A 57,671-nucleotide genomic window follows, 5' to 3' on the forward strand; every position below is an offset into this window, starting at 1 on the left:
CCCTTAACAAGTTCAACCTCGATGGCATCACTGACTACTAGCTGATCAAAAGCATTTAAGGTTCTGGTTTCGGTAGTGGTTTGTGCTTTGGCACTTAAGACCAATAGCAACATGAATAGGGATAATGCTGTGTTTTTCATAATTCTAAATAATTAATTAATCAATCAATTGATGCCACCATACAATTTAAATGTCATATTTCTTAAGGAGGCATTGGTTGCCGCATAGTGCATAGCCTCAGCAATTTCTTCCGTCTTAACCCAATCCCCAAAATCAGCATCAGGCATAGCCGCTCTATTTTGAGGCGTATCTATAATACTTGGTACAAAGACATGTGACCTAACTTTTAGATCGGCAGTTTCATTGGCAATAAAATCTGCCAAATCAATCACTAAACTCTTACTCAAAGCGTATGCCAAAACATCTTTACCTTCATTGGGCTGTAAAGCAGGCTTAGCCCCTACGAATAGGAAAGTGCCATTGTTGGCTTTTCTCATTAACGGTATAAAATGTTTCACCATATTAAAAGCACTGAAAAAATTAAGTTGAATCATTTTCTCTATGTCTTTACTAGTAGTTTCTTCAATTCCTCCCATAGCAAAACCTCCTACCAATAAGGCCATGCATTCAAGGCTTCCGTATTGAATTTGGTATTCTTTACTAAAATCCTTCACAGATTGCTCATCAGTGACATTTACATGGTAAACATCATCCGCTTCTTCAACTTCCAAGTCGCTACCTGGAGAAACAATGGCTATCACTTTAAATCCTTCCCTCTTAAATTTACTTACAACTGCGCTACCCAAATTCCCTGCACTTCCTGTGATAATAATATTTCTATTCATGCTATTATTTTGTTTGGTTATTATGCGGTATTTTTGTCAGCTAAATGGACAAAACATAAAAGTAAGGTTTATTTTTAAAATAGTAATGGAAACAGGAAAAAGCAATATTGAGGTCAACGAACGAAAAAAACGAATAATATTCGTTTTAAAAGTGCTTGCTTACTTTACTTTTTTGGTCCTTCAGGAAACCATTGAGCCTGATAAAAATCTTTTATTTTCAAAACTTTACAATATAGTAGATGCCTTTGCCTTCCTACTTTCAGGAAATATTTTGGTTTCGCTAGGAAGAATATTTTTGGTGCGGTTTTACTTGAGGAAAAAGAAAACGAACTCACTACACAGTAATTTTGTCCTTGGCATTAATAGGATTGCAAGTCTGCTGAATGTGATCATACTTTTGATCGCTATCATGGTCTTTTTCGATATTGATCCCAAAGAATTCCTTTCCAGTATTACCATAGTAGCTGCGGCCATTGCACTCTTGTCTAGGGACTATATCATTAATATGCTCAATGGACTCATTATCATGTTTTCAGACCAAATCACCCTTGGTGACTATATTAAAGTTGGTGAGCATCAAGGGAAAATAAAAGACATCACTTTATTGAATATTGTCCTTTTAAATGATGACTACGACTTGGTAATGGTTCCGAATAGCCTCATTCTTACTGCCAACGTTGTTAATTACAGTCGACAGAACATAAGAAAGCTGACCTTTGATTTTGAAGCTACCAATCATTCATTGTTAAATGTGGATGAAATGGAAAACGAACTGAAAGCAAAAATAAAACCATTTAAAGAAGAGGTTCAGAGTGACAGTATATCTCTTAAGGCTCTAGAAATAAAAAAAGACATCGTTAAAATGAAACTTCAGATACAACTAAATAATAAATCAAGAGAATCTGAAAGAAAAATACGACGAATAATCAATCAGGCAATTATCAACCTTACAGGTGAAGAAAACAAGTGACAACTTTTTCTCGCAGGTCTACCAAGTGGTAAAACTCATCCCTCGAGGTAGGGTAACATCTTATGGTGCCATTGCTTCTTACCTTGGTAGCAAAGGAAGTGCTCGAATGGTAGGCTGGGCCATGAATGCAGCACATGGTATGGAGGATGTACCTGCCCACCGAGTAGTAAATAGAATAGGAATGTTATCAGGTAAAAACCATTTTGCTACTCCAGATCTTATGCAGCAACTACTGGAAAAAGAAGGAATCAATGTAGAAAATGACATTATTGTAGATTTTGATAACTTTTTTTGGGACCCAGAGAACCATTTAACCTTATAAAAGGTTTGAAATCCAACGACTTTCAATTGTCATTTAAAAACTAAAAATTACACTTCATATCTACAGTGTTTCAAACCCTACACCAAAGAAACCAAAATATATAATTTATCAAAAACCGAGTAATAATTACCAAATCTTTAATAAATAATTAACTATTTTGCTAATAACAAAACTTAGAGACAAAATATTAGGAAATTAAAATACTTTATTCTAGTTTTGAAATACATTTTTCAAAAGACAAAAATGTAAACAACAAATATTATGGCATGATAATGGTTTACCTGAAAATATCTTTTGAATGATTTAAATAAAATCAATCGTATGCCCTCCACTATCACCGAGCGAAAACCAACCGCTAAATCAATCAGCATAAAGAGGAAATATTCAAAAATATTCCCTAGAGTCAATTTTGATGAATCTCAACAAATGCTCAAAAGGGCTTTTGATATTTCTTTGAGCTTGGGACTAATGGTATTTGTTTTCTCATGGCTATTCCCATTAATAGGCATTATCATTAAAGCCACCTCTTCCGGCCCTGTGTTTTTCCAACAATTAAGACATGGAAAAGACAACGTACCTTTTTTTTGTTATAAGTTCAGGACGATGTACATCAACGACCAAGCGGACACTAAACAAGCCACCAAAGATGACCCAAGAATTACTTGGATTGGTAAGTTCTTACGGAAGTCAAGCTTGGATGAATTACCTCAATTTTTAAATGTTATCAGAGGTGAAATGTCTATCGTCGGGCCAAGGCCACACGCCATGCCGATGAATTATAAATTTTCTTCAGAGATCGACAATTTTATGTTTCGCCACACTGTGAAACCAGGTATTACAGGTCTAGCCCAAGCAAAAGGATTTAGAGGCGAAACCAAAGATTTCTATGATATCTATTCAAGATGTAAGTTGGACATATTCTATGTGAACAATTGGACACCGATTTTGGATATTAAAATCATAGTTTGGACTGTGTTTTCTTTACTTTTGGACAAAGGAAAAGCTTATTAAGTAGGCTTGACAATATATCAACAACTGGCAACTCTCTACCACCTTACAGACCTAAGTTATAAATTCACACTAAGATTATTATGGCCAATCAATACCCTAGGCTATGGTATGCTTTGCTATGCAAAAAATAAAAGCCGGCCCTCAACTATCCCAAATGATTTAAGGTCAAACTATTGACTTTAAATTTCCTTTCTATTGAAAGGAATCTTATTCATTAAGTGTGTTTATTCCGCACTAACCAAAGACCTAAAAACATCAACAAACCGTTTAATATTAACAATTCAAATCCGAATTTGTAACTCCAAAACCACTTTTCTGATTTTGATGAAAGGACGAAGGATATTAATGGAGCCAAAACTGCCAAAATGGGAACCCATCTATCTTTCACTTTATATTTGGTGAAAAGCCCAAAGGAGTAGAGGCCTAGCAAAGGACCATAAGTATATCCTGCAATTAGAAAAACCGCATTGATTACACTCTGATCATTTAACCATCGAAAAACGAGAATGACTATAAACATCAAAAAAGTAAAACTAAGGTGTACCGTTTTTCTAATGGTCAATGCTTTTTTCTTATCTGGATTCTTGTTTATTTCAAGAAAATCGTAGCAAAAGGAGGTTGTAAGGGCAGTCAAGGTAGAGTCTGCACTACTATAGGCCGCGGCAGTAATACCCAAAACAAATACAACCCCAGCGAAAGTAGAAAAATAAGAGGTTGCCAACAGAGGGTATAAATCATCAGTACGTTCAGGAAGGGTAATTTGATTGCTTTCAGCATACATATACAATAAAACCCCTAAGGCTAAGAATATCAAATTTACAACTACCAATATATTGGTAAACCAGAACATATTTTTTTGTGCATCTTTGAGATTTTTGCAGGTCAGGTTTTTCTGCATCATATCCTGATCCAAACCAGTCATGACGATGACTATAAACATTCCTGAAAAAAACTGCTTGAAAAAATTCGTTCCACTTTTCCAATCCCAGTTAAAAATTTTGGAATAAGGTTGATCTGCTACTTTCACCATCAAATCACCCATCCCAGAAAGCCCGAGCTCTTGTGACACCAAAACTATGCTAACAAAAACTGCCAAAAGCATAAAAAAGGTTTGTAAGGTATCTGTCCACACCACTGTTTTTATACCTCCCCGAAAAGTATACAACCAAATTAAGGTTACAGTAATCAAAACTGAAACCCAAAAAGGAATTCCCCATCTGTCAAATAATATGATTTGTAAAACACCAGCCACTAAGAAAACCCTAATAGACGAACCAAGTGTTCTTGAAAGAATAAAAAAGAAAGCTCCCGTCTTATACGACCAAAAGCCAAATCTCCCTTCCAAATAGGAATAAATTGAAACCAAATTCAGTCGATAATAAAGCGGAAGTAGCACTTTAGCAATCACCGCATAGCCCACCGTATAGCCCAAAACGAGTTGAAAATAATAGAAATTACTATTCCCCACTTCTCCAGGCACTGAAATAAAGGTTACTCCCGAAAGTGAAGCACCTATCATCCCAAAGGCAACTAAAAACCAAGGAGATTGTCTATCTCCTGTGAAAAAGGTGTCTGATTTTAAATTTCTGGAAGTAAGCCATGAAATCAGGAACAACAGTAAAAAATAAGATGTTATAACAATTAATACGAGATTTGAGTCCATAATGCTTTTGGCTAAAGGGCATTAAATTTGGGATTAATTATTAACTTTGCAAAATGAAACCTTTAGAACATTTATTTGAATCCGAAGAAGAATTATTAGTAGAGGAAATTGTTGACCAGGAAGAGCATGACTTGGTGGTTTTTAATGATGACATCAATACTTTCGATCATGTTTCCAAGGTATTAATTAAAGTGTGTAAACATTCCCAAGAACAGGCAGAGCAATGCACAATGATTATTCATTACAAGGGCAAATGCTCTGTTAAAAAGGGAAGCGCAAGTAAACTCAAACCTATGTGTGAGTCTATTCTTGATGCAGGCATACAGGCTACAATTTTATAAATTAAAGCTTAATTGAATTTCCCTTCCAAACTAATTGAAGATGCTGTAGCGGAAATAAGCCGGCTTCCTGGTATAGGTAAGAAAACAGCCCTCCGCTTAACTTTGCATTTGCTTAAGCAAAAAGAGCCCGTAACTACAGCACTTACGGATGCCTTGTTGAACCTTCGTAAAAACATCCAATACTGTGTGATTTGTCATAATGTTTCTGACGATACAGTTTGCAGTATTTGTGAAGGCCTGAAAAGAGACAAAAGCGTAATCTGTATTGTCGAGGACCTCCCCGATGTACTGGCAATAGAAAACACCAACCAATACTCAGGTTTGTACCATGTATTGGGAGGAGTGATTTCCCCGATCCAAGGAATAGGGCCAGATGAGTTAAAGATAGCGTCTTTAATTAAGCGAATTGAGACCCCCTCAAATGATGTTCAGGTTAAAGAAATCATCTTGGCACTGCCTGCAACCATGGAGGGAGATACCACCTCATTTTTTATAACAAGAAAGTTGAAAGACAAAGGTTTAAATATTAGCTCAATAGCTAGAGGTATTCCTGTTGGTAGTGAATTGGAGTACACTGATGAGATAACACTTGGAAGAAGCATCTTAACCAGGATAAAATATTCTTCGGAATAATTTGTTGAATTAAAATACCTACCTATATTTGCACTCCATTTCGGGGGATTAGCTCAGTTGGCTAGAGCGCTACACTGGCAGTGTAGAGGTCATCGGTTCGAATCCGTTATCCTCCACTTTAGGTTTACAGCTAAAGTTGTAAACCTTTTTTTTATTTTTTGGGTTTTTAATATATCTGTATTATTATTGCTTGTAGGCATTTAAGCAGTCAACCCATTTAACTTTTAGGTACTATATAGTTAAGGCACTTAATTATTTTTGCCTGATTTAAGTAAAGAAACAGGTGCTTGCACAGTTCTTTAAATATAAATTCCCCTCTATCCAATGGGAGGGGATAGGGAACCACTATCATAGTTGGAAACATAAATGAAAGACCATGCCATTTTATCAAAAAAGCTTTTTCGCGTTATCAACTTTTCTATTTTTAACCTTATCGGTTACATACGCACAATATGAGATGCATTTACTTCAAGGGATAGTTATATCCAGCTCAGATGCACCGCAGTCCAACGCAGAACTGGCTATAGATGGATTACAAAATACTTCTTGGGTATCCAACAATCCTTTCCCAACAAATTTTTATGACAATGCTTACCAGAATTTAATTCTACAACCCAACCGTATTGAATTAAGCAATATTTATCCAGAGGCAACCAATTCCTACTCACCATCCATTACATTACCAGCTGAAGCCTTTATCAATTTCGCCTCCCCAGAAGACATTTATTTAATAGGATTAAAAACCAATGGTCTACAGGAAAAGGTCACCATTACCTTTTTTGATAGTTTAGGAATTGTTAAAACAGAAGAATATTTACCAGCTCAAAGTTACAACCACATCAGGTTTGAAGTTAACCTAGAGGATATTGAAAAAATTAAACTCAGTAGTATTGCCTCCTTTTCCATAATGGAAATTGGTTTATTAGCAGAAGTCCCTAAAGAATACATTACGCTGGATCTGGGCGATACTTACACTGTTAGTGAGGTAAAATCCAAACATTGGGCAGGAAACAGCAATGCAACAGCCACACAGCTTCTTGCTGGGAATCATCCAGACAGCCTTACAATAATTGCCAACTTACAGCCCGACGAGATTGCCTTTATTAGCACTTCACTTGACCCAGCTATTGAAGCCAGATACCTCCAGATTGCACATAGGGTAGTTCCTGAAAACTACAAAAAGGTCACTGTGTTTGAAATAGAGGCTTATGGTAGTGAGATTGTAAAACCAGACCCAGTACTTCCCGATCCAGACCCAGTAACGACATGGAATCCAGATGCGGGTTTATATTCGGCACTATCCAAGACAGCCATAGCATCATCAAGCTCTACTGCCAATGGAACCAATAACACAGCAGAGGCGGTATTAGATGACAATATTGCCACGGCATGGCTATCTACAAACCCGCTTCCTGATGCTTATGTTAGCAATTCCAGACAAAACATCTTCCTGAACAAAAATGGGATAGCTGGAAATGGGGCAAACATGACCAATGCTACAGATGGAAATCTAGGTAATAGTACTCCTCAAATAGGCCTAATCAATGGTGTAGCTAACTTCTCACTGGATTTAGCCCCTGTTAAGGTTCACAGACTAGGGCTTAGGCTGGCGAATAATCATGCTGAACCTGTAAGTATTCAGGTAATTAATCTGCAAGGTGACACCCTTAGTACAACTTATGAAACCACAACTACTGGACATGTGAGGTTTGAAATTGAGATGGATGAGGTTACAAAGGTCTCCTTGACATCAAATGCCGCATTCAGCATCCAAGAAATAGCTGCATATTCGGATCCATTGTCCGAATTTATAACCTTGGACTTGATGGAAGTCAAGCCTGTTTCGCGCATTGCCGCAAAACAATGGAACGGTAATAATACTGCCATTTCCTCCAAATTATGGGTAGGACCTACATTAGACAGTTTGACTTTACTGGCAGAGTTGGACCCTAACTCTTTAGACATTCACAATATAGAATTACCAGAAGGCAATAGAACCAGGTTTGTTCGACTAGAACAACATTTGGTAGATGAAAATTATAAAAAGGCCACCATCCAAGAATTAACAGTGTACGACAAGTTTGGTAACTACGGCCCCCCTCCTGCACCAAAACCGCAGAACACAAGTTTTGGTAAACTATTTGGAGTAAATACAGTATGGGCCTGGGGAACCAAAAAAGTACCGAACTTGCAAGGAGCAGACGAAGGGGCTCAAAAATTTATCCGAGCTGCACATCAGGCCAGAAATTACCACAATATCCATTGGGATACTGCTGACCCTGACATCACCCCTTCTTATGGTGGAGAAAACCCTATGGTATTGCGACCATGGACGCAGTGGACCCGAGAATATAAAGATTGGATAGATAAAGGATTTGAAGTAGATGCAACTTTTACCTTTGACAGATTTCAGGAATCTTTATGGGACAATCCTTATTCTTCAGGTTATGGTCTTGGACATGCCTTTGCCAGCACTTTTGGCCCAAGTCATGAAAACCTAATCCGCACTGTAGAGGTAGGTAATGAACCCTGGGACTACAGTGACTCAACCTATCGTAAAATACTATTGGGAACCGCTCAAGGACTAAAAACTGCAGACCCTATGATAAAGGTATTGCCCGCAGCCTTACAAGCATCCCACCCCATTACTAATGATGGACAAAAAAATTATATGGGAACCAAACTGCACGAGGCGGCGGCCCCATACCTTGACGGAATTAACTTACACCTTTACAGCTATTACAGAACCAATGAAGGTGACAGGATAGCTGTACATCCTGAACATCCGGCATCAGAAATGAGGGCCTTGTTTTCCGGATTACGATTTAGAGATGCCAATATGCCTGGCAAAGAAGTGCATGTTACAGAATGGGGATGGGATGCTTCAAGTGAAAATGAAACAGCCATCAATTCGGAAGCAGTTAGTGCTCAATCACAGGCTGTATATGCACTACGTGGACTGTTTTGGTTAAGTAGAATGGGAGTAGATAAGGCCCATTGGTATTTTTATGCCAATGTGGATACCCTTGAAGGCATAGACCCTATAAACTATCAGCGGTCTGGATTAACTGAATCAGGACATTATGGATTCAAAGAAAAGCGAGCATTTACAGCCCTTGAGGCCATGCAAAATAGGATGGGAAACCTATATTTTGAAGATGTAATTAGAGAGGATGAACAAGCATACATCTACCAACTAAGGAATGATGAAGGTGAACTGTCCCATCTTATAGCTTGGAGACCAGTTACCGGTGAAGATTCTTTGACAGTAAATTACCAGCTTCCGGCAGAATTCCCTGCTCAAGAGGCCTGGTACCTTTCAGGACTATCTCCAAATGGAGAAGAGGTATCCCTTTCTTATACCAATGGAAAACTCACTTTACCGCTTTCCTCTAAACCCCTTCTGATCCATTTAGGTACATCTGTTCAAAATGGTACGAACATCCCTTTGGAAGGAAACCTAAAGGTATATAATGATAAAACCGGGTTTGAATTGAAGTTAAGCACAAATACCCCTTTAAAACATGCTGATGAAATTAAGCTCATTAATGAAAAAGGGCCTCTTAACCACTCCTCAATTACCTGGCAAAAAGAATCTCCTCTACTTTGGAAAGCTGATTTAGGTAGCCTAGATCCTGGAGCCTATCTAACTCGGGTTGAATTAGGGACTAAAAAGGTACAAACCAACACTGTGTCCATTGACATACCCCATAGGTTTGTATTGTCGCCAAATCCAACTCAAGGGAAAAGTACATTAAGGGTAATGCAAGAATTTAATGAAAAGACAAAAATCTCAATTATTCGCTTAGATGGTATTCCTATACAAACCATTTACCTACCAGCCCACACTACTACAGCAAACCTGGATTTTAGCGAACTGAAAAACAGCACTTATTTGATTCGCCTTGAAAATACAAGTTTCAAAGGTCAGCAAAAATTTATTAAACAATAAAAAAAGTAATTAAAGAAAAAGGGCTGGTAAGTTTTACAACTTCCAGCCCTTTTTGCTTTGCTATGGTTTCGTCAACCCTTTGATTTGGAAAAAGAATACTATATACTTTACAATACTTTGTGCTTTTCAAAAGGAACACTCCTATCAAAAATATAACGGTAAGTATGATGCGTCTTATAGATGGAAGCATTTAATTGTTCACATACTCGCATCATTTTAGGATTAAAATCCCCCACCCAATTCATCTCTATGGTCTCATAGGGCAGTTTTTTCTCTGCTACATTGTCCCTATAATCTGTTGCCATAGCACTTTCTACACCCTTTCCCTGGAATTCCGGCACTACACCAAATACCAAACCTAGCATTTTATCTGGTGGATTAAAGGTTTTGTGCCAAAGAAATTTAAGTTTACCTATTAGATCCATTTTACCATCAACATATTTAAAGATTTGATTGATTTCAGGAATACTAATAAAGAAACAAATGGGATCCCCTTTATAGAAACCAAAAAAGATAAGGTTCGGATCTATTATAGGCTTCATTTTGGAAAGCATTAGCTTGGCTTCCCTTACGGAAATGGTTTTACCCAAATGTCCCGCCCAAGCTTTGTTGTATACGGTCATAAAGTATTCTGGAAATTTCTCCCAAAGCTCTTTTCCTTTAAGGCACCTAAATTCAAAATCTTTATTTTCAAGAATTTTCATCGACCTTTCCCTGATCTTGGGATCGACAACTACCCCTTTTACATTTCTGCTATAAGTATATTGTTTAAAATAAATTTGAAACCCATAGGCTTCAAAAAAATCCTTATAATACGCGAAATTCCAGTGCATGTTATAATTAGCCGGAGAAAAACCATCTACCAACAAGCCCCACCATTTGTCTCTTTCCCCAAAATTCACCGGGCCATCCATGGCTTCCATACCTTGGGCAACTAACCAGTCTTTTGCAGCATCAAATAACATAAAAGCTGCTTTTTGATCATTTATACATTCGAAAAAACCCATCCCTCCGGTTGGGATTTTCTCTTTCCATTTGGGATTGATAAAAGCGGCATTTCTACCTATGGTTTTCCCCTGATCATCTATTAATAACCAACGGATGGATTTACCTCCACTCTTGAACAGTTTGTTGGTCTTGGGGTGAAAAAGGTCTTCTATGTCTTTGTCCAGGGGTCTGATCCAGTTTTTCTCATTCTGGTACAGCCTCACTGCCATTTGAAAAAACTCTTTTTGATGCGCTGGGGTGGTGACTTCCTGTAAATGCATGGGTTAAAAAACTACTTTAATTATTTTATAAATGATAATTAGAATAAACAAAAGACTAAATAACTTCTCCGTAAAGGTCAAATTCGGTGGCTTCGGTAATCTTTACATTTACAAAGTCACCCAATCTGCAATAATACTTACTGGCATCTATCAATACCTCATTGTCTACTTCTACAGAATCATAGGCTGTCCGACCTACAAAACGGCCATTTTCTTTTTTATCAATCAGTACTTTGTATTCCTTCCCTATCTTCTCCTGATTGAGTTCAAAAGAGATTTGCTCTTGTATCTCCATCAGGCGATTGGCCCTTTCCTGTTTTACTTCCTGTGGTACACTATCCTCCAATCCATAAGCATGTGTATCTTCTTCATGAGAATAGGTGAAAACTCCTAATCGCTCAAATCGCATGCGCTCTACAAAGTCCACCATTTCTTCAAACTCGGCCTCACCTTCACCTGGATGTCCGGTAATAAGCGTTGTCCTGATCGCAATGTCTGGGATTTTACTACGGATTTCATTGATCAAATCCTCTTGCTTCTCACGGGTAGTTCCTCTTCTCATCGTTTTCAACACCTCCGTAGACCCATGTTGCAAAGGTATGTCCAGGTAATTACAAATATTAGCCCTTTCAGCCATTACTTCAAGCACATCCATAGGGAAACCTGTTGGATAGGCATAATGCAACCTTATCCACTCCAAGCCTTCTACATCCGATAGGGCTCGCAAAAGATCTGCAAGCCTTCGTTTTTTGTAAAGATCCAATCCGTAGTAAGTAGAATCCTGGGCGATCAATAGTATTTCTTTGGTTCCACCAGCCACTTTGTGCTTGGCCTCTTTAACCAATTCTTCAATTGGGCGAGAGACGTGTCCACCTCTCATAAGCGGAATGGCACAAAATGCACAAGGCCTGTCACAACCTTCGGAGATTTTCATGTAAGCATAATGTGAGGCATGACTTAGTAGTCGCTCTCCAACCAACTCATGTTTATAATCCGCCTTAAATTTCTTCAATAATGCCGGAAGCTCTCTGGTTCCAAAAAAGGCATCAACCTGAGGGATCTCCAACTCTAGGTCATCTTTATACCTTTGAGAAAGGCAACCTGTCACATAGACTTTATCCACCAAGCCTTGATCTTTAGCTGTCGCATACTCCAGTATGGTGTTGATAGATTCCTGCTTGGCATTGTCTATAAATCCACAAGTATTGATAATTACTATATTATTGTCCTCAGCATTTGATTCATGCCGGGCATCAATACCATTTCCTTTCAGTTGGCTTAATAGCACTTCAGAATCCACAAGGTTTTTGGAACAACCCATGGTGATGATATTGACTTTATCTTTTTTTAAGGTTCTTGCTTTCATATCTTCCTGCAAAAGTACAAAATTACCCTGACAACCATTCTATACATCTCGCCTTTAGCGCAATGTTATTGAATTATTAAAGACTGAAATATTTTGTAAAGAATCCTTAATCTCTGTTCGGCTTTATTAAAAGGGGAAAAGCCTACTTTTGAATAAGTAATACAGCGACAATTTTTTTATTACTCCTTGTAATTTTTTGAAAAGGCCACGATTCCATTCGAGGCCTTTTTCTTTTTGTCCCTAGGGTCGGGCTGAGAAATTCGATTTACTTACAAACTTATACCCCAAAATCCTCCAGGTCTCGCGGATAACCGAGCTAGGTAAAAAATAGCCAATTGAAACCTGAATGGATTTATCTCAATGATAACCAAATGATTAAATAAACAACCTACGGTTTTAAGCACTATCAATTCCGAAAATTGATTTAAATACCCGATATTTACTGAAATACATTTAATCGACTACAATGGCTGGACAGGTAGAAAGAAAACAAACAATAAAGGAAGAGTTTGCCAATACCCTCACCCACCTGATTGGTATTCTTTTTAGTATTGTTGCCATAGCCCTTTTGGTGGTTTTTTCAGTTTTAAATGGCACTCCATTACATGTGGTCAGTTGCTGTATCTTTGGTGCCACCATGTTGTTACTTTATACCTCTTCTACCCTTTATCATGCCATTCAATCCAAGGAATTAAAACCCCTATTGCGTAGCATTGATCACATTAGCATTTATTTTTTGATTTCAGGCACCTATACCCCCTTACTGTTGATAGGTTTGGGAGGTACTTTAGGATGGGTCTATTTCGGAATCGTATGGACCATCACCTTATTAGGATTGGTTTTTAAAATATTCTTTATTGGCAGGTTTGAAAAATTATCGCTTATTCTGTACCTAGGGATGGGCTGGATGGCCCTGCTGCTTATAAAACCTTTGGTGGCCAACCTGAGCACCGAAATTATTTACCTGATTGCAGCTGGGGGTTTGGCATACACTATAGGCACTGTATTTTATGCCAAAAAAAAATTGCTTTACGCCCATGCCATTTGGCATGTTTTTGTCCTTGTTGGTACGGTATTGCATTTCATTGCCGTCCTTTTTCTGATAACCTGAAGGATTTCAAACTCCAGTAAAGTCCTCCGTTTTTTAAAATTATTCAAACAGTTACTAAATAAAAAGGATCACCTTTCAGTCTATCCTGATTTTCAGATAAACATAGACAACTGAATATGTAACAATAGTCACTGTCTTTGGCCCGATCTATGTGTAGCTTTATAGTTGAACCAATCAATGAAGCAGCTATGAAATATTATATCAATAAAACACTCGAAGCACAATCCTTTTCAGGAGTAAAAGAAAAGGTAACTGCAGCCCTAAAAGAGCAAGGGTTTGGTGTGCTTACGGAAATAGATATTCAGGCCACCATGAAAAAGAAACTAGACAAGGATTATTTACCTACCCTGATATTAGGTGCTTGTAATCCTGGTTTTGCAGACAAGGTGTTGACCATAGACCCAAATATGTCAGCCATGTTGCCTTGTAATGTCACAATCAGGGAACTAGAAAATGGTAAAATAGAGGTCTCCGCCATCGATCCTGAGGCCGCCATGGTGCCGGTTGGGAAAGAGGAAATCAAACCCTTGGCCAAAGAAGTTAAAGAAAAATTGGCTAAAGCCATTGAAGCTATAAAATAAAAATAAAGGAGATTTCTATTAACCAGAAATCTCCTTTCCTTTTCTACCATTTACTTTTCAAAAACCAAGGCATCCGGAGCTGCCCCCAGTTCTTCCAATGCCTTATTAACTGCTATTATAAATCCTTCAGGCCCACATACGTAAAAATGCTGGCGCTTAAAATCATTGATATTTTTTATTAAGTATTCCTTATCAATTCTTCCGCGATCGTAAGCGGAATCTTTTTGATTCTCGATAATATTTTGAAATTTATGACCCAAGATGGTCTTCAACTCTTCAAAAAGTATAATGTCCTCATTGGTTTTATTGGCAAATATCAAGCGGTTATTACCAATCTCATTTTTTTGACGCAAATCTCGTAAAATGGAGATAAAAGGGGTGATCCCTGCGCCTCCTGCCAAAAACACACCCTCACCTTTGTAGGCAATGGCTCCCCATGCATCACCTATTTCCACTTTATCCCCTACTTGAGCATCACCCAACCTTTTAGTTACCCCTTCATGGTCCTCGTAGGTTTTAATGGTGAACTCCAAAAAATCATCTTTGGGAAGGCTCGTAAAAGAAAATGGCCTTCTTACATCTTCCCAACCTTCTTTTAATAAACTCAATTCTGTGGCTTGCCCAGGTACAAAAGAATACCCTTTGGGCTTTTCAATTTTAAAAGCATAGGTATCATGCGTAACTATACTTTTATCTAAAATTCTTAATTGATAGCTTTCCATTGGATTTTGGGTTTTATGGTTCATAAACTTTTTAAATAACCACAAACATTAATCCAGAATCTGTTTTTGCATTAATTTTATTAAAAATTAGCTTTATTTAATTATTCAACCTAATGCTTTAATAATTTTAATCATACAATTCTATGGCATCTGCTCCGGACTTAAAAGCAAAAAATTCCTTTAACCCTTCTAAATTAAGGTCTTTTGCAACCTCCTTTTGCTGTGCTGAGAAAGGCTGAAATTCGAATGGCTCGACCCCTCTTTCCGCCTCTTGAAAAGTGAAACCCTGAGTGGTCAAATCGTTTACCAAAAGCAAATATACAAATGGGAGAAGCCAGCATTTTTTCCAATTCATGATTCCTAAAATTTAACCTTGTTGAATTTCATTCCAATTTTTCTTAAAAATTGACCCAAAGAACAGGTTTACCTTTCTATCTCATTTTAAGTTCAAACTATATACGAACCGTTATTCCTTTACGGATTGATAAAATAGTCTTTAAATTAAATTTTTTAAAATATTCTTAAAGTATTGATTGTGATTGTCTTTTCTAGCCCTTACTTTAATCCAAATTAAAAAACTCAAAATGACTATACTGTTCACCTCCTTCCTGCATTGGTTTATGGTTTTGTCCTTGCTTGTTTCAGAAGCCCCGACAGAAACCATTAAAATCGCCGACTTCACAAAGTCCTTTGAAGATTTAAATACCCTTCCGGCTTCCTTTTTGGTAACCAATAACATTACTTACAATTCAGAAGGAGGCCATCTTCAAGGCATTCAGCTATATAATGACCAAATTGCTTACCTAAGCGGAAGCTCAGAAGACTTGAGTTATATGGTGAAAATGGAATTGGGGGAACAATCTAGGGTATTGTCCATAGATACATTGATGCATGCTCCACTACGTCATGCGGGTGGCTTTCAAATATTCGATCAATATCTGGCTGTTGGCATTGAAGACAACAAAGAAAGGAACCTTGCGTACCTACAAGTCTATAATTTGGAAGCTGAAAATCCTTTTGACAAACCCATCTATACCATAGCGCGAAAAGGAAATTACGAGCGAGTTACAGCCGGAGCGGTAGGTATAACTGCATTCAGAGGTGAAATATTGATTTTAGTTGCCAATTGGGACAGTCGGGTGCTGGACTTTTATTCCTGTCCTGAACAGGACTTTTATGCTGGAAAAGGAAAATTCACTTTCATGAGAGCTATAGAAGTAAAAGGCCAAACCAGAACTAAATGGTCCGATTCCATATGGTTATCTTATCAAAACCTAAATTTATTTTCTGACCAGAAGGACCAACTGTACATGGTTGGCACCGCCAAGAATGAGGCAGGAGATCAGGTTGCAGACTTGTTTCAGCTACAACCACCCTCCTTGTCCGCCAAAATCACAAAACTAAATTCTAAAATATTTAATACCAGCACTTCGGTAGACTTTAAAGCTGCAGCAGGCTTAAATATTTCAAGCGAAGGTGATCTAATATTGGCAGCAGCCCCCCACCAATTGGAAAAGAATACCACCATCAATTTATTTACCAATAAAGAACCGAGTTGGAAAAAAACAATAGAATGGCCTTCTCCCGATGCCCGACAGGCAGCGGCTGCCACCGAACTACATGCGTTTGCGATAAATAACCATTCCATTAGTAAATACGATAGGTCTACGGGTGAATTAATCGCTTCCAAAAGCTACCCAAACACAAAGCACTTGAACAGTGGTTTTCTTAGCGGAGGTCTCCTCTATTGTGCCCACTCCAACTATCCAAATCAACCCGATAGCAGTAGCATTCGAATAATCGATCCCAAAAGCCTCACATTAAAACAAACAATCAAATTGGGACAATCTAAAGGTAGCCTTACTTGGATTGTTAAAAACAAGGGACATTGGTATGCCCTCTTCGCTTATTATGGTGAAAACAATCACCTCACTTACTTGGCCAAAATGAATGATAATTGGGAGATTCTACAAAAATGGAACTTTCCTGACTCTATCATTAAAGAGATGGGTAAAATGAGTATTTCAGGGGGTGTAGCCTGGGAGCAGGGATTTGTAGTAACAGGCCACGACGAAAAATTATTGTATTATGTTACCCTACCTGAAAACGGTGAAAATTTAAACTTCATAAAACAATATAAAGCACCATTTACAGGTCAGGGAATCGCATTAGACCCTTTAACTGGGGGCCTTATTGGGATAAATAGAGCCGAAAAGAAGGTGGTTACCGCCAAGTTTTTACCATAGGTTATTCGCCCAGGGCTTTAACAAAAGTAGTCACCCATCTAAAACCTCTACTTGGCGTATAAATCATTTGAAGCATCATAGGAATATGCCTTTTGTTCTTTTGAACCTTAAAATTCGGCTCTGGTTCATATTTCTTGTATTCTTCCATAAACCGATCAGTACCTTCAAGGATACTATCGTAAGTTTTACCTCCCATCATAAATAGCATTGGAGGCATATTGTCATGTAGAAAATAAATTGGAGATGTATCTTTCCAAACTTCTGGGGAGTCAGTAAAAGTCTTCAAATGGGAAGTACCTGGTGCATTGTTTTTTTCTTTAAGGTAGTGATACATATCAAAGCCAGCGGCATCAATAAGCACGGCACCTGCAATTGGATTTTTAACACCCAAACTATCAAAATACTCATCTCGAATGGCAACAAGACTAGCTAAATGACCACCAGCAGAATGCCCGGAAACTACTATTCTTTCAGGATCTCCCCCATAATCAGCAATGTTCTCATCCACCCAATTCAAGGCTTTCGCAGTAGCTTTTCCCATACTATGGATTTTATATTCCGGGCTTAAGGGATAATCAATTATGACCGTAACAATATTTCTCCTGGCCCACCTTCTGCCAACTAGGCTGTATTTTTCTTTGGATCCAGACCTCCAGCTACCTCCATGGATAAATACCAAAACAGGAAGGGCTTCTTTAATTTTTTTTGGCCGGAAAACATTCAACCTTTTTTCTGGTAATTCTCCCAGATAACCATCTTCCATGTAAGTAATGTTCTCAGAAACTGTAATCCCTCTCAAAGAACAGGACCCACATAAAACCAAGAAAAAAGAATAAATCAATAAACGCATTTAATTGTCTTTTTTATCTAATATACGTGGATTCATCCAATGCAGACCATTCATGAAAACCACGGAATTAAATATTGATAAATTTTTATTGAGTTTATCTCAATTAATGGTATCAATTCTTCCTAGTTAATTATTTTCGTGTCTTAATTCATGATTTAAATAAATGAAGGAAAATTCCCCAATAAAGTTTTTGGACTTAAAAGCCATTAATCAGGCATTTGAGCCTGAACTCACAAAGACGCTTATAGAAATAAGTCAAAGCGGTCAATATGTCAATGGGGATATCTCCGCGAAATTTGAAAAGAACTTTGCAACCTATACAGGAACTGAGCATTGCATCAGCCTGGGGAATGGCACCAATGCGCTTGAATTAATACTTAGGGCATATCTGCTTATGGGTATTTTAGAAAAAGGAGATGAAATTCTAGTTCCATCTAACACTTTTTTCGCTACTTTTCTGGCCATTTCCAATCAGGGATTTGTACCGGTACCCGTGGAACCGGATCCTACCACATTTAATATTTGCGCCAAAAGAATTGAACAGAAAATCACTGGTAAATCCCGAGCCCTGTTATTGGTTCACCTGTTTGGTAGAAATGCATTCAATGAAGAGATACAACAGCTTGTAGATAAGCATCAACTTAAGCTAATTGAGGACAATGCTCAAGGAGTGGGAAGTGTTTTTAATGGAAAAAAAACTGGTTCACTAGGGCATGTTGCAGCGCATAGTTTTTACCCCACAAAGAACTTAGCTGCCTTGGGAGATGCCGGAGCGGTCACCACTGATGACCCTGAGCTAGCTTCTACCATCAGGGCTTTGGGCAATTACGGAGGCAAGGAAAAATATGTGTTTGAGTATTTAGGCACCCATTCAAAGATGGATGAAATCCAAGCGGGGGTACTGAATGTAAAGCTGCCTTATTTAGATAAAAACAACCGCTACAGAATTGAAATAGCGAATGCTTACCTCAAGGAAATTGATTCCATTCATTTGACCTTACCAAAGGCGGTTGAGCAAAACCAAGCCCTTTCGCATACTTGGCATCTATTCACCATTCTCGTTCCTGAAAGAGAGAAATTGATTAAACACCTCTTTGAAATGGGCATTGAAACAGCCATTCATTACCCTATTCCACCTCATCTTCAACCGGTTTATGGACAAATGGATTTTGGAAAATTACCTATTACTGAAAAAATCCATAGAGAAATATTAAGTATTCCGCTTAACCCAGTATTGAACAAAAAGGAAGTCAAAACCATTATCGAATCCATTAACAATTGGGATGGAAAGTGATATTTAAACAATCCGACTAGACATTGTAAAAAGACCTTTAATTAAGTGATAAATTCACTTTCCATGGAATTAAAAAAAACCTGTACAAACTAACAACAGTCAGTACAGGTTTTTTTTCTTCTAAACAGTCAATTGAGTGAATATTGACTGAATCAGCTTATGCTTTTCTGAAATCTTTAAATGCATTGATCAACCCATTGGTAGAAGAGTCATGCGAGCTTACCTCTTCATCAGATTTCAATTCAGGAAGTATTGATTTCGCAAGAACTTTACCTAACTCAACTCCCCATTGGTCGAAACTGAAAATATTCCAAATCACACCTTGAACAAATATTTTATGTTCGTACATGGCAATTAAAGCGCCTAGAGTGGAAGGGTTTATTTTCTTAACCAAAATGGAATTGGTAGGCCTATTCCCTTCAAAAACCCTGTGTGGTGCAATCTTTTCAATTGTCTCAGGAGATTTACCTTCTTTTTTCATCTCTTCTTTAACCTCTTCAAGAGATTTACCATTCATTAAAGCTTCTGTCTGCGCAAAAAAGTTTGACATTAGCTTGGCATGATGGTCACTCACCGGGTTATGCGTTTGAGCAGGTGCGATAAAATCGCAAGGTATTAACTGCGTACCCTGATGAATTAATTGGTAAAAAGCATGTTGTCCATTGGTTCCCGGCTCACCCCAAATTACAGGGCCTGTTGAATAGTTTACTTTGTTGCCTTCTCTATCTGTATATTTGCCATTACTTTCCATGTTTCCTTGTTGAAAATAGGCTGGAAAGCGATGCATGTATTGATCATAGGGCAATATGGTCTCTGAAGCAGCACCAAGAAAGTTGGTGTTCCAAATTCCAATTAATGCGAGTAGTACAGGAAGGTTTTTATCAAACGACTCTGTTCTGAAATGTTTGTCCATGTCATGAGCTCCCTCTAAGAGTTTTCTGAAATTATCAAAGCCCACAGCGCAAGCAATGGTCAAGCCAATTGCGGACCATAAGGAATACCTTCCTCCTACCCAATCCCAGAATTCAAACATATTGTCAAGGTCTATACCAAACTCACTAACCGCCTTTCCATTAGTAGAAAGTGCGATGAAATGTTTGGCTACATCCGACTCATTTTCGGCATGCTCTAAAAACCAACTTCTTGCGGTGTGCGCATTGGTCATTGTTTCTTGTGTTGTAAAGGTTTTAGAGGCAATAAAAAACAAAGTAGTTTCAGGGTTTACCTGTTTTAATACCTCTGTGATATGGGAACCGTCTACATTAGAAACAAAATGCGTTTTAATATGCGAATGCTGATAAGGTTTCAATGCTTCTGTCACCATTACAGGACCAAGATCGCTCCCTCCAATACCAATATTGACAAGGGATTCTATTGGTTTACCAGTATAACCTTTCCATTCTCCATTGGAGACCTTCTCAGAGAAAACCTTCATTTTATCCAACACCTCATTGACCTCTGGCATTACATCCTTTCCTTCTACATAAACGGGATCATTGGATCTGTTCCTCAATGCAGTATGAAGAACTGACCGTCCTTCAGTGCCATTAATGGCCTTGCCTTCAAACATATCCTCAATCGCTTCACTGAGGTTGGTCTGATTTGCCAAATCGAAAAGGGAAGAAAGAATTTCCTCATCTATTCGGTTTTTGGAATAATCAAGTAAAATATCATTGAAGCGGACACTGAATTTCTGGAAGCGCTGAGGGTCTTTTCCGAATAAGGATTTTAATTCAATTGATTTTGCTGTAGCATCGGAAAGCATTTTCCATGCTTCAGTTGAGGTTGGGTTGGTATTTTTCATTGTATTTGTAAATTCAATTTTGAACCTTAAAGCTAAAAATAAATTTCAAGCATTTAAAAATTTACTCACTAACCTATCTTTATTATTTTTTTTAAAATAGCTTATTATTAAAATCCATAATAAAGGAAAGTCAAAGTTCAGAATTAGGATTATCATTTTAAGACTCAGTTTAAAAGCGATTTTATACCCCTATTAACATTTCTTTACCTTATTAAGAGATTACTTTTATTCAAAAAAATAAAAGGCTAATATCAATCGAAATGCCTTTATCCACCTATCAGAAATATTTGTTTTTTTAAACAGAAGTACCTAATAAAAGCAAGTGTAAGAAAATAAAAAACACAATAACCTAACAGACAACAATTTAAAGAACTAATTTAAGTAGATTAAATAATTTATAGAAATTAATGTTACTATAACTCTAAAATTGGCTAATTAATATATAAAAATTAATATTTTAGCAATAACTTTGTCATTAATCCGATAGGTCAAAAAATAGCTCCCTAACCAACAGTAGTGATTTTTGACTTATAATCAGGAGATGACTGCACTTAGAAAAGTCAAATTGATAATGCTTTCTATCTATTAAAAGCATGAAATAGTTTTGTGCCAAAAAGAATAAACGATGGCACCTTTCATTGATTACATCGTATTCTAGGGAAATAACAAACTAAATACCACTAATAGTAGTTAAATCCCTAACAAAAGTACAATGGGAATTATTTGACCTTGTCAATTCAAGGTATCTGAAAACTTGCAAATCAAAATATCTATCGATTGTACAAGATGGATTGATAAAAACAGGAATTCGCTTACTACTAAAAAAACAGAAATACCATTGACTGCGCTTTTAAATTTAAAATTTTTTTTCACTACTTCTGTCGCATTTTCAGTAGTATTTGCAACGCATTCCATATTTGCTCAGACCGAAACACTCCGCAGCCAAATAGATCAAATACAAGCCATCGAAAATTACGAGAATTTCACTCCTAATTTTGAATATATAGACCAATTGAACCGCCTAGGTGAACGCTACTACAATATAAATCCGGATAGCACCTTTTTACTGGCAATGAAAAGCTTGAAGGCAAGCGAACAAATAGGCTATGCCATAGGAAAGGTTGATGCCTATAGAAATATCGGCGCTTACCACAATGTTAAGGGAGAGTACGATCAGGCCATGAATTATTTCGAAGAGGGCTTGTCTATAGCTGAGAAAAACCAATATTGGTTGGGATTGGCCAATATTTACAATAGCATAGGGCTTAACAATTACGAAAGAGGCAATTACTCCGATGCTGTCATCTATTATTTAAAAGCCCTGGGGATTAAAGAAGAACACTTATCCAAATTGGAACAAAGTAAAACTTTGAATAACCTAGGTTTGGTTTTTATGGATTTTGGTGATTTGGACAAGGCTTTGGACTATCATTCCCGAGCCTTAAAAATTAGGGAAGAATTTAAAGACAATACAGGAATTGCCTCCTCAAGAATTAATATAGCCCTTATAAATAAAGAAAAAGGCGACTTAGATGAAGCCAAAAAGCAATTCAATGCAGCTTTGAAGTTAGGTTTAAGAATAAACAACAGGCAACTAATATCTGTAAGCTATTTCAATATCGCTGAAATTTTATTAATTGAAGAAGAATATAATGAGGCCTTGGCCTATTTTGAAAAAGCGCTCCTTATCGATAAAGAAAGAGGCGATGAGGTAGGCATAGGATATGATTTACTTGGTATTGGTGAAGCACAAATGAATTTAAAAAGGCTAAGACAGGCCAAAGAAAATATTCAGAAAAGCTTAACCATTTTTGTGGAAAGCGATATCAAGAGCAATATCAACAAAAGTCATCTCCTGCTTAGCCAAGTTTATGAGATGGAGAACAATAACACTCAGGCGCTCTATCATTTCAAATTACATAAAGCTTACCAAGACAGTATCGTAAATCTGGAAACTGAGAAACTAATTCAAGAGATTAGTGAAAAATATGAATTTGACAAAAAGGAAGCTGAGTACCTTCAAATCCAAAAAGAAAAGGAACTTCTAAATGATAAGAGGATGGAGAAAAATTTCCGAATTGGAGTTACTATCATTCTTGTAATATTGTTAATCGCTTTCATACTAGCTATAAGATCAATAAAATCACAAATAAAAGCCAAAGCTTTTGTCACTCGTCAGAAGAATGAATTCGAAATATTAAATAAAAAGCTACTGCAACAAAAAAATGAAAACGAGCAAATAACCAACCAACTTTTCTTAGTAAATGAGACAAAAGACAAGCTCTTCAGCATTGTAGGTCACGACCTAAAAAGCCCTATTAACAGCTTAAAAGGGCTAATGCAATATGTGATGGATGAAAAGTTAAGTCAAAACGAGTTTTTGACAGTTGCAAAACAACTGCGGAATGAGGTAGAACAAGTTCATTTTACCCTTATCAATTTACTTAACTGGGCCAAAGGACAAATGAAAGGAATTGTGACAGAACCTGTTGCCATTTCCCTTCATAAAATTGTAGAAGAGAACATCGATTTAAACGAACGCATTTCTGAGAGTAAAAAGATAGAAATCATTGATGAATTAGAGGAGAACACCATTTGCTTTGCTGACAAGGATCAAATAAACCTTGTTATAAGAAACATTATGAACAATGCCTTGAAATTTACGAACAAAGGAGGTAAAATAGTAATTTCAAGTAAAAAACATGGCAATGATTTTTGGGAAATTTCTATTAAAGACAATGGCATTGGCATGTCTAAAGAGGCATTAAACAATCTTTTTTCAAAAGAACTGGGAGGAAAGCCCCAATATGGAACGGAGGGAGAGAAAGGAACTGGTTTAGGTTTGAAACTTACCAAAGATTTTATCTCGAAAAATGGAGGTGAAGTGAAGGTATATAGTGAGAAAGGTGTAGGTACTAATTTCACTTTCACATTACCTTCTGCCTACATCTAAGGGATAGAAATATTATTCTCTTTCATTGATAAATCAGAAATTAATTACTTATTTAATACATTGATTTAATTAAGACGGTACACGTACCTAATCATTTAAAAACAAACCTATAAAACCGGTTAATTATATATAAATCTTTAGTTAAGGAAATATGACAGGAAAAACCTTCTTTGCGTTCAAGACAAAAATCGCCATTGCCTTAATTCTTGTTTTATTTCTCATTTTCGCTAAAAGTCTGGTTGACAAAAGCAATGTAGATGAGTTAGAAGCATCCTTTGTGACAGTTTATGAAGACAGGTTGGTGGTTCAAGACTATATTTTTAATATCACAGAGCTTCTCTTTAGAATGCGCTTATTGGTTGCCAATACTGAATCTATAGAGCAATATTTATCAGTGAAAAACCAGGTAGTGGACTATCATGAGCAAATCCTTGCGATTATCTCAGGCTTTGAACGCACCTATCTCACTCCCAAGGAAGAAAAATATCTAAATGATTTCAAACATTTGGTCTCAGAAAAGTTAGAAATACAGAGTTATTTCAGTGATCAGGTGGCTACGCAAAAAAATTACGAAACCAGTGTTCAAAGATTCAATTCGGATTTTGAGCGTGTATTCAATGATCTTAGAGAACTGTCCAAAATTCAATTATTAGAAGGCCAAAAACTGACCAATCTTAGTTATCGAATCAAAGCTCGATCTGATATTTGGTTACAATTTGAATACGCTGTTTTATTTATTTTGTTAATCATTATCAGCATGCTGATTTACTCTTCAAGAGGAATTCAAAAAGAGTAAATCCACATTAAAGTCTGATAATATTATAATTAGCAGTGATTAGCTTTTTCTATTGGCGATAGCAGAGAATAGAAAGCCAACCAAAAAGATGACGACAGTACCAAATACAATTGTCAAATTGGCGTGAAAAGTACTTCTAAACTTCATGCCTTCCTCTAGTAAGACAGGAGACAAACTCATCCAGCCTATTACTAGGACACCTAAGGCTACTCCTATAGCAGCGTATTTTTGTTTGATATTTTTACCTATAAATCCAAGTAAAAACAAACCAAGAATACCTCCACTAAATATTGCTGACAAGGCCCACCAAGCATCCAATGCACTTTGCACACCATTGAATGCAATGGCCACTACAATAGCCAATAGCCCCATTACAAATGAAGAGAAAAGCAAAACTCTCATTTCAGCTTTTCCGCCTACCTCTGGTGAAATGTATTTCTTATAATGATCAGTAAGTATAATAGTAGCAGAACTATTTATACTTGTAGAAATAGTACTCATACCTGCCGCAAAAATCGAAGCGATAAGCAATCCTGTCATCCCAACAGGCAAACCACTTACTATAAAATAAGGGAAAACCTTGTCGGCCTGATCTTTCCCGCTAAATGCCTCTGGCAATAACTCTGGCATCGCCTGGTAGTAAGCAAAAAGTGCTGTCCCAATAAAGAAAAACAATAATGATACAGGTACATATAAAAGACTCCCCAACAAGGTTGACTTTACGGCTTCCTTATCTGATTTGGCACTAAGGTAACGTTGTACGTAATTTTGATCAACACCAAAATTCTGTAAATTTATAAATAGTCCATAAATCAATATCACCCAGAAAGTACTCTCAGACAAGCTAAAACCCATACTACCCAAGCTAAACTTATCATGCTCAGCTCCTATAGTGAATACTTGTCCAGGCCCCTCTGGCATAGAGAACATAATGATCAACAAACAAGCCAAGGCACCTGTTATAAGCACTATCCCCTGAATGGCATCTGTCCAGATCACAGCCTCAAATCCACCCATAATCGAATAAATAAGTACACTGACCCCTGTAATGATGATGATGACAGGTATACTCCAACCAAACATGACATTCATTGGCAAAGCCAATAAGTACATTATGGCGCCCATTCTTGCCAATTGGGTCAACAAGTAACAAATAGAAGCATAGGTCCTAGCCCATGGCCCAAACTTAGTTTCAAGGTAATAATAGGCCGAAGGATTTTTTATTCCCCTATAAAGAGGAACAAAAAACTTGACTGCTAAAATTGCTGCTATTGGAATGGAAAGGCTAAACACAAATCCACTCCAATTGGACAAATAGGCATTCCCAGGAAGTGCTAAAAAGCTGATACTACTCACAAAAGTCGCAAAAATGGACATCCCTATGGCCCAGGAAGGCAATCGGCCTCCTCCTGTGATATAATCGTCTGCAGACCGCTTTTTGAAATAAAAGGAGGCTCCAAAAAGGATTATAGCCAACATATAGGATAAAAATACAACTAAATCAATAAGGGATAAATCCATTCTTTTTACTTTTTAAATGATTATTTCAGGCTTTTAAACTGATTATGCCATAGCATTCTTAATTCCAAGTGACTAAATAAAAATCAGACTAAGTGGAAGAGTTAAACCTACAACAATTGACGGCATCTATATTAGCTTCACTACGGATTTTAAAAGCTATGGCATAAATGGGGTTATATGTACTGTTTATAGGCTGCGAGCCCAGTCAATTTCTTCTTAATTACTTCAATTTGATCTTTATCGAATGCTGATAGCGGTGTAGCCAGGTAGCCACTGCCTATTCCTATGATAGACATGGAAGCCTTTAATCCTTTAAGGAAACTAGAACCATAAGAGCCCATGGCATAAATTTCATCGGCCAATTCCATCACCATTTCCTGAAGTCTTGCAACCTCTTTTAAATCTCCTTTGTCAGCAGCATTATACAGGTCTACAAAAAGTTTCGGGAAGACATTGGCCCCACCACTTACGCCACCATTTCCACCCATCAAAACTGTGGAAGCCATCATTTCTTCAGGTCCAACAAGTAAGGTGAAATCAGGTCTATTCCTGAAAGCATAAATCATGGCATTGAAAAACACAGCTTGTCCTGAACTGTCCTTAAGCCCATAAACATTAGGGTGTTTGGACAATTCCAAAACAGCTTTTTGCGTCATCATTGTTTTGGTATGCGAGGGCATATTGTACAAGTACAATGGAAGCGGTAAGGAATCGGCAAGCTTATTGAAATAAGTTATTAACTCACTTTCTCCTAAGCCATAATAATAAGGTGGAGCTGCTACTACTGCTGCAGCGCCTGCTTCTTTTGACAAACGGCTTAAAGCCAGACTCTCTTCTAGAGAAGTATCCGTAATCCCAACCAATACGGGAACTCTTCCATTTACTTTCTCACAAGACAAGGTTATTAGCTCTCTCCTTAATTGGTAAGAAATGTTGGTACACTCCCCGGTAGTACCAAGAATAAAAATACCATGAACTCCACCAGCTATAAGATGCTCTATTAGTTGGGCAGTTCCTTCTTTATCTAGCTGATTATCGTCCAGCAAAAGGGTAGCCATCGGAGGAATTACCCCTCTCAATGGCTCTTTTTTCAAATCTCTATGCATTTCTTAAATTATGTATGTAATTGGGTATTGAAATAATACCTGCAACAGTCTAGTATTATATGTCTGTATTAAATTTTACTGGGATCTACAACCACATATTTAACCGTCTTTCTATCGTAAGTATAAGTCATGTGTACCATTCCATCCTTACTTTGTATAATGGCTGGATAGCTATAACCTGATTCGTTGGGCTCGTTTTCAAGAGTCATAAACGGTGTCCAGTTTTTTCCATCATCAGAAATGGCCAAATTCAGCATATTTCTTCCTTTAGGCTCTTTTCCTTCTTTGGTACTATGGTTATAGATCAAAAGTTGTCTTCCATCAGCTAAAGTCACGGCATCTGTACCCGAATTAGGATTTGGCAGTGTAGTGGCCTTCATCGGAGACCAGGTTTGTCCGTTGTCAGTAGACCAACTTTCTGAAATCACATCCTGACGAGTACGGCATAAAATCTGTAGCGATCCATCTTTGTGAAACAATATACTAGGCTGAATCGCATCAAACTCAACGCCATCATTAATAGGTCCAACAACCTCCCAAGTCTTCCCATTGTCTTTACTGATTTCAAAATGAACCATCCAGAAGGTGTCCTCATCTTTTATAAACTCTGTACTTGTTGGAGCGATTATAGTTCCATCTTCAAGTTGAACAGCCTTGTTTTTTACTGGGCCTAAAAGAGGACCAATGGCTGGATCTTCCCCAAGCTTTCTAGGCTCAGACCAAGTTTTACCATCATCATCCGAGGTGATCAACATGCCCCACCAAGTTCTAGGGTCAGGACCTACTTTATAAAATAGCATTAAAGGACCATCCTTAGGCTGAAACAATACTGGATTCCAAGTGGGATACCTCAAATTTGCATTTTGAACCCCATTTGCTACTTCTACAGGTCTTGTCCATTTTCCATTCTCCAAATGAGTAACCCTAATTCCTACATCAGGGTTTTTTTCATGTGTTCCTGAAAAGAAAGCCGCTACTATTCCTGATGGAGTTTCCACCAATGTAGAAGCGTGCACCTGTGGTGTCGGTCTATCATCCAATGGATAAATAAGTTCAGCGTGTACCAATGAACCTTCTCCTACTTTTTGTTTTTCCGGAAGATGATAATTTCCAGTGATGTCATTAGGTTCCAATTGAACATCTTCTTGGACTTCAGCCTTTTTTTCATTGCTTCCTCCGCAGGAATTCAGCATTAGTCCAGCTGTTAATGCAAGTATTGTAAGTGTGGTTTTTTTCATATTAAAGGCCACAAAGTGACGTTTTGATTCCCAATTCATTCATTGCAGCTGCCTTTGCATAGCATGCTTCAAGCGCACTGTCTTTATCATTTGCATAAACCACATGAATGTGATTTGCCTTGTGCCTTGCCATCATCTGATCGCGATTCACACCATCCAATACACCGTGCATAATAGGCCACTCAGGAGTGGTCATCTCCCACCTTCTTTGAGTTTCTTCTTCAGGAAGTTCTACGACCCTTCCTGTACCAAGATCACAATGCAATTGGTCATCCATCACAAAAACCCGACTCCAAACGATATGGCCAGGTTTGCTTACTCCTTTTAAACTTCCTCCACCTAATGGAAAATACATAGGTGGTTGCCTGTCACTGCTCGCCCCTTTAAATCCACCTGTAAAATGGGACGGAGGTGCTGCGCCTGAAATAAGGAAAACCCATACGAATTCTTCCTTGCCGTTTACTGTGAAGTTTTCTCCATACCTTAAATCATGAAGGGTATTGTCTCCTACCAAACCAAGTTTTTCCCAAAGTTTGTAAGTTAGCAAACTGTCAAGTCCTGCACATTCATCCACTTCATTGAAATGAGGGAGTGCTTTACCTGCAATTATTTCATCTCCCTGCTCATCAAGCACTGGAGGTCTTTCTGTATTGTTTAACAAACCCTCTACCAAATCACTGGCCGGAGTTAGTTCGTTAAGCCCTTGCTGGTATTGAATACCTATGGTGTCACAGCCAAACTTATTGGCCAACCTAAGTGCAGCCACATACATTTTGCATTGCTCAAGGGTTTGTTCCTTTGTAAGTTCTGTTTCTGGTTTGGTTCCCCAATTAAAAGTTAAACCCTTGTCTAACAACCACTGCAATACACCTTCTGCTTCTTCTGTAGAAACATTTCGCATGGCTGCATACAAAGTGGACTGACTTAACCTTTCTTTGAAAAGACCAGTTTTGTGCAACAAATGATCAGGGATAATGGCATTAAACATGCCCATACAACCTTCATCAAACACGCCCATTATGGCTTTGTTTTTTCTAAATTCATTGGCAAGTGAAGTTCCTGTTTCCAAAGCTTTGGCTGGAATACTGCTTGGGTCAAAGGCTTTTACATGGCTTAGATCATGAGAAATTTTCCCAGATTCCAACCATTCTTTAAATCCATTTAAAAAGAAGCTGTCTTTAAAATCCTTGCTCCATATCGTAGAATAAGGCACACCAGCTTTGGTTAGGGATCCATTGAGATTAAGCATTCCTACTAAACCAGGCCATTGACCACTCCAGTTGGCAATGGTCAAAATAGGTCCTTTGTGCGTAGTCAATCCTGCCAATACATGGTGGGAAAACTGCCATACACTCTCTGCTACGATTAATGGTTTCTCGGGATCTATATTTCTAAATACTTCCATTCCCATTTTTTGGGAATCGATAAAACCATGACCTTTTTTTTCATCAATTTTATGTGCTCTGATGACTTTAATTCCCAGGTCATCAAAAACTTTCTGGAGACTGTCTTCCATTTCTTTTTGTGCAGGCCAACAAGTTTGATTGGCTGAAAGTCTTAAATCGCCACTGGCAATCAGGTATATCTCTTTGCTCATTATCAGTCAGTATTTTATAATTAGTTATTTGGTTTTATTATATTTCAGTAAATATTAGACTAACCATTGGGAGTATTACTCGATTTCCCCATAATCAGGCCTATATTACTTAAAAAAAAACAGTAACGGTAAACATTTTATTTGATCGGGTTCTCATACCAAATTACGCCCAAACCTTTCTTTGATCCATCCGCTGCAGTCTCCTCGGATGTAATCAAATCCAAATCTCCATCTCCATCTAAATCTTTCAAAAGTATAAAGTCATATTTTACACCTTCCTTTCCACTAATATCTATAAAGTAAGGAAAATCAGTTTGGAAATTAATCATTGCGATTACTCCGGATTTACCTAATGATTCTGAAAATGTTGCGGTCAAATCCAGCATTCCATCACCATTGATATCTCCAATTTTTACAGATTTAGCCCTATCCCCTACAAAGTCAGGGAATTGCAGCGTGTAATTCTCCCATACCTCTTCGTTTTTCACAAAATGCTCCCATCCATGCTGAACTACCGGAACAATAAAATTAATTTCTTTTTGATTCTTTTCAGCTTCATAGAAATCCAAAAACATTGGTTCCCCATCTCTGATGCCTAAAAAATGATTTTCCCAGGCATTGGTTAAAGAATTTCTCCCTGGGTTTTCCAGCCATCTCAAACCTCGCAAATCTCCTTTTCGATCTGTAATCACCACATCCACTTCCCCATCAGTATTCATGTCCAAAAGCTCTATGGACATTACCCAACCTAGGCTAGAGATCTCATGGTATTTCCAATCTTCCATTATTAGGGGATTTTCAGGTGCTTCCAGCCATCCCAAAGTTCCATTTGGATCCTTAGATCCCACTACCAGGTCCAAACCATTTTTCCCATCCAAATTAATAGGTCGTCCAAACATCCACTTCGTTTTACCTATTGTAACAGGGATATCTTTAGAAATCCATTTTTGGGCATCTAAATAATCCGTTGCATCAGCAGGTGCCCAATGAATCGTAATCCTCTGGTGATCTCCTTCAGACAAGGTGATCAAATCCATAAAACCATCCCCATTTAGATCTGAAACAAAAGCATCCTCCACATCAGGAGAGGGCAACGTTATATATGGCCACTTTTCTTTGGTATTATCAGGCTGCAGATAAATACGAGATATACCTCCTTCTTCCCAACCTGTAATCAGATCAAGCTTTCCATCATTATTGACATCTGAAAATTTAGTGCCATCCGAACCCAATGAAGAATCATCAATGGTATGACGCTCCCAAGGAGCATCAAGGACTGTCCTATAGCGCTCTTGACCAAATACTATACTCGACTCAAAGAGCGCTATAGTAATTAATACAATCCAAAACCATTTAAAGGTATTCATCAATCAACTAATCTTTTTTCGTACTGATGATTCTTCTATTATTATAAATTTCCACCATTTGTTCATCGTAAGCCTCATTAATAATGTCCTCCTCTTTAAAATGGGTCATTAAAAGCTGTTGGTCAATTGTTCTATTGCGGTCGTAGGTAATATAAATAGTACCATCAGCAGTTTGTTGCCCATCAGGATAAGAGACATTAATCCTTTCATCCAACAAAAGCCCTCTTGACCAAGTTGCTCCATCATCTTTAGAGATAAATGCCATTAAATGACTTCTTTTGGTTTTGATGGAAATTGGTCCATGTTTTACCAATAGTAGGTTTCCTGATTGTAAACGGCGAATAAAAAATCTAGCACTAGGATGTGCTAATTGGGATTCCTTAAGGTCAGACCAAGTCTTCCCAGAATCACTAGAATAACTTTCTCCAATCCCATACTTGGTCCTTAACAGTGCCCATAGTTTACCATCATTTCTTTCAATAAAGTGATGCTCATCAAAAGACCTGAATTCTTTGGGTACATGCACTCCTCCACGTACCTTCCAGGTCTTTCCTTGATCATTTGAGACTACCATTTTAGCGCTATTATCAGTTTCCCTCCAGGTAGATGCCGGTAAAACCCAATTTCCATCGCTCATTACGAATGGTTTACACATCATCACTCCATCCGTTAATCTTCTTGGGGCAGCCCATTCAATTGGCCCGTCACCGGACTTTTCTCCAATAATGGCCCATACTCCACCTATTTTCGCGTCTTTATCAACTGCTTGTGCCCAAAACACCCACACCTTACCCAATGGGTCAACCCAAACTTCAGGGTCAAATGCTCTCACCATACCTCCACCATCGGGATCTACAACTAACATTTCATTCCAAGTCTCTCCTTTGTCTGAGCTCGAGGAAAGAACGACATAGTTATTTTCATCTTCATCGGGACTAATCCCTGCGTACCAGACTGCATAAAAACCTCCATTTTTCTCATCAATAGCTAAGGAAGAAATACCCGAAAACTTTCGGCTCTCCAAGTTATGCCGGGATTCATACTCTGAAAACGGAAACACCTTAGGAGGATCCAAAAACGAGCTATTTGCCTGACTGTACACTGATTGTGAAAGCAAAGATATAATCACAAAAAATAGAAAAATGGTTGCTTTTTGCATCATTAAAATTTGATTTGGTTGAGGTATATATTGTTATTCCTGAAAATTACCACAAGTAATTCCCCTTTGAAAGAAATTTCTTTAAAATTTCATTATTCAAGAAAGAAAGACTTTCTCTGAGGGATAATTTTTATATATTGAATCTTTAATGTAGACAAACTCCATATAATAAATGAACCCATTAAAGTTAGACCGAAGAAAATTTATCAAAGGAAGCACCGCTTTTGCCACCTTGGCCAGTGTGGGAGTGCCATCAATGGCCTTTTCCGCAAAGGCTAAAAAATACAAAGTAGGATTGATTGGCACTGGATGGTATGGGAAAAGTGATCTTTTCAGACTTATCCAAGTGGCAGACATAGATGTTATAGGTATAGCTGACCCTGATTCCCATTTACTAGATGAGGCAGGCAAACTGATAAGTCAGAGACAAAAGTCAGGTAAAACACCAAAAAAATACAAGCACTACCGGCAAATGCTCGATGAAAATGAGCTTGATATTGTTTTGGTAGGAAGTCCTGATCATTGGCATGCACTTCATGCAATAGATGCCATCCACTCCGGTGCACATGTATACCTACAAAAACCCATTAGTGTGGATGTAATGGAAGGTGAAGCAATTTTAGCTGCAGCCAGAAAACACAATAAAGTGGTACAAATAGGCACCCAAAGAAGAAGTACACCTCACCTTGTTGAAGCGAAAAAGAACATTGTTGATAAAGGGTTATTAGGTAAAGTTTCTCATGCGGAAATGTGTTGCTATTATCATATGAGAGCCAATGGCAGCCCTGAAATTCAACCCGTACCTGATTTTTTCGACTATGACCTATGGGTAGGTCCTGGCCCTATGAGGCCTTTTGACGGTCTTCCTCATAGAAGATGGTGGCGCACCATGATGGAATACAGCAATGGAATCACTGGTGACATGTGTGTTCATATGTTTGATGCGGTTCGATGGACGCTTGGATTGGGTTGGCCAAAAAGTGTATATGCTACTGGTGGCATATACGTTCAAAAAGGGGGTAAATCTACCATTGCAGATACCCAAACAGCTACCTTTCACTACGATGACTTGGATTGTGTTTGGAACCATCGCTCCTGGGGAACACCTCAAGACCCAGAATACCCATGGGCCTATATAATCTATGGAGACAAAGGCACCCTAAAAGCCTCCGTTATGAAATATGAATTTATTCCACAAGGTAAAGGCGAGATCATAAAGGGTGATGTGGTTTTTGAAAAAGAAAAGTACCCTGAAGACCTCAAGGAAAAGGACATTGAACTTCAAGCTGCACCAGCTACTAGGGCCCACATGAAAAACTTTATTCAAGCCATTGAACAGGGTGGAAGACCTGTTGCTGATATTGAAGAAGGGCATATTTCTACCGCCAGCTGTATCATGGCCAATATGTCTATGAAATTAGGAAGGCCTTTGACTTATGATCCTCAGAAGAGAGTAATTGTCGGTGACGAAGAAGCCACGCGACTCTTAACCAGAAAATACCGAGCGCCTTTTATGCACCCAGATCCAAATGAAGTATGAGCCATCTAGGAAACATCTTCCACTGGAGAAAGTCAGTGCGCACTTTAATGGGTTTGCTTATTTTATTCTCCTTTTCACACTCTTATTCTCAAACTAAGGTAAAAATAAAGGGAGAGAAGTTTTATATTAATGGAAAGCCTACCTATGCCGGTCAAAAATGGAAGGGGCTGAAAATCGAGGGACTATTAATGAATGCCCGAATGGTGCAAGGCGTATTTGACGACTTGAACCCAGAAACAACCGAGAGGTGGAAATATCCTGACACAGGTAAATGGGATGCAGATAGAAACACCTCAGAATTTGTGCAGCACATGACTGATTGGAAAGCGCACGGACTGCTTTCTTTTACCATTAACCTTCAAGGTGGAAGCCCTGAAGGCTACAGCAAAAACCAGCCTTGGCACAACTCAGCTTTTACTGCCCAGGGGGAGTTAAGACCAGCCTACATGGCACGGTTAAAGAAAGTACTCGATGAGGCAGATCGACTTGAGATGGTACCCATTTTGGGGTTGTTTTATTTTGGTCAAGACCATAGGATTGAGAACGAGGCGGCTGTAATCAAAGCAGTAGACCTTACCATCAATTGGCTTCATGATCACAATTATAAAAATGTAATCATAGAAATCAATAATGAGTGCAATGTCAGGTATGTTCACAAAATCTTACAACCGGAAAGGGTTCATGAACTGATATTAAGAGCTAAATCCATTGAAAGGGATGGATACAGGTACTATGTCAGCACCAGCTATGGTGGTAGGTTTATTCCCCTACCCAATGTAGTTCAAGCCGCTGACTTTATTTTAATTCATGGAAATGGGGTTGCTGAGCCTAAAATAATCGAAGAGATGGTAGCCCAAACCAGAGCTGTAAAGGGCTATCATAAAATGCCTATACTCTTTAATGAGGATGACCATTTTGATTTTGACAAAGATTACAATAACATGATCGCTTCTGTCTCCTCCTATGCTTCATGGGGTTATTTTGATTTCCGTATGAAAGATGAAGGCTTCGAGGAAGGCTATCAAAGTGTGCCTGTAGATTGGTCTATCTCTTCGGATAGGAAAAGAGGGTTCTTCCATTTACTGAAGGAAATTACTGGGTATTGAATTGTATAAATACCTTGGGCTAACATTGGTAAAGCCTGGATTTAATTCTTGAAATAAAACTAGCGCTAAATTTCGCCTAAAAAAAATGCCACCTTATAATAAAAGGTGGCATTTTTTAATATTTATATAAGGTTACTTGGATCAAACCTTAAATCCTTCTCTGTGATTTCTACCTACAAATTGGTTGGCTTCTTCTAAGTTGGTAATTCTCATGTTTTCACCATCCCACAATAGCTTTTTCCTTCCGAAGAATTCAGCTTTACCTGCGCTATTTTCTCTTTGAAGCATATAACTTCTAGTGGCAAGGTTACCCATCAAGACTGTTTCAGTCATTGGACCTGCATAGTCAAAAGAGGAAGTTAACGCTTTGTGTTCAGGGCTATTGAATCCTGCTTTACAAGCATCCACCCATTTACGTTGGTGACCATATTCTGGTTCATCTGATTTTTCAACTTCAGGACCAAAGTCAGTTGTTCCATCATTCAAATACAACTTAGGCATCAATGGAGAGCTATCATTTATATTGGTAGAAATGATTCCTTTTTCTCCGATTATCAATACACCATTGGCACTGTCTCTTCCTCCAATATCACTGTCAGCAGGGATAATATCCGGATGAGATGGTTTGATACCTCCATCACTCCAGGTCATTTCTATTGGCGACCTACTTTTGGTAGTAGCATCAAAATGAAGGGTAATGAATGAAGCTGGTGGACAACTTTTTGGGTAATAATCTGCTGTCCACATATCTGTGTAGATAGAGGCTACACTACATTCAGCATCAGTTGGATACTTCAATCCTAATGTTCTGAAAGGTATATCGATCAAGTGACATCCCACATCTCCCAAAGCACCAGTTCCATAATCCCACCAGCCTCTCCAGTTGAATGGATGAAGATTTGGGGTGTAAGGAATGTATTCTGCAGGGCCTAACCACAGGTCCCAGTTTAAATTGTCTGGTTTTTTGGAAGGTTCTGGTTTAGGAAAAGGAATTCCTTGAGGCCATACAGGTCTGTTGGTCCAAACCTGTACTTTAGATACCTTACCAATTTTATCACTATCGATCCAACCTTGAACCATGTTCAAAAGCGGATTAGAGCCACCCTGGTTTCCCATTTGGGTTACAATTTTCTTATCTCTAGCCATTTGCGTAAGCATTCTGGCTTCCTGAATATTATGAGTCATTGGCTTTTGCACATACACATGCACTCCTCTTTGCATGGCATAAGAAGCTGCCGGACCATGAACATGATCGGGAGTAGATATGGTTACCGCATCAATGTCCTTTTCTTTGTCCAGCATTTCCCTGAAATCTGCATAAAGCTTCGCTTTAGGGAAGTTTTCAACGGAGCGTTTTGCAGATCCGTTGAAATCTACATCACACAATGCTATAATTCGCTCTCTACCGTTAACTGAAGCATTTTTAATGTCACTGGCACCTTTACCTCCAGCTCCAATGGCTGCTATATTCAACTGGTCACTAGGAGCCGTAAATCCTACGCCACCCAAAACATGTCTGGGAACGAACGCAATTGAAGAAGCTATGGCAGCATTCTTAATAAAAGAACGTCTGGAATTCTCCTGATTCTCATTTTTTGGTGATTTCATAGTCATCTGTTATGAATTGATCTATTTTAGGTTTAAAATTATGAACTTCACTTTTAATAAAAATGTAAAAGTCTTTTATAGTATACTGATTTTTAATGGTATTTGACCACTATACCAGCAATTTTTTCCATAATTGGTCAATGCCCGTGATAAAAATACAATATTGCCTTTATCTGCATTGGAAAAATCAGTTCTCTGATTCTCTATTCTTAGTCTTTATATAAAGCTCCTCTACCTTTTCCCTTGCCCATGGCGTTTTTCTTAAAAAAGTCAAAGAAGATTTGAGTGTTGGATTGTTTGTAAAGCAGCGAATTTTAATCCGCTCTCCCAATTCCTTAAAACCGTATTTTTGTACCAAATAATCTAAGACATCCACTAGTCGGATTCCGTGCAAAGGATTATTTGGCTGTTTTTCTTTTTCATCTGTCATTGTACCAAAAATAAAGATAAAAACCATTTTCTCCTATTTATCCCTAAAATATGCCTTGGGGATTTGAAGCCAAAATAGGCAATCCTCAATCTATTATGCAGCAAAATCCCCAATGAACCTGACTTCTCTACGAAAGCAAGGCTCTCCGATGAGTCGAAAAATCCTATCCCTTCCTCCCTTCAACTCACATCACACTTAAAATTTTCACTTAATCTTGAGAAATCCCTACAATCATCTTAGCCGTAGGAAGGGTCAAATTTTTATTTTAAATTCGTTTTCTAGCGACCTTGTGCGGTCTACTAATAAAGCCAATGCACCTTTCGGAATGCTATTCTTTATTTTACAATCATTGTACACTATAGCCAATCAACCACCATGAATATCCAAAAACTCAAATTCCCCATTGGAGAATATACACCCAATATAAGCCCTAATAGTGATCTAATCACAAAATGGATTAGTGAAATTGAAGATTTCCCAGCTAAGATTGAAAACCTAACCCATAATATCCCCATTGAAAAGTTCAACTGGAGGTATAGACCAGGTGGTTGGACTGTAAAGCAAGTGGTACACCATTGCAGTGACAGCCATATGAACAGCCTTATTCGATTTAAGCTGGCACTAACAGAAGATAAGCCAATAATTAAACCCTATTATGAAGACAGGTGGGCTGAATTGATTGATTCTCAAGACGACAATATCGAATATTCACTAAGCTTATTAAGTGGACTGCATAAAAAATGGATAATTCTTCTGAAAAGCCTTACAGATAAACAAATGAGGTTGGAATTTATACACCCCGAACACGGAGAAAAATTCAATCTGGCAGAAACCATTGGGAATTATGCCTGGCATTGTAACCACCATTTGGCCCATATAAAAAATGCAATTGGTTCAAATGGGGAATACAATTAGTTTGTGAAATTGAAAAATCCCTAGCAGAACCGGACTACCGCACCCTTTCCCGCTTCATTAGCCCCCAAAAGGGGTGGGCAGTGTTGATTTAGTCTTTTTTAAAAGACCTTAAGGCGAACTCGGGTTTTTAAGGGAATTAATTATTCCACTTTACTTAATGAATGGCCCTCGGTACTAAAAATAGTATCAGGAAAAGCCTTATTAAAATTAACCACTCGAATTATTACATTTGCTTTCTCCTCTTTGCTTTTTAAATTCAATTCTAATGGCAACTCTTGAACACCAAATTTGTCAAATAGACCCGATTCATCTTGGGACTTACCCGCACCTACACTTTGATAACTAAACACACTTGACATAGATAATTTTATATCCTCAGCAAGCATGATTGTAGCAAAATATTCCCCATTGTCAGCTAAAACCTCACGACAGTGATACCCTTCTAATGTGGTTTCATTTCCAGTAAAATTCAGTTTTTTCCGAGGCCCTGCATTATATGGTCGCAATGCATATTGCATACCTGGCCAATGTTTTTCATCCATAGGCAGGATGTAGCCAGTTTTCTTTCCATTCATTTCAAAAAGATTCGTAATGGTAGAATCCTTCGGGCTAAACACCATGCGCATGGCAGGGTCTCTTCTTTTTCCATAAATGATAATTGCCGTTTTATCCTTCCCAAAAAAATAAGAGATCGTATCAATACGTTCATTTCCATTAGGATAATAATGGTTTACGACTAAATCAAAACTACCTGTAAATGTCTGTGCATTTAGCGCTGGAACGATTAAGTAAATAGCGAATAATAGAAAAACCCCCGTTTTCATAAGTAGATTTTTTTTTGAACAATTACCTATAACCTATAGAGAAGCTTATAAATGCTTTTAAAAGGGAGGCAAGCTTTTATAATATTCTTCCGTACTCTCATCGATTATTCTGTAAATACTCAGTTTAAGGTTTATATCATTTAAACCTTATTCAATGCGTTTCACTAACTATTTGACCGCATCGAATAAGGTTGTGTCTCTCCCACCTTTAGTAGCGTTGAGCATGGCCTCCCATAAAGGTTTGTGCATAGGTTCCTGAACTCCGGCACAGCCACTAGGTGATTTTCCTTAAAGTTCACCTTGGATTTAGATTTTTTCATGATCTTTATAGGATTAACATATTGAATTCAATGAAAAACCGATTTATAGCTGAGTGCGTTTAACCTTTTTTCTTCTATCACTAGTATTATTTTAAAACTATATTTCTTTAGGATAATTACTCTTATACGGCTTAAACGCTTTTACTCAGGTGCAATTTTTTTCCCCTTGATTGAAAATTTCAGATAAGGAATCATGAAGAAATTGAGTATTATTATTTAGAAAAGCAAATTTACCATACAATACCTTATTGATAATTAGTATTTTAGACACCCGAAAACACAAGCACCTCCGTGTACATAAATTATTATTTTGAATATAGATTACCCAAAAAAATCAAACAGCTACCTCACCTAGCTTGACCATTAAACAAGTGTTAAAAAAATTTACTCGCAAAAAAAGTGCACGCGATGTCCTATCTTATGAAGTTCAATCGTCATAGAGGTATAAATTAAAAACTATAGAAATTATGAAAGAATTTATGATGATTTTCAGAAATGAGAAAGCTGATCAGCCACAACCATCCCCAGAGCAAATGCAAGCAATGATCAAACAATGGCAGGATTGGATTGGAGGAATTGCTGCACAAGGAAAATTCGTTAGCACCAATGCCTTGGGCTATGAAGGCCAAACTGTAAATGCCAACGGAGTAGTCAGCGATGGACCCTATGCTGAAGTAAAAGAAATCGTTGGTGGTTATATTATTGTAAAAGCCGATAACCTTGCCGATGCTGTTAAACTTTCCGAAGGTTGCCCAACACTTTTAATGGGCGGAAAGGTTGAAATTAGGGATGTAATGGTATTCAACTAATTTGTAGAATTAAGTGTAATGGATGGAACAACTTTTATAATAAGGATCTGGACCATCATCTAACAAAGTTTGGTGTATAATTGGCTATGCAAGAAAAGGAACTTATACCTCATTTATTCAAGACAGAGTACAGGAAAATCATTTCTGTACTCTGTAATTTTTTTGGAATAGCCCACATTGAAATCGCGGAGGACATTGTTAATGATACTTTTCTTTTGGCAAGCGAAACTTGGGGACTTAAGGGTATTCCTGAAGAGCCTACAGCTTGGTTGTATTATGTTGCCAAAAACAAAACGAGGGATTATTTCAAGAGGACAAAAATTTTCAACGAGAAAATATCCAACGAACTAAAGCACAATCAATCAACCAGCTACGAATTGGAGCTTGACCTTTCGGAAGAAAACATCAATGACAGCCAATTACAAATGTTATTTGCTGTTTGCAACCCTATCAATAGCAATGAATTACAAATCGCTCTTGCCTTAAGAATACTTTGTGGTTTTGGCGTGGAAGAAATTTCCAATGCCTTATTATGTTCAAAGGATACAATCAACAAAAGACTCTACAGGGCAAAAACAGCTTTGCGGGAAAACAATATAGACTTGTCCTTTCCCTCGAACTCAAATCTGGAAAACAGGTTGGACAATGTGCTTTCAATATTATACCTCCTATTTAATGAGGGCTATTATTCCTCCACATCTTCCAATTCACTCAGTAAAGACCTATGTTTGGAAGCAATGCGCCTACTCTACATCCTGACCGAAAATGAGAAAACCAATATCCCAAGAGCGAACGCATTGATGGCATTATTCTGTTTTCATTCATCGAGATTTGACGCAAGGCTTGATCAGTCCGGACAGCAGGTCCTCTATAAAGAACAGGACAAAACAAAGTGGGACGCTGAGCTAATTCAAAAAGGCGAAACTTACCTTCGCTATTCAGCAAAAAGCGAACAGGTATCAAAATACCATTTAGAGGCAGGAATTGCTTTTTGGCATTCAAGAATAAAAGTGGCCGAAAAAGATAAATGGAATAACATTCTACAATTGTACAACCGTCTACTGCAAATCGAATACTCACCCATTACGGCCTTAAACAGGACCTATGCTTTGGCTATGGCTGAAAGTAAGGAGACGGCATTGAAGGAAGCACTGAAAATAGACTTAAAAAAGAACCATCTTTACCATTCCCTTCTAGCTGAGTTATACAATAGAATAGATCCGAAAAAGCAAACCGAGCATTTGGACTTGGCAATAAAACTGGCTAAAAACGAAAACGACAAGCTATTTTTAATAAGTAAACGTGAAAAAGCCAAGGGCTAGAGGGCAGATGATTACTGAACAACCACTTACTTTCAAAGTAACCCGATTAATTAAGAATTACATTATGATTGGCAATAATTTTAGACACTTTACCGGATGGTTACTACTCATTCTTTTGATAAGCAATTGTTCAAACAAGGAACAGGGTAATTTTAGCACCTCGTATTTTGAAATCAAGATTGATGACAAGGGCTTTATCACCAGCATGAAAAACAATACCCTGTCTCCACATCGGGAATTTAGCCCAGCAGATAAACCTTCTCCTTTAATGTGCCTTTATGATGGTGAAAAGCAAGTCTATTATAAGCCAATTAAGGCAATATTTAATGAAGCAGAAAATGCAATAACACTTGATTTCTCCAATGGCTCTGTGGCCCAAATTAGCCTAGAAACGAAAAACAAATATTTCAAATTCACCCTTGAATCCCTTAGCCAATCCGAAGGCATTGAAGGTGTACAATGGGGCCCTTACCACACCAATATCACCAACCTTTTTGGCGAAATCATCGGCGTTGCAAGAGACAGCAGCGAATTGGTCAATTACGCCATTGGAATGCTTGCCCTGGATGACAACACACTGGGAGGCACTTCAGAAACCATAGCCGATGCCGCTCCATTTCAGTACATTATTCATTCCCCTGACCCTTCAATTTACCCCTTACCTGACTCCTTGCATGAAGGCCAGGTTTTCACGCTTGGTGGAGATGGCATCAACGATGTTGCTTTTTATGCCCACAAAGAACCTTACTTCAGAATAATGTATGGCAATGCGGCTAGCGTTGACGACAAAGGAAGAATCTCCATAAATTACCAGTCAAGAGATCGGACTAAAAAAAGGGAGGTCTATTATTCTTTGATTCCCAATATGGCAGTGAATACGCCTAATCATTTGGAAGTTCAACCATTGCCCGGCATTGATTATATCGGCTCCTCAATTGCATTGTGGGGCAGTCCAGACAGCCTTGCCTTGATGGATGTTATTCAAAACATTGTATTGTCAGAAGGCTTGCCCTACCCTACCATTAATGAAAAATGGGTGAAAGATCCTTCTGCTTTTGTGCCAGATGCCATGACCCACGGAGGCTTAAATGACAGCATCATCTCCTATACTTCCCAAATGGGATTTAAGACAATCAGTTTGTATGACCAAGGATTCGTCAGACCTGATCGAGGAAATGGAGGCTATATTGATGGGAGCGATTTTGAGAGAAAACCTATACAGCTCAGCTCTGGAAATAAATCCCACAAGGAATTTTCCGAAATGGCAGCCAAATATGGGATTACAATTGGTAGAACAACCATTACAACTGCACTAGCTCCCGGGACCAAAGATGCCAGCCCAATCCCAAGCGATAGCCTTTGTTACCAGCAAAAACGATTGTTGGTAAACTCCATCAGCCCCGACGACACCCTTATTGTGGTAGATGATCCAACACATCTGGATGAAATCGCAAGTTGGGAAGGCCATGCGGAGAATTTGAATATGATAAAAATCGGCAAGGAACTCATTTATTATCTGGGCGTTTCAGAAAGCAAACCCTACAGGCTTTTAAATGTAAAACGTGGGTATTGGGGAACCAAGCCTCTCCACCACGCTGAAAATGACACCATTTACAAGTTGCAGGTAACTTTAAATTACGGTTATGATGGACTGATTCCGAATATGGAACTTCAGGACAAAATTGCAGCATACTATGCAGATGTGTGCTTTATCAATGGGCTGGGTTATTATGACTTTGATGGGCAGGAGTTTTTGTTTAACAATGGCCATGGCTACTATTCGGCAAAGCGATTTTTTCGGAAAATGTTTGAAAGAGCAGCAGCACATGGAATTCCACCTATCCGCTTTACTGGGGCCACTTTATCGGAGGGTTCATGGCATTATCAAAGTATATGGAATGTTGGAGGAGGAAAGAATTTATATGATGTAGAGACCAGAGAATGGGGCAGCACTACCAGTCAGGGCAAAGACCTTAGGGATGTGACATATGCCAATTTCTTCCCTGTAGGCATGGGCCGTAATTTCGCTATCAATGCCAACTCCACGGTTGAACAGTATTCACATATACAAGCCATATCGGTAGGCCTAGGCACTACCTACAGTTTAGAGTTGAACCAAAAAGAGGTAGAAAGTTGTCCTCAGAAATATGAAATATTTAGAACGATAAGCACTTGGGAAAAAGCCCGTTCGGCCAATGCTTTTCCGCGGAACATCAAAAAACTATTGGTTGATCCTAAAAGGAACTGGACCCTAGAGCAGGGTGAAAACGAAGATTCTTGGATACTTAACGAAGTAAAGGAAGGTAAGATTAAAACAAGTTATGTCTTAGACAAAAACGAAAACGGATAAAAGTGCTTTTTACAATAGGGTTTATGTTTTAGTCTGCTTTTTTAATGATTTAGCTGTTTTCAGGTTATAAAATCAAAGGATTTTCAATTCATAAAGTAATTACTAAATTTGGGGCTTTTATCATACAGCTAAACTTTTACCATCACCCTACAGCCAATTTAAATATTAAATGACTCAACATAGAAAGAGAAATAAAAGCCTTGGGTTGGTTGAATTAATCGCCATTGCACTAGGTGGCATGGTCGGTGGTGGCATATTTACCATATTGGGGATTTCTGTTGCATTAATTGGAAACCTAACACCCATTGCGATCATTGTAGGCGGCTTGATTGCTGCATTAGCAGCATACTCCTATGTAAAACTTGGGCTATATTATAAAGATGAAGGGGCAACCTATTCCTTCTTTAAACGCACCTATCCAGAATCTAATTTCTCAGCCTCAGCCATAGGTTGGTTCATCATTTTCGGATACATCAGTACTTTGGCACTTTATGCCTATACCTTTTCTTCTTATGCCCTAAGCAGCACTGAATTCGCAGAAAACATTTGGATGCGTAAAGGTATTGCCATGGCCGTTATCGGATTATTTACCTTAATTAATATTTGGAGTGTGAATGGAATGGGGAAAATTGAGGACTTAATGGTGTATACTAAACTTGTAGTGTTAACAATAATCTCCATTGTATTGATCAAGCATGGAACAACTGACTTTGAGACTTTTATAGAAAACATGGCCTTTGATGTAGAAAACTCAAACTTTTTCTCCATCCTAATTGTAGCCTCCCTAACTTTTGTAGCCTATGAAGGGTTTCAACTGGTTATCAACGCTGTTAATGAAATGACCAATCCCGATAAAAATATCCCTAGAGCGATTTACAGTGCAATTGTTCTGGCGGTATTAATCTATGTAGTAATTTCAATGGGGGCATTGTTTGCCATTCCATCAGAAGAAATCATTAATAATAAGGAATTTGCACTTGCTGCTGGAGCTGAAAGTGTTTTAGGAAAACTAGGGTCAAACTTTGTAATTCTAGGTGCCATTTTAGCCACAAGCAGTGCTATCAGTGGAACGCTTTTTGGCTCTTCACGTCAAATGGCTGTAATTGCAAAAGACGGTTTTTTTCCTCATGTATTATCCATCAGAAAAAACAGTAGTCCTCAAAATGCGATAATCACCATGGCTATTATTTCCTGTCTATTAATCCTAATTGGTGGCTTGCAATTGATACTTGAATTTGGAAGTGTCACCTTCCTATTGGTCTCTTTATTAATGGGAATAGCCAATTATAAAATAAGAGAGAAAACAAATTCATCTACACTTTTAACCTTGCTCTCAATCATTGGACTTGGCATTGGTGGCATAATGATTTTGTATTATGAATTGACGAACAATTGGGAGCAGATGGTGGCTATCATCGTACTTTACTTATTGCTTGCTCTTGGAGCTTGGGCCTTTTCAAAAATGAAGCAAAACAGCAGTTCTAATCCTGTGGCATTTAAATAGCATGAAACTGGAGTGGAACTCTAATTTTTAACCCGGATTATGTAATAGAATGTCTATTGCATATTTCGGGTTTAAAGATTAAGCCCAATACAGGATGGTTTTCTTTCGATTTCAATACTCACTGAGAGGTTAGAAAATCTAAATACACTTCCAGAAAAATACTTTACCTTGGGAAATTAAACCTACTCTATTGGTGCTTTCATGAAATATAATATTTCAGTAAAATCCCTTTTTTATTGATTTTTTTTCGTGAATTATATCACTTATGACTGAAAAATAGTATTTTCAACTTTTAATAAAAAGTAAAGTTTTTTTCAACTTACTGATGTTGTCCTTTTTCCAAAAGCTCACTGACTTGCTCTAAACCAATGACACCATTTTCAAACAGGATAAAAGCTCACCAAAACAACAAAGAAAAGAAGGACTAAATTTTGTCAAAAAACACCCTTCACCTAACAAATATTTAAACAATTAACTCATGGAAAAAGCTATTTCAGTATTTGCATTTTTTTTATTTTTCATCACTATCAATCAATCATATAGCCAGATAGATGTCAATGTAACGGACATCAAAAGTGAAGAAACTTTTTCATTTAGTAATGTCTACGACAATTACGACTTGGACAAATCACTGCCCACAATGGTTATCACCTGGAGCGGTAAATGGTGCTATCCCTGCATCAATTTAATCAACCGTTATATGGATTGTGATTTATCGATGCTCAATTTGATAACCATAAATGTGGACGCTGAAGAAAACTTAGCCGATATATTAGACGAGGGGCACCACCAGAATTGGGACAAAGCAATAAACCTCCATGCTAACTTAGGGGAGGATGAAAAGGGCTTTGACAATGTATTCAATGTTACTTCTGCCCCTTTAGTACTGTATTTAGTTGATGGGATGATCTCAGATGCGGTGGTGAGCTATTCTCTTTATCCCTATCGTTTATTACAAACAGATCGAATCAAAGACATTAACTTCATATGGGACAGCTCAAGAGATTTAAACTCTCTTGCATGGGGAATATATAGCAATGAGGATGACGTAGAAAAATTAGAGTTGGCAAAAGAATGGGTTTTACGCTCAATGAAATTAGAAAAAACCTATTCAAATACAGACACTTATGCTGCGCTGCTTTATAAAACAGGAGATTACACACAATCTTTAAAATTGGCAAAGCAGGCTATAGAAATAGCCAAAGAAAATGATCAAGATTACAGCTCCACCACAGAATTAATAAATAAGGTCATTGAAAAACTGTAAGTAAAATCTAAAGAATTAAGGGCTGTGATAAACCTATATCACAGCCCTTTCATTGAGTGCCAGATAGAAGCATCGACTGCCCTAGAGCCATTTGACAAAAATAATTAATTATATAAAGTTAGACCTAACAAGCATAAACCTCCTAGATAACAATCTTTACCAAACCCACTAAATATTATTATCTTAGCTAAAACTGTAACAGATTTAAAATTAGCCTAAACCAGGATATCCGATTAATAAATCATGAAATCCATAGCTTTCATAGATACTGAGATAGATGTAAAAACTCAAAATGTGCTGGACATAGGAAGTATTAAGAGCAATGGAGAAGTTATTCATACACCTTCCATGGCCGCTTTCAAGGAATTTATAAAAGGGACTCAGTTTATTTGTGGACACAATATCATCAAGCATGATTTAAAATTCATTCATAGGGGCCTAACTGAAATAAATTTTGATCTTTCAAACATCATTGACACCCTATACCTCTCCCCGTTACTTTTTCCCAAAAAACCTTACCACTCTCTTGTAAAAGACGACAAGCTTCAAACAGAAGATAAAAACAATCCTTTGAATGATGCCAAAAAGGCAAAGGATCTTTTTTATGATGAAGTCGCAGTTTTTCAGCAGCTTGACAAAACTCTACAGCATATTTATTACAATTTGCTATGCAATAAATCAGAGTTTAAGGCCTTTTTCAAGTTTGTAGACTTGGAAGTAGCAAGAACCAACACAGAAGACTTAATTAGGGAAAAGTTTCATGGCGAGATTTGCAGAAATGTTAATTTGGCTAAACTAATAGAACACTATCCTATAGCATTTACTTATAGTCTGGCATTAATCAATACCAAAAGTCGGCTCTCAATTACGCCTCCTTGGGTAATAAAAAATTATCCAGACATTGAAAGCATTTTGTATGTATTGAAAAACAACCCTTGCTTGACTGGATGTAAATATTGCAATCGAGCATTGGATATTCACAGGGGCTTGAAAAAGTTTTTCGGCTTTGAGGCTTACAGAACCTATGGAGAAGAGCCCTTGCAAGAAAAAGCGGTAAAAGCAGCAATTGACAACAAATCAATCCTAGCCGTTTTTCCTACCGGAGGAGGCAAATCCATCACCTTTCAGGTTCCAGCTTTGATGGCAGGGGAAAATGCAAAAGGCTTGACTGTTGTAATTTCTCCTCTTCAATCTTTAATGAAAGATCAGGTAGATAATCTAGAGAGAATTGGAATCACTGATGCCGTTACTATCAACGGACTGTTAGACCCCATTGAAAGGGCCAAATCATTCAATAGGGTAGAAAACGGAGCAGTTTCTATTCTTTATATTTCTCCGGAGTCCTTGCGTTCAAAATCAATTGAACACCTCTTACTGGGAAGGAATATCATCCGGTTTGTAATCGATGAAGCCCATTGTTTTTCTTCTTGGGGACAGGACTTCAGGGTTGATTACTTATATATCGGGGATTTTATTCATGCTTTACAAAAGAAAAAAAACAGGACCGAACCCATACCTGTTTCCTGTTTTACGGCCACTGCCAAACAAAAGGTCATTGAAGACATTTGCAGTTATTTCAAAGACAAACTTTCTTTAGAGCTGATTGTTTTCAGCTCTAAAACTTCCAGAACCAATTTACATTATAAGGTTTTCCCTAAGGAAGACGAGGAACAAAAATACAATGCAGTCAGAAGTTTAATTGAAGAAAAGGAGTGCCCAACGATTATTTATGTATCTAGGACACACAAAGCTTATTTGTTGTCAGAACGTTTAATCAATGATGGCTTTCAGGCCAGGCCTTACCATGGAAAGATGGACAAACAGGAAAAGTCTGAAAACCAAGATGCCTTTATCGATGGAACTGTCCAGATAATGGTAGCGACTTCTGCATTTGGAATGGGAGTAGACAAAAAAGATGTAGGAATGGTCATCCATTATGAAATTTCAGACTCCCTTGAAAATTATGTACAAGAGGCCGGCAGAGCAGGAAGGGATGAAAGCATCTCGGCGGACTGCTTTGTGTTATTCAATGAAGAGGATCTCAGCAAACATTTTATCTTACTCAATCAAACCAAATTAAGTATAAAAGAAATTCAACAGGTCTGGAGAGCCATTAAAAATACGACCCGATTTCGTTCTACGGTATCCAATTCCGCCCTAGAGATCGCCAGAAAAGCCGGTTGGTATGACAATATCAAAGAAATTGAAACTAGGGTAAAAACCGCAATTACTGCTCTGGAAGAGGCTGGTTATATAAAAAGAGGGCAAAATGTACCGAGAATTTATGCTAGTAGCATATTAGCCAAGAATGCCCAAGAAGCCATAGAAAAAATCAATACTTCTGAAAAATTTAATGATAAGCAAAAACAAAATGGCATTCGCATTATAAAAAAACTTTTTTCCAGTAAAAGTAAAAATCACTCAAATGAGGAAGAAGCTGAGTCTCGCATAGATTATATTTCTGATCATCTGGGGATTGTTAAAGAGGAAGTTATTAAAATTATCCGCCTTCTCCGTGAAGAAAACATCTTGGCAGACTCTAAAGATTTAACTGCATTTATTAAAAATGGGGAAAATAAAAACCAATCCCTCACTATTGTTGAATCCTACGCCCACATTGAAAATTTCCTTCTGTCTAAATTCCGGGAAGAAGAAAAGTCATTTCAAATTAAAGCACTAAATGAAGCAGCTGAAGACAGTGGCTGTTATGAAGTAAGCCCTTATAAAATCAAAACCGTAATCAATTTCTGGGCGATTAAAAATTGGATCAAACGGAAAGCACTGAGCTATTCTAGTTCTCACATGGCAATAATATGCATTCAGCCGAAGAATAAACTACATGAAAAATTAAAAAAACGACATGAACTTGCAGTTTTTATTGTAGATTTTCTCCATTCAAGGGCTATGTCCAAATGCCCTGAGGGAAACCAAAACAAAGTGCAGATTCTGATCGATTTTTCTGTGCAGGAGCTCAAAGAAGCTTACGATAATTCATCCCTACTTTTTAAGCTTCAAATCACAGCTGAAGACATTGAGGAAACCCTTTTTTATTTATCGAGAATTGAGGCTTTGAAAATTGAAGGAGGTTTTTTAGTAGTTTACAATCAATTAACCATTGAGAGAATTGAACAAGACAATAAAATCCGGTACAAAATCGATGACTACCAGAAATTGAATCAGTTTTATGAAAACAAGGTGCAGCAAATCCATATTGTAGGAGAATATGCTAAAAGAATGCTGAATGACTATAAAGAAGCCTTACAGTTTGCAGAAGATTATTTCCAGTTGAATTACAGCGTTTTTTTAAATAAGTATTTCAAAGGAAGCCGACAAAATGAAATTAAAAGGAACATAACCCCGAGTAAATTCAGGCAACTTTTTGGTGAACTTTCTCCTCGTCAATTGAAAATTATCAAAGACAATCACTCTAATAATATAGTGGTTGCAGCCGGTCCCGGAAGTGGAAAAACTAGAGTTTTGGTTCATAAGTTGGCTTCATTACTACTTATGGAGGATGTTAAACATGAACAATTGCTCATGGTTACTTTTTCAAGAGCCGCAGCTTCAGAATTTAAACAACGGCTATTCAAATTGATTGGCAATGCAGCCAATTTCATTGAGATAAAAACTTTCCACTCCTATTGTTTTGACTTGCTGGGAAAAATTGGAGATCTAAAAAAATCCACTGATATAATTAAAATGACAGTAAAAAAAATTTCCGGTGGAGAAGTGGAAGCAAACCGGATTACCAAAGCTGTTTTGGTTATAGATGAAGCCCAAGATATGGATGCTAATGAATTTGCTTTAATCAACACATTAATGGAGCAAAATGAAGAAATGAGGGTCATTGCGGTTGGAGATGATGACCAGAACATTTATGAATTTAGAGGAGCCAGCGCTAATCATCTGGGACAATTTATCAAAGAAAAACAGGCAGTTAAATATGAATTGATAGAAAACTATAGGAGCCAAAAAAACTTGGTTGATTTCACCAACCAGTTCATAGAAAAACTTAGAAAACGGTTAAAAATTAACTCTATAAAATCAGCCTCCAATAAAAATGGATTAATAAGACTAGTAAAGCATCAAGGACAGCATCTGATTACTCCCTTGGTAAATGAAATAATAAATGCGGAAATCAAAGGAAGTACCTGCGTATTGACCAGATCAAATGATGAAGCACTACAAATCACAGGCTTATTGCTCAAAAATAAGATTCCCGCCAAGTTAATTCAAGCAAATGATGGCTTTAGTTTATACAACATTATCGAGCTTCGCTTTTTTCTCAACCACTTGGAATTAGCGGACAATGTTTATGTGATTCATGAAGAACTATGGGTCCACGCAAAAAAAGCTTTGTGGAGAAAATACAAAAGGAGTTCAAAAATAGAAGTTTGCATTAACCTGATTAAAGAATTTGAAGCCTCCCACCCCAAAAGGAAGTACAAAACTGATTTGGAGTTCTTTCTTCGTGAGTCAAAGCTGGAAGATTTTATTTCCGCCAATGGGGACACTATTATGGTTTCGACCATACACAAAGCAAAAGGAAAGGAATTTGATAATGTCTTTTTACTCCTGCAAAACCTCAGCCGCTTACAAGAACAGGACATCAGGCTATTGTACGTAGCTATGACAAGGGCCAAACAGCACATGTCCATCCACTTGGTAGGGGATTTTCTAGATAATATTATTGTCGATGATCTGGTAAAAGTGACAGAGCCCTACCATTGGCCTGAACCGGACATTTTGGTAATGCAACTCAGTTATAAAGACATCTGGTTGAGTTTTTTCAAAAAAACCCAATACAGAATTTCTAATTTAATATGTGGAGATGAACTGCAAAGCAAGGATGGCACTTGCTTCGATAAAGAAAATCACCCTATCTTAAAATTTTCGAAAAAATTTCAAAAGCAAATGGAAGATCTGGAAAAGCGGGGTTACCAACTTGCTTCAGTTAAAGTAAATTTTATCGTATATTGGAAAGAAGAAAATTCGAATCAGGAAATTAGGGTTGTATTACCCGAATTGCATCTTAAGAAAACATCAGCATCTCTCTCGAATAAACAACAAGAAGGACCCGCCTACTGACACAATTGTATGCATCACAGGGCCTGAATTACAACTCATTTATTGATTTTATTTTAACTATTTTGGCCAACTCAATTAATTCATAAGTCCTTGAAAATTAACATATACACCCTACTATTCTTAACACTATTTTCATTGAGTATCCTTCAAGGTTATACGCAGCAATTGGGGGATAAGCCAGGGGCTTTGTTGATAATGTGAGGAAGTTGTACCAATGACTTCTTTTTAATCCAATTTTCAGGATTAACGGGTGGACTTGATAGCAAAATTGTAATCATTCCGACTGCGATGGAAGATGAGTTATTGGACGCTGAAAATGAATTAAATAGGATTAAGAAGCCATTTTTTAACCATGGCTTTAAAAACATAAGCATTGTCCATACCCGAAGTAATACCTTTACAAATGGAGATTCCTTGAATGTACTCCTACTTGAGGCCGATGCGGTATGGATCACCGGAGGTCGGCGATGGAGACTAGCTAAATCCTACAATGGTACCAAAATAATAAGCGCTCTTAAAACCATCTACCAACAAGGGAAAATCATTGCCGGTACATCAGCTGGCGCATCCATTATGGGCTCTCTACTTGATAGGGGAGATTCCTCAAACCATACCCTGATGATGGGGGATTATCAGGAGGGATTTTCCATGGTTAAATCCATGGCCATTGACCAGCACCATTTAGCTAGAAACCGACAATTTGACCTATTTGAAATCAAAAGAAAGTATCCTGATCTACTAGGGATTGGTATTGAAGAAAACACAGGACTTATCCTAAGCAAGGGAAAATTTAACCTGGATTATGTAATAGGATTTCTCCGCCCTGACAAGGTCAGGGGTGATGCCTGTCCCGTGTTTACGGGAAGTGTTGCAATCGCAAGAAAATCAGGCTGTTTGGAAATTTTTGCATAGCACCGCTATAGTGAAATTGAAAACAGCAACGAAGTGGCTAATTTTGAAGCGATTTCAGCACGTAATAGATTGTCTATTTCATATTTCGGGTTTAAGGTTATTGGAGCAGGCTATGTTAGTATCTATGATGGTACCCGATGGTCAGAAGAACGGGACACCATCTACCAATTACCTCCGGGTGTAGAACAGTTTTACCTTTTGGCCTCCAACTTTGAGTATGACATGCGCATTCGGAAAGTGATCTTGCTTTAAGATCGCACCGAAGGACATGTCAATGTTCCCTTTCTAATAACATTGGAAGGAACTTACCAGCAGGTAGAGGGACTTAAGTACGGAAATGATATTCGAATAAAAGTAAAAACAGAAGCTGGCAGACTACTTTTCGAACAATCCTGGAATGGAGCAATTTACGAGGTACTCTATGACCATTCTTTGACTTTTTTTAGACCTAATGCCATTGCGGTGTTTTATTTTTAAAAAGACAAGTTTGGTCCCATAGATCTTTTCAATTATTATCAAAATGGGAGCACTACTTGGAAAAAGCCAAGCCTCAACCAACAATAGAGGAAATTGCAAACTTAAGAAAGTAGCAAATAAGGACTCCCATAGCTATGGGAATCCTATTCATTGGAAAGACAGATTTCCTATTTAACTACTATTTTCCTTCCTGATTAGGGCCTACTTGTATACCTAATTTATCAAAATAGTGCTCAATGGCTTCCTGAACCGCTTCCAGAGAACTGTATTTCGGTTGGTAGTTCAACAATTGCTTGGCCTTTGAAATGCTTCCGCAGGGACTATGGGCAATATGATCCCAGGTCAATTCCTTATTCCTTGGATTATTGGCTTTTCCCCATTCCTCCCAGGGTAAGAATTTCAATTTTGCCTCACGCCCAAATACCCTTGCCACTCCCTCTGCAAAACCTCGCAAGGTCAGAGCTTGCTCTGAAACAACATGAAAACTTTCACCTATGGAATTCTTTTTGTTTTCAATGGCCTTAATAAATGCTTGAGCAACATCATCGGCATGAACATGATGAACTGTTTCCATACCGAAATTGGGCAATACGATTTCCTCACCTTTAGCCAAGCGTATAAAAATCTCAGGATCAAGATGTCCCGCAGGATTAATAGGCAACCAACCCGGCCCGGTAATATGACCAGGATGCAGAATTGTAACTGGAAATCCTGACTCTTTATGAAAGGAAAGCAAGTACGCTTCAATCTTTGCTTTATCAATTCCATATTCACCAAAAGGATTGCGCTTTTGATTTTCTCTGGTTGGTATTTGTTCACTGTAACCATGCACCCACATACTCCCACAATGTAGGAAATGATGAATCTTGCCATTTAGCGCCTCTGCAAGATTACGTGCGCTCTCTGTTGTAAAGCAAATTAAATCAATAACAACATCTCCTTTCAAGGCTAATATTCGAGAGGCAAAATCGCCATTTTCTTCAGCTTTTGTTCGATCAATCGTAACATATTCAACTGATGTCCAGGTTTCGTCATTAACATAAGGCTCAGCCTGCTGACGACTTACACAGACCACAGTATGGCCAGCTTTTATAAGACGAGGAACCAAATAGGTACCAATGTGACCTGTACCACCAATTATTATTACTTTCATAGTATTTTTTTCAGTTAATTAAGAACAACAGGGAGCATATTGTTTAAAAAAAGCAATATACCTACACCATGTACTTGTTCAAAAAATAAGGAGGCTAATGTTTGTTTTAACACTTTTAAAAGCCGGCATTAACCACTTTTTTTCAAAAACAAAAACCAATCAATTCCTCCTAACATCATATTCAATTTATTAAGCTTGTTCTTTTTAGGTTAAAAAAATACCCCAAAGAAGTACTTTGGGGTATTTTTATTAAATATGAGTTAGAATTTAAAGAATGATTTTATTCCAATAAATCATCATTTCTATTCCCTGGATTGTCTTTATACCAATCTACATTATTCGATCCTCCAGATTCTGCCCAAGAACTAAAAAAGTTATAAGCCGAAGTGATATCAACTTTTTCTTTTGGTACTTTAAAATCGTGAATAATACTTATAGCCCAAGGAAATCCATTTTCCGAAATAAAATTACCATCAGTATCTTTATTATCCCCTGTGAAGGCAACGCTTTGGTCACCTAAGCTTGTTATATGTCTATATGGCAAATGAATCTCTTTTTCTCTCTGTTTATTTACAATAATAAACGGATTAAAAGGTGCAACCCCCAAATCGCTGGTACTTATTGGATCTACAAATCGAATAGAGATCGTAGTTTCATTTAATATATTATCAACATCATCTGCTAAAATAATAACCGCATTGTCCTGCCCTGCTTCTGTACCATTTGAACTTACATTTATAAAACCATGGGTTAATACAGGACCAGATACACTTTCGATTTGAGAAGGATCCAGTCCTTCGATTTCAAATCCAATTCCATTGGTATACCCAGCTCCATTGGCTTTTATATTACAAACAAAGTCTAAACGAACAGCTAAATTGTCGGCGTTTAAAACAGCGATGGCCTGGTAACTTAAAACAGCATCGTTAAAGTCATAATCGCCCGTTGATGGCCATAAATCCTCAAAAGCGATTGTTCCTTTTCCGTATTTACTAGGTGTAAAAGACTCAAAAGCGGCTTCTGCATCATCTGGAAACGCATCATCCTGATCCAATATTCCATCACCATCAGAATCGGTTTCATCAACATTATCTGAATACACCCTAAAAGTAGTCAAGTCATTTATCTTTCTTCCAAAAGCAGTATTGTTATTGGCCCTTGAACCATATTTATACTCCCAACCACCCGTCTCTGTATCCATTACTATCAAATCCGCGTTGGCCGATGCTTCTGCTAACCATAACTCCTGATTGGAATCAAATGTCATGGAGGTTGGTGTAAATGGCAAGTTGTCAGCGCTTATTCTTGTACTTTGATAATCACCATCATCGTTTAGATCCAACCTATAAAGGCCTGAGAAAGTACATAGGAAAAGTGTGCCATCTTCGGCAAAATCCAAATCACCACCTGTTGTATTGTGAAGTCCTAAAATATCTTTGACACTTACTCTTTCTCCTGTGGAAGGATCAAAAGTGTATAGCTTTGCGCCATTATTGGAAAAATACAATAAACCATCATTCGGATTATAACCTAACCTAGGTCCGCCAATACCCAGATTCGCGACTGTTTCCCAAGAATCTTCGACGATAGAATATTTCATTAAGGGATAAGGCTTGGACCTTCCAATAGAATAGAGCATCTTATTTTCCTGGTCAATGGCACAGGTAAAACTACCCATAGGCATATTTGACAAATCAGTAAGTTCACCTGTCAATGGATCAATTTGAAACAACTGTCCTTCTCCATTAACACTGTATAAATAATCGGTCACAGTTTGCCCTGCTAACGACCTTTCATTGGCACCGCTTTCTGAAAAAGTATAATTTACTTCTTGGTCAATAATGTCTTCTATGGAAGACGAAAAGCTTAAATGCTTGTTTCTTCTTATATAAACCTTGTTATAGAAATTAGGTAGATTAATAGTTTGCTTTAGTACCCCATTACTAGGAACACCGCTGAAAATCAATTTTTCTAAAACATCAGACTTGTAAATGGTTTCGGTAACAGTCTCCCCAAACTCATTCTCATAGGTCTCTGTACCTGCATCATACAATTCATCTGAATAAGCATACACATCGTATTTTGCATAAGTCGCATTATCAGAAATATTGATCGTTACATCTTGATAGGTGCTAAAGTCAAATCCTGAAGGAATTGATAAAACTTGATCCTCTTCATCAATTTTAGTAATTTTTTCAGGGGAAAACAGATTACAGCCTGCCAACAACAGTAGGACAAAACTGAATTTAAATAGATTATTTATTGATTTTCTCATAACTAGGAAATATTTAAACACTTCAGTAATCCATAAACCTTTAGATTCAATTAATTAAACCCGAAAAAACAATAGACATTCTATCATAGAATAGAATCACGCTCCGAAATTTCGGCAAACCCTATTGAAAAATACTGGTTAAACTTATGATTGAGGTTTTTTCAATTACTATTTTTTATTACACGTACAGATGACTCTATTAAAAGTTAGCCAACTTCAATTCGTCGACTTCGATTTTTAGGCAGATTACAAACAGGCTTAACAGTTTACAAAATGGAATTAAGAAATAGCATTAATTAACTCGCCGGTATTTCTCGTAAAAATTATCAAAACTTCTCAGTTTTAATTTATCAGTGAATTACGTTAAACAGTCTTTTATCTTCTTTAGAACAGTAGATTAAATGAATTGTTTCTAAATATTTTCAATTCTTCAATAGGTGATTTTTCCAATCTTAAAATAACTCCATTCAAAATTGTATTGGCATGAGTCCTGTTGACTTGGCCTGATTTTGATTCGCTACTACCTTTTTATTTTCTTACAATAATTATACCAAAATTTGATTTGTCCCATTTTCATTTTCAGGAACAAGCTTCCAAAAAGATTTACTATAGTGTAAAAATCAATTGCCTATATATTAGAAAACGAAATAATTAAACTAAAAAAACAATAGAAATAATTCAATAAAAACCAGACTAGTGCATTAACCCAATCTGCAAAAACGACAATGAAAACAGAATGTATTGCCCTCATTGGTACCTTAGCGTATGGTAAAAATCAAAGAGACCATACGACAATTGACAATCAAAAATCACGATTATTAACGTTAATTTCTTTTTGTAAAATTAGACAATTAATAGGAGTTTTCAAAGAAATATAAATTAGTTCTAATATAAAATCTAGTACCCATCCTAAAAAAGTAAATTTATAGCATTTATTTTTTTTTCCCCTTTTGGTTTTACACCCCCAAAACCCAACCCATAAATTTAGGACTACTTTTACAATAGACAATCTATCACGTGCTGAAATCGCTTCAAAATCAGCCACTTCGTTGCTG

At 37.6% G+C, this 57,671-nt stretch carries 45 protein-coding genes and 1 tRNA gene (1 of these 46 cut by a window edge); 25 read left to right on the forward strand and 21 right to left on the reverse strand.

Translation table 11 applies throughout. The features are described 5' to 3' along the window. Positions 1–140, reverse strand: the beginning of a protein-coding gene (locus AC13EX_RS08300; protein ID WP_482892293.1) for a GIN domain-containing protein. The gene continues 541 nt to the left of window position 1, outside the view; only the first 140 of its 681 coding nucleotides appear in the window; the start codon lies at positions 138–140; its stop codon lies off the left edge, out of view. Between the two features lie 24 nt (positions 141–164). After that, entirely contained in the window at positions 165–845 is a 681-nt protein-coding gene (locus AC13EX_RS08305; RefSeq protein ID WP_482892294.1) for an SDR family NAD(P)-dependent oxidoreductase, read from the reverse strand. An 85-nt stretch (positions 846–930) separates the two neighbouring features. Here AC13EX_RS08305 and AC13EX_RS08310 point away from each other — a divergent pair, with 85 nt between their 5' ends. The 3 genes from AC13EX_RS08310 to AC13EX_RS08320 all read left to right on the forward strand — a co-directional run bounded on the left by AC13EX_RS08310 (position 931) and on the right by AC13EX_RS08320 (position 3,148). Next, positions 931–1,815 carry a mechanosensitive ion channel family protein gene (locus AC13EX_RS08310; RefSeq protein WP_482892295.1) on the forward strand — a complete coding sequence of 295 codons (885 nt, stop codon included), beginning with the start codon at positions 931–933 and terminating at the stop codon, positions 1,813–1,815. Then, entirely contained in the window at positions 1,799–2,137 is a 339-nt protein-coding gene (locus tag AC13EX_RS08315) for an MGMT family protein (protein WP_482892296.1), read from the forward strand. Before AC13EX_RS08310 ends, AC13EX_RS08315 begins: the two co-directional genes overlap by 17 nt. Before the next feature lie 321 nt (positions 2,138–2,458). Next, positions 2,459–3,148, forward strand: coding sequence for a sugar transferase (locus AC13EX_RS08320; RefSeq protein WP_482892297.1), 690 nt, complete (start codon positions 2,459–2,461; stop codon positions 3,146–3,148). 214 nt (positions 3,149–3,362) lie between these two features. Here the strand turns inward: AC13EX_RS08320 and AC13EX_RS08325 are convergent, their stop codons facing one another. After that, positions 3,363–4,811 (reverse strand): sodium:solute symporter, encoded by a 1,449-nt coding sequence (locus AC13EX_RS08325; RefSeq protein ID WP_482892298.1) that lies wholly within the window; start codon positions 4,809–4,811, stop codon positions 3,363–3,365. 53 nt (positions 4,812–4,864) lie between these two features. Between AC13EX_RS08325 and AC13EX_RS08330 the strand changes: the two genes are divergently transcribed. The 4 genes from AC13EX_RS08330 to AC13EX_RS08345 all read left to right on the forward strand — a co-directional run bounded on the left by AC13EX_RS08330 (position 4,865) and on the right by AC13EX_RS08345 (position 9,737). Further along, complete coding sequence (locus AC13EX_RS08330; RefSeq protein WP_482892299.1) at positions 4,865–5,152, forward strand: ATP-dependent Clp protease adaptor ClpS; 288 nt, start codon at positions 4,865–4,867, stop codon at positions 5,150–5,152. A gap of 12 nt (positions 5,153–5,164) precedes the next feature. Continuing rightward, on the forward strand, positions 5,165–5,785 hold the full coding sequence (recR, locus tag AC13EX_RS08335; RefSeq protein ID WP_048640262.1) for a recombination mediator RecR: 621 nt from the start codon (positions 5,165–5,167) through the stop codon (positions 5,783–5,785). Positions 5,786–5,827: 42 nt separating this feature from the next. Further along, positions 5,828–5,901 (forward strand) — tRNA-Ala (locus AC13EX_RS08340). 260 nt (positions 5,902–6,161) lie between these two features. Then, positions 6,162–9,737, forward strand: coding sequence for a T9SS type A sorting domain-containing protein (locus AC13EX_RS08345; RefSeq protein ID WP_482892300.1), 3,576 nt, complete (start codon positions 6,162–6,164; stop codon positions 9,735–9,737). A 107-nt stretch (positions 9,738–9,844) separates the two neighbouring features. On the opposite strand, the gene AC13EX_RS08350 is transcribed toward AC13EX_RS08345, so the two are convergent. Continuing rightward, positions 9,845–11,005 carry a hypothetical protein gene (locus AC13EX_RS08350; RefSeq protein WP_048640264.1) on the reverse strand — a complete coding sequence of 387 codons (1,161 nt, stop codon included), beginning with the start codon at positions 11,003–11,005 and terminating at the stop codon, positions 9,845–9,847. 55 nt (positions 11,006–11,060) lie between these two features. Further along, positions 11,061–12,371 carry a 30S ribosomal protein S12 methylthiotransferase RimO gene (gene rimO / locus AC13EX_RS08355; RefSeq protein ID WP_482892301.1) on the reverse strand — a complete coding sequence of 437 codons (1,311 nt, stop codon included), beginning with the start codon at positions 12,369–12,371 and terminating at the stop codon, positions 11,061–11,063. Positions 12,372–12,837: 466 nt separating this feature from the next. On the opposite strand from rimO, the gene trhA reads away from it, so the two are divergent. After that, positions 12,838–13,482: a PAQR family membrane homeostasis protein TrhA gene (gene trhA, locus AC13EX_RS08360; RefSeq protein ID WP_339717787.1), complete on the forward strand. Its 645-nt coding sequence runs from the start codon at positions 12,838–12,840 to the stop codon at positions 13,480–13,482. Between the two features lie 188 nt (positions 13,483–13,670). Then, the gene (locus AC13EX_RS08365; protein WP_048644291.1) at positions 13,671–14,063 is read left to right on the forward strand and encodes a DUF302 domain-containing protein; all 393 of its coding nucleotides are present in this window, start codon (positions 13,671–13,673) and stop codon (positions 14,061–14,063) included. A gap of 50 nt (positions 14,064–14,113) precedes the next feature. On the opposite strand, the gene AC13EX_RS08370 is transcribed toward AC13EX_RS08365, so the two are convergent. Continuing rightward, on the reverse strand, positions 14,114–14,785 hold the full coding sequence (locus AC13EX_RS08370) for an FAD-binding oxidoreductase (protein ID WP_482892303.1): 672 nt from the start codon (positions 14,783–14,785) through the stop codon (positions 14,114–14,116). 127 nt (positions 14,786–14,912) lie between these two features. After that, positions 14,913–15,140, reverse strand: a complete 228-nt coding sequence (locus AC13EX_RS08375; protein WP_482892304.1) for a hypothetical protein — start codon at positions 15,138–15,140, stop codon at positions 14,913–14,915. Between the two features lie 229 nt (positions 15,141–15,369). On the opposite strand from AC13EX_RS08375, the gene AC13EX_RS08380 reads away from it, so the two are divergent. Further along, the gene (locus AC13EX_RS08380) at positions 15,370–17,031 is read left to right on the forward strand and encodes a hypothetical protein (RefSeq protein WP_482892306.1); all 1,662 of its coding nucleotides are present in this window, start codon (positions 15,370–15,372) and stop codon (positions 17,029–17,031) included. Between the two features lies 1 nt (position 17,032). On the opposite strand, the gene AC13EX_RS08385 is transcribed toward AC13EX_RS08380, so the two are convergent. Next, positions 17,033–17,881: an alpha/beta hydrolase gene (locus tag AC13EX_RS08385; protein WP_482892307.1), complete on the reverse strand. Its 849-nt coding sequence runs from the start codon at positions 17,879–17,881 to the stop codon at positions 17,033–17,035. 163 nt (positions 17,882–18,044) lie between these two features. On the opposite strand from AC13EX_RS08385, the gene AC13EX_RS08390 reads away from it, so the two are divergent. Continuing rightward, positions 18,045–19,175, forward strand: coding sequence for a DegT/DnrJ/EryC1/StrS family aminotransferase (locus tag AC13EX_RS08390; RefSeq protein WP_482892308.1), 1,131 nt, complete (start codon positions 18,045–18,047; stop codon positions 19,173–19,175). Between the two features lie 157 nt (positions 19,176–19,332). Here AC13EX_RS08390 and pgi read toward each other — a convergent pair whose 3' ends face one another. Beyond that, complete coding sequence (pgi, locus tag AC13EX_RS08395; RefSeq protein ID WP_482892309.1) at positions 19,333–20,979, reverse strand: glucose-6-phosphate isomerase; 1,647 nt, start codon at positions 20,977–20,979, stop codon at positions 19,333–19,335. Positions 20,980–21,733: 754 nt separating this feature from the next. Here pgi and AC13EX_RS08400 point away from each other — a divergent pair. Continuing rightward, the gene (locus AC13EX_RS08400; RefSeq protein ID WP_482892310.1) at positions 21,734–23,932 is read left to right on the forward strand and encodes an ATP-binding protein; all 2,199 of its coding nucleotides are present in this window, start codon (positions 21,734–21,736) and stop codon (positions 23,930–23,932) included. Between the two features lie 151 nt (positions 23,933–24,083). Beyond that, complete coding sequence (locus tag AC13EX_RS08405) at positions 24,084–24,728, forward strand: MCP four helix bundle domain-containing protein (protein WP_048640272.1); 645 nt, start codon at positions 24,084–24,086, stop codon at positions 24,726–24,728. 39 nt (positions 24,729–24,767) lie between these two features. Here the strand turns inward: AC13EX_RS08405 and AC13EX_RS08410 are convergent, their stop codons facing one another. The 6 genes from AC13EX_RS08410 to AC13EX_RS08435 all read right to left on the reverse strand — a co-directional run bounded on the left by AC13EX_RS08410 (position 24,768) and on the right by AC13EX_RS08435 (position 32,719). Then, on the reverse strand, positions 24,768–26,249 hold the full coding sequence (locus AC13EX_RS08410) for a sodium:solute symporter family protein (protein ID WP_482892311.1): 1,482 nt from the start codon (positions 26,247–26,249) through the stop codon (positions 24,768–24,770). A gap of 173 nt (positions 26,250–26,422) precedes the next feature. Continuing rightward, on the reverse strand, positions 26,423–27,355 hold the full coding sequence (locus tag AC13EX_RS08415; protein ID WP_482892312.1) for a dihydrodipicolinate synthase family protein: 933 nt from the start codon (positions 27,353–27,355) through the stop codon (positions 26,423–26,425). 68 nt (positions 27,356–27,423) lie between these two features. Beyond that, positions 27,424–28,593, reverse strand: coding sequence for a sialidase family protein (locus tag AC13EX_RS08420; RefSeq protein WP_482892313.1), 1,170 nt, complete (start codon positions 28,591–28,593; stop codon positions 27,424–27,426). A gap of 1 nt (position 28,594) precedes the next feature. Further along, positions 28,595–30,190: a fucose isomerase gene (locus AC13EX_RS08425; protein WP_482892314.1), complete on the reverse strand. Its 1,596-nt coding sequence runs from the start codon at positions 30,188–30,190 to the stop codon at positions 28,595–28,597. Positions 30,191–30,327: 137 nt separating this feature from the next. Continuing rightward, complete coding sequence (locus AC13EX_RS08430) at positions 30,328–31,557, reverse strand: FG-GAP repeat domain-containing protein (protein ID WP_482892315.1); 1,230 nt, start codon at positions 31,555–31,557, stop codon at positions 30,328–30,330. Between the two features lie 7 nt (positions 31,558–31,564). After that, on the reverse strand, positions 31,565–32,719 hold the full coding sequence (locus AC13EX_RS08435) for a sialidase family protein (RefSeq protein ID WP_482892316.1): 1,155 nt from the start codon (positions 32,717–32,719) through the stop codon (positions 31,565–31,567). A 169-nt stretch (positions 32,720–32,888) separates the two neighbouring features. Between AC13EX_RS08435 and AC13EX_RS08440 the strand changes: the two genes are divergently transcribed. Together AC13EX_RS08440 and AC13EX_RS08445 are read left to right on the forward strand one after the other, a co-directional pair. Next, positions 32,889–34,256, forward strand: coding sequence for a Gfo/Idh/MocA family protein (locus tag AC13EX_RS08440; RefSeq protein WP_482892317.1), 1,368 nt, complete (start codon positions 32,889–32,891; stop codon positions 34,254–34,256). Then, positions 34,253–35,362 carry a hypothetical protein gene (locus AC13EX_RS08445; RefSeq protein ID WP_482892318.1) on the forward strand — a complete coding sequence of 370 codons (1,110 nt, stop codon included), beginning with the start codon at positions 34,253–34,255 and terminating at the stop codon, positions 35,360–35,362. Before AC13EX_RS08440 ends, AC13EX_RS08445 begins: the two co-directional genes overlap by 4 nt. 141 nt (positions 35,363–35,503) lie before the next feature. On the opposite strand, the gene AC13EX_RS08450 is transcribed toward AC13EX_RS08445, so the two are convergent. Continuing rightward, positions 35,504–36,970, reverse strand: a complete 1,467-nt coding sequence (locus AC13EX_RS08450; protein WP_048640279.1) for a Gfo/Idh/MocA family protein — start codon at positions 36,968–36,970, stop codon at positions 35,504–35,506. Between the two features lie 187 nt (positions 36,971–37,157). Next, positions 37,158–37,427 (reverse strand): VF530 family protein, encoded by a 270-nt coding sequence (locus AC13EX_RS08455; RefSeq protein WP_482892319.1) that lies wholly within the window; start codon positions 37,425–37,427, stop codon positions 37,158–37,160. Positions 37,428–37,775: 348 nt separating this feature from the next. Between AC13EX_RS08455 and AC13EX_RS08460 the strand changes: the two genes are divergently transcribed. Next, a complete protein-coding gene (locus tag AC13EX_RS08460; RefSeq protein WP_482892320.1) occupies positions 37,776–38,315 on the forward strand; it encodes a YfiT family bacillithiol transferase in 540 nt (179 codons plus the stop codon). A gap of 140 nt (positions 38,316–38,455) precedes the next feature. Here the strand turns inward: AC13EX_RS08460 and AC13EX_RS08465 are convergent, their stop codons facing one another. Then, complete coding sequence (locus AC13EX_RS08465) at positions 38,456–39,139, reverse strand: hypothetical protein (protein WP_482892321.1); 684 nt, start codon at positions 39,137–39,139, stop codon at positions 38,456–38,458. A 787-nt stretch (positions 39,140–39,926) separates the two neighbouring features. Here AC13EX_RS08465 and AC13EX_RS08470 point away from each other — a divergent pair. The 9 genes from AC13EX_RS08470 (at position 39,927) to AC13EX_RS08510 (ending at position 53,188) form a co-directional block, all read left to right on the forward strand. After that, the gene (locus AC13EX_RS08470; protein ID WP_482892322.1) at positions 39,927–40,268 is read left to right on the forward strand and encodes a YciI family protein; all 342 of its coding nucleotides are present in this window, start codon (positions 39,927–39,929) and stop codon (positions 40,266–40,268) included. 86 nt (positions 40,269–40,354) lie between these two features. Further along, positions 40,355–41,590: an RNA polymerase sigma factor gene (locus tag AC13EX_RS08475; protein WP_482892323.1), complete on the forward strand. Its 1,236-nt coding sequence runs from the start codon at positions 40,355–40,357 to the stop codon at positions 41,588–41,590. Beyond that, positions 41,571–43,940 carry a hypothetical protein gene (locus AC13EX_RS08480; RefSeq protein WP_482892324.1) on the forward strand — a complete coding sequence of 790 codons (2,370 nt, stop codon included), beginning with the start codon at positions 41,571–41,573 and terminating at the stop codon, positions 43,938–43,940. Before AC13EX_RS08475 ends, AC13EX_RS08480 begins: the two co-directional genes overlap by 20 nt. A gap of 169 nt (positions 43,941–44,109) precedes the next feature. After that, on the forward strand, positions 44,110–45,444 hold the full coding sequence (locus AC13EX_RS08485; RefSeq protein ID WP_482892326.1) for an APC family permease: 1,335 nt from the start codon (positions 44,110–44,112) through the stop codon (positions 45,442–45,444). A 478-nt stretch (positions 45,445–45,922) separates the two neighbouring features. Beyond that, on the forward strand, positions 45,923–46,711 hold the full coding sequence (locus AC13EX_RS08490) for a hypothetical protein (protein WP_482892327.1): 789 nt from the start codon (positions 45,923–45,925) through the stop codon (positions 46,709–46,711). Between the two features lie 243 nt (positions 46,712–46,954). After that, entirely contained in the window at positions 46,955–51,799 is a 4,845-nt protein-coding gene (locus AC13EX_RS08495; RefSeq protein ID WP_482892328.1) for a RecQ family ATP-dependent DNA helicase, read from the forward strand. Between the two features lie 228 nt (positions 51,800–52,027). Further along, a complete protein-coding gene (locus AC13EX_RS08500) occupies positions 52,028–52,711 on the forward strand; it encodes a cyanophycinase (RefSeq protein WP_482892335.1) in 684 nt (227 codons plus the stop codon). A gap of 33 nt (positions 52,712–52,744) precedes the next feature. Beyond that, entirely contained in the window at positions 52,745–52,963 is a 219-nt protein-coding gene (locus tag AC13EX_RS08505; protein ID WP_482892329.1) for a hypothetical protein, read from the forward strand. 42 nt (positions 52,964–53,005) lie between these two features. Further along, on the forward strand, positions 53,006–53,188 hold the full coding sequence (locus AC13EX_RS08510; protein ID WP_482892330.1) for a hypothetical protein: 183 nt from the start codon (positions 53,006–53,008) through the stop codon (positions 53,186–53,188). A gap of 178 nt (positions 53,189–53,366) precedes the next feature. Here AC13EX_RS08510 and AC13EX_RS08515 read toward each other — a convergent pair whose 3' ends face one another. The 3 genes from AC13EX_RS08515 to AC13EX_RS08525 all read right to left on the reverse strand — a co-directional run bounded on the left by AC13EX_RS08515 (position 53,367) and on the right by AC13EX_RS08525 (position 57,661). Continuing rightward, a complete protein-coding gene (locus AC13EX_RS08515; protein ID WP_482892331.1) occupies positions 53,367–54,341 on the reverse strand; it encodes an NAD-dependent epimerase/dehydratase family protein in 975 nt (324 codons plus the stop codon). A gap of 280 nt (positions 54,342–54,621) precedes the next feature. Continuing rightward, positions 54,622–56,616 (reverse strand): LruC domain-containing protein, encoded by a 1,995-nt coding sequence (locus AC13EX_RS08520; RefSeq protein WP_482892332.1) that lies wholly within the window; start codon positions 56,614–56,616, stop codon positions 54,622–54,624. 802 nt (positions 56,617–57,418) lie between these two features. Next, positions 57,419–57,661, reverse strand: a complete 243-nt coding sequence (locus tag AC13EX_RS08525; protein ID WP_482892333.1) for a hypothetical protein — start codon at positions 57,659–57,661, stop codon at positions 57,419–57,421. Positions 57,662–57,671 lie beyond the last annotated feature (10 nt).

The organism is Cyclobacterium sp. L-R, from assembly GCF_056859355.1.

Coding starts and splice junctions, on each gene's coding strand:
- AC13EX_RS08305 (WP_482892294.1), bottom strand. CDS start 845: ATGAATAGAAATATTATTATCACAGGAAGTGCAGGGAATTTGGGTAGC.
- AC13EX_RS08440 (WP_482892317.1), top strand. CDS start 32,889: ATGAACCCATTAAAGTTAGACCGAAGAAAATTTATCAAAGGAAGCACC.
- AC13EX_RS08385 (WP_482892307.1), bottom strand. CDS start 17,881: ATGCGTTTATTGATTTATTCTTTTTTCTTGGTTTTATGTGGGTCCTGT.
- AC13EX_RS08460 (WP_482892320.1), top strand. CDS start 37,776: ATGAATATCCAAAAACTCAAATTCCCCATTGGAGAATATACACCCAAT.
- AC13EX_RS08520 (WP_482892332.1), bottom strand. CDS start 56,616: ATGAGAAAATCAATAAATAATCTATTTAAATTCAGTTTTGTCCTACTG.
- AC13EX_RS08430 (WP_482892315.1), bottom strand. CDS start 31,557: ATGAATACCTTTAAATGGTTTTGGATTGTATTAATTACTATAGCGCTC.
- AC13EX_RS08405 (WP_048640272.1), top strand. CDS start 24,084: ATGACAGGAAAAACCTTCTTTGCGTTCAAGACAAAAATCGCCATTGCC.
- trhA (WP_339717787.1), top strand. CDS start 12,838: ATGGCTGGACAGGTAGAAAGAAAACAAACAATAAAGGAAGAGTTTGCC.
- AC13EX_RS08370 (WP_482892303.1), bottom strand. CDS start 14,785: ATGGAAAGCTATCAATTAAGAATTTTAGATAAAAGTATAGTTACGCAT.
- AC13EX_RS08380 (WP_482892306.1), top strand. CDS start 15,370: ATGACTATACTGTTCACCTCCTTCCTGCATTGGTTTATGGTTTTGTCC.
- AC13EX_RS08485 (WP_482892326.1), top strand. CDS start 44,110: ATGACTCAACATAGAAAGAGAAATAAAAGCCTTGGGTTGGTTGAATTA.
- AC13EX_RS08325 (WP_482892298.1), bottom strand. CDS start 4,811: ATGGACTCAAATCTCGTATTAATTGTTATAACATCTTATTTTTTACTG.
- AC13EX_RS08310 (WP_482892295.1), top strand. CDS start 931: ATGGAAACAGGAAAAAGCAATATTGAGGTCAACGAACGAAAAAAACGA.
- AC13EX_RS08320 (WP_482892297.1), top strand. CDS start 2,459: ATGCCCTCCACTATCACCGAGCGAAAACCAACCGCTAAATCAATCAGC.
- rimO (WP_482892301.1), bottom strand. CDS start 12,371: ATGAAAGCAAGAACCTTAAAAAAAGATAAAGTCAATATCATCACCATG.
- AC13EX_RS08375 (WP_482892304.1), bottom strand. CDS start 15,140: ATGAATTGGAAAAAATGCTGGCTTCTCCCATTTGTATATTTGCTTTTG.
- AC13EX_RS08365 (WP_048644291.1), top strand. CDS start 13,671: ATGAAATATTATATCAATAAAACACTCGAAGCACAATCCTTTTCAGGA.
- AC13EX_RS08420 (WP_482892313.1), bottom strand. CDS start 28,593: ATGAAAAAAACCACACTTACAATACTTGCATTAACAGCTGGACTAATG.
- AC13EX_RS08465 (WP_482892321.1), bottom strand. CDS start 39,139: ATGAAAACGGGGGTTTTTCTATTATTCGCTATTTACTTAATCGTTCCA.
- AC13EX_RS08455 (WP_482892319.1), bottom strand. CDS start 37,427: ATGGTTTTTATCTTTATTTTTGGTACAATGACAGATGAAAAAGAAAAA.
- AC13EX_RS08450 (WP_048640279.1), bottom strand. CDS start 36,970: ATGAAATCACCAAAAAATGAGAATCAGGAGAATTCCAGACGTTCTTTT.
- AC13EX_RS08475 (WP_482892323.1), top strand. CDS start 40,355: ATGCAAGAAAAGGAACTTATACCTCATTTATTCAAGACAGAGTACAGG.
- AC13EX_RS08445 (WP_482892318.1), top strand. CDS start 34,253: ATGAGCCATCTAGGAAACATCTTCCACTGGAGAAAGTCAGTGCGCACT.
- AC13EX_RS08470 (WP_482892322.1), top strand. CDS start 39,927: ATGAAAGAATTTATGATGATTTTCAGAAATGAGAAAGCTGATCAGCCA.
- AC13EX_RS08415 (WP_482892312.1), bottom strand. CDS start 27,355: ATGCATAGAGATTTGAAAAAAGAGCCATTGAGAGGGGTAATTCCTCCG.
- pgi (WP_482892309.1), bottom strand. CDS start 20,979: ATGAAAAATACCAACCCAACCTCAACTGAAGCATGGAAAATGCTTTCC.
- AC13EX_RS08435 (WP_482892316.1), bottom strand. CDS start 32,719: ATGATGCAAAAAGCAACCATTTTTCTATTTTTTGTGATTATATCTTTG.
- AC13EX_RS08330 (WP_482892299.1), top strand. CDS start 4,865: ATGAAACCTTTAGAACATTTATTTGAATCCGAAGAAGAATTATTAGTA.
- AC13EX_RS08345 (WP_482892300.1), top strand. CDS start 6,162: ATGCCATTTTATCAAAAAAGCTTTTTCGCGTTATCAACTTTTCTATTT.
- AC13EX_RS08410 (WP_482892311.1), bottom strand. CDS start 26,249: ATGGATTTATCCCTTATTGATTTAGTTGTATTTTTATCCTATATGTTG.
- AC13EX_RS08390 (WP_482892308.1), top strand. CDS start 18,045: ATGAAGGAAAATTCCCCAATAAAGTTTTTGGACTTAAAAGCCATTAAT.
- AC13EX_RS08490 (WP_482892327.1), top strand. CDS start 45,923: ATGGAAAAAGCTATTTCAGTATTTGCATTTTTTTTATTTTTCATCACT.
- AC13EX_RS08425 (WP_482892314.1), bottom strand. CDS start 30,190: ATGAGCAAAGAGATATACCTGATTGCCAGTGGCGATTTAAGACTTTCA.
- AC13EX_RS08515 (WP_482892331.1), bottom strand. CDS start 54,341: ATGAAAGTAATAATAATTGGTGGTACAGGTCACATTGGTACCTATTTG.
- AC13EX_RS08495 (WP_482892328.1), top strand. CDS start 46,955: ATGAAATCCATAGCTTTCATAGATACTGAGATAGATGTAAAAACTCAA.
- AC13EX_RS08350 (WP_048640264.1), bottom strand. CDS start 11,005: ATGCATTTACAGGAAGTCACCACCCCAGCGCATCAAAAAGAGTTTTTT.